Origin of the sequence: Micromonospora sp. NPDC048887 (genome assembly GCF_040649715.1) — a bacterium.
Taxonomy (GTDB): domain Bacteria; phylum Actinomycetota; class Actinomycetes; order Mycobacteriales; family Micromonosporaceae; genus Micromonospora.
This window is the reverse complement of sequence record NZ_JBEZGA010000002.1, coordinates 181147-238222: the sequence shown is the minus strand read 5'-3', so window position 1 is coordinate 238222 and position 57076 is coordinate 181147. Positions and strand designations below refer to the sequence as shown.

Below are 57076 nucleotides of genomic sequence, written 5' to 3'. Positions count from 1 at the left end.
CCGCTGCGGGTCCAGCTCGACCCACCGGCCGCGCAGCCGGACCAGCGGCGACTTCAGGTCGGCGAGCGTCGCCAGTTCCTCGGCGGTCAGTGGCTGGTCGCCGAGCGCCAGCTCCCAGCGGTAGTCGACGAGCGCGTCCAGCCCCAGCTTCCCGGCGGTGGTGGCGACCGCACCCGGCGCGGTACGGCTGCGCGCCCGCAACCGTGCTCCCAGCCGGGACGAGGAACGCCGCCACCACGACGGCAGCAGCACCCCGAACCCGGCCGCGTGCAGCACCGGGGCGCCGTCGCGCAGGAACCGGTGCGCGCCCTCGGCGTCCAGCTCCATGCCCTCCGGCGCGGCGGTACGCAGCGCGACGTCCACCTCCGGCCACAGCCGGCTGGCCCGGCCCAGCTCGGCGAGAAGCGTCTCCTGCGGCTCCACGCCCCGGGCGGCGAGCGCGGGCGCGGGCCGCTGCCAGATGTGCGCGGCGTCCACCACGAGCCCCGGCTCGTCGGCGGGGTGCAGGCCGAACTCGACCCGCCAGACCGCGTCCTCGACCAGTTCGGCGACCGGGTCGACGGCCGGTTCGACCAGGCGGAACGTGGCCCGTACCGCGCCGCCCGCGGCGTCGCGCTGCCAGGCGTCCATTTCCTCGCGCAGCGTCTTCAGCGCGTCCGGCTCGGCCGGGAAGGCGCGTTCCGGTCCGGTGAGCGCGGCCAGCCAGCGCGGCACCGCGCCGACCGGGCGCATCCCCCTGTGCAGCCGGGTGTCGGCCAGCGCCACCCGGGCGGCGGCGTCGACGAGCGCGTCCAGCGCCTCCGCCACCAGCGCACCGGCCCCGACGTCGTCGGCCCGCCCGTCCCACGCGTCCGTCGTCGTCGCGGCAGACCCGCTCAGCGGAGGCTCCGGTCGCCACTCCCGGGCGGCGCGGGCCGCCGGTGGCAACGCCAGCGCCAGGTCACGCGCCCAGGCCGCGTCGGTGCCGGTGAGCAGCGGCCGCCAGAGCGCCCATCCCGTCGCCACGTCGTCCGCGCCCACGGCCCGCAGCCGCCGCCCGGCCCCCGCGACACCCGAGACCGCACCGGCCGCACCCGCCCCCACGGACCGCCGCCCGGCCGCCGCCCCGCCCGAGCCGGCGACGCCCGGGACCGTCGGTGACCGCCGCGCCGAGGTCCGCCCGCCGGTCAAGGCCGGCCCTCCGTCGGCCACACCAATGGGGTACGCCTCCAGCGCGACCGGCAGCAGCCGGCCGCGGGTCACCAGATCGGCGGCGAAGTCGGCCAGCTCGCACAGGTGACGCAGGCTCGCCCCGGCCGGGCCCGGCATCGGGGCGCGCAGCAACGCGTACGCGGCGTCCGGGGCGTACGCCAGGGCGGGTGCCCGCCATCCGGCGCGGGTGACCGGGCCGCGGACCGGTTCGGTGACTGTGGCCCGGACCAGCTCCGGCGAGTCCAGCGGCGAGCCGGCCCGGGTCGGCAGGTCCAGCAGGACGGAGACCGGCTCGCCCGGCATGCCGTCGAGCGCGGCGGCGAGCGTGGCGTGGTCGGCGGCGAACGGGTGCGGGCGCTCACGCGGCACGCGGCCGGGGCGGCGCGGCGCGCGGGCCGGGAGCGTGCTGTCCTCGGCCCACAGGGCGAGTCCGGCGCCGGGCAGCCACAACCCGTGGATGACCAGCACTGCTCCCCCTCGCAACCCGGGGCGGAAGGACGGCGCCCCGGGGAGTCAGGATAGGCCGCCGGGCGCGGATATCGTCGGCGCCATGGTCGACCTTCTCGTGATCGGCGGACTCGGCGTGGACATCCGTGCCCGGGTGCCCGCCCTGCCGCCACCGGTGGCCGACTCGCTGCTGGTGCCCCCGATCGACCTGCGGATCGGCAACACCGGCTCCGGCGTGGCCCTGGCCGCGCACGCGCTCGGCCTGCGGGTGGCGCTCGTCGACGTGCTGGGCGCCGACCCGGCCGGTGACGTGGTGCGGGCGGCGCTGGCGCGTACCTCGATCCGGACCACACTGGCCGACGCGCCGGCCGGCACCCGCCGCTCGGTGAACCTGGTCGACCCGGACGGCCGGCGGATGTCGCTGCACGATCCGCGCCCGTGGTCGGGGCCGGCGCCGTTCGCTGAGGCGGAGCTGGCGGCGCTGGTCGCCGAGGCGGCCCACGTCCACCTGTCGATCATGGATTGGGCCCGGGACGCCCTGCCGGTGCTGCGTGCCGCCTCGTCGGTCTCCACCGACCTGCACGACTGGGACGGCGAGAACGACTACCACCGCCCGTTCGCCCGGATCGCTGACCTGGTCTTCGTCAGCGACACGCGGCTCGGCGAGCGGGCCGGGACGGAGGCGGCCGGGCTGGCGCCGCGCACGGTGCTGGTGACCGGCGGGGCGGCCGGCGCGACCCTGCACACCCCCGGCGCGCCGCCGGCGCACGTCCCAGCTGCCACCCCGCCGGGGCCGGTGGTGGACACCAACGGCGCCGGGGACGCGTTCGCGGCCGGGGTGATCGCCGCCCGGCTGCGTGGCGCGGACGTCCTCGACGCGGCCCGGTTCGCCGCACGGGTGGCCGCCGCCGCGTGCACGCACGACGGGATGGAGTACCCGGACGGGCTGCTGCCCCGCGAGTGACCCGTCAGATCGCGCCGGTCTCGCCGTCGGTCAGCTCGCGCAGGATGTCGGCGTGCCCGGCGTGCCGGGCGGTCTCCTCGACCAGGTGCACCAGCACCCAGCGCAGCGACACCTCGCCGAGCTGCGGGTGCGGCACCACGTGGTCGAGGTCGAACCGCGCGGCGACCCGGCGGGACTGTTCGCACGCCGCCTCGTACGCGGCGGCGAGCGCCTCGACTGTGTCGCCGGGGCGCAGCGCGAAGCTGGCGTCGGCGTCGGCCTGGGAGGTGACGTAGACGTCGCCCGGCTCGGGGTCGAACAGGCAGCGGAACCAGTTCCCCTCGACCACCGTCAGGTGCTGGAGCAGCCCGGCAAGGGTGGTCAGCGAAGGCACCAGACGCCGGGTGGCGTCGGCGTCGGTCAGGCCGCGCACCTTGCGCAGCACGGTGGCCCGGTGGAAGTCGAGGAACGCGTCGAGGATCGCCCGCTCGCCGCCCGTGCGGGCGAGGACCGGACCGAGTGTCGGATCGATCGTCGGGTGCGCCATTCCCGGACCCTAGTACGCGGTGTGCTCGGCCCGCTGCCCCGCGTGATCCCCTGCGCGGCCGGGCCGGCCGGGGCAGGATGGGCGCATGGCTTCCTCGGTGCAGATCCCTCTGGTGGGCGGCGCGGCCGACGGCGAGACCGTCACCGTCGAGCTGGACGGCAACGGCCGTCCGCCCCTGACCCACCACCACCTCGGGGCGCAGGGTCTGGCGGAGGCGCAGATCTACGAGCTGGAGTCGGACGACCGGCCGGGGCAGGAGTGGGTCTACGCCTGGCGCGGCCCGGCGGTCTGACGGCTCATCCCGCGTGCGTCAGCGTGCGGGCCCGGATGCTGTCCAGCACGCTGCGGGTCACCTGCGAGGTGCCGCGCGCCTGCTCGCAGACCTCCGCGACCCGGCGCGCGGTCGCCTCGGCCCGGGCCGCCCGCTCGTCCCACAACCGGTCCACCTCGGCCAGCAACGGCCCCTCCACCTCCCGTTCCACGCCGCGCAGCGCCGGCACACCGAGCCGCTGGGCCAGGTCGAAGACCTTTCCGGCGTACGGCAGCGGCAGGAACGGCGTGCCCATCATGGCCGCGAAGATCAGGAAGTGCAGGCGCATGCCGACCGCGAGGTCGAAGTGGCGCATCAGCCCGAGGATCTGCGCCGGACGGTAGTCGCCGTGCAGGATCCGGCCCCGGTCGGCGGCGGTCATGTGCGACAGCACGCCGTGGGAGTGCCGGATGTCGTCCCGCTCCATCGGCACGAACAGCACGTACGCGTCGATCCGGTGCACCAGGAAGTCACCGATCTGGGCGAGCAGGCGGTGGTAGCCGTCCACGTCGAGCCGTTCGGCGGCCCGGCCCGGCTCACGCACGCTGAGCCCGACCAGCCGGGACCCGGCCGGTACGCCCTCGTCACGCAGCCACTGCTGGGGGAACTCCTCCGGTTCGAGCAGGAACGCCGGGTCGGCGGTGACGGTGATCGGGTTGACCAGGCCGGCCTCCTCCAGCACCATCCGCGACTCCTGGTCGCGGACTGTCACCTCGACTGCCTGCGCCAGCGTCTCGCGCACCATGCCGCTGTCCAGCGTGTCGGTGAGCGGGCCGACCCCTACCGCGTACGTGAGCAGCGGCAGCCCTCGTTCCTGGGCCACCCGGACCACCCGCAGGTAGCGCCGGGCCTCCTTGTCGTAGAGGATCCCGCCGCCGCCGAGGATGAGCAGGTCGAGCTGGTTGAGCACCGGGGACGAGTCGACCCGGCTGACGCCCTCCCACGGCACCGCCTCGACCTCGGGGTGGGCAAGCGCGGTGTGCGCCGGGTTGCGGGAGAAGACGATGATCCGGGCGTTGGGCTCGTGACGGCGCAGATCGTCCAGGAGACCCGTGAGGATCGCCTCGTCGCCGAGGTTGCGACCGCCGTAGGAGCCGAGCACGCCGATGGTCAGTCCGGTGCGTTCCCTCATCCGTTGCTCCTTCCCAGGGGCGTCCGGGCCAGCGTTCCCGCTGGCCACCCCGGGTTAACGCGCGGCGAGGACGCTCAACCGGTGGTGTCGCCGACCAGACGGGAGACGAGGTCCGAGACCACCTGATCGGTGTCGAACCCGGCGTCGATCGAGGTGGTGAGCAGGTCGAGCAGGAGCCCGTCGACCGCGTAGTGCAGCAGCGCCACCTCGTACGCCCCGCCTGGTAGCCCGGCGGCGGCGTGGTGGGCGACGTCGTCCGCGTACCCCTGGCGCAGCACGCCGCCGAGCGCGGACCGCAACTCGGGGCGGCGCGCGGCCTCCAGCCGCAGCTCGAACAGCGCCCGGGTGAGGCCCGGCTCGCGGGTGGTGCGGGTGACGATGTCGCGCAGGTAGTCGGTCATCAGCGCGAGCGACGGCTCGCGGCGGCCGAGGTCGGCCAGCACGGCCGGGTCGGGCGCGATCCGGTCGAAGATCCGTTCGGCGAGGCCGGCGAGCAGCGCGGCGCGGGACGGGAAGTAGTTCGAGGTGGTGCCGGTGGGCACGCCCGCCTCGGCGTCGACCGCGCGGTGGGTCAGCCCGCGCGCGCCCGCGTCGGCGAGCACCCGCAGGCCGGCGTCGGCGAGCAGGGTACGGCGTTCCGGGTTCCTGGCCACGCGAACACACTAGCAACAACCACGACAGGTGTTGTAGATTCGCCACCGAACCACGACAGCCGTCGTGGATCACCTCGGACATCGGAGCCGGTTTGCGCAAGCTCGTCTACTTCGTCGCCAGCACCCTCGACGGCTTCATCGCCGCGCCCGACGGGTCGTTCGACTTCCTCCCGCTGATGCCCGACGTGGCGCCCTACCTGGTGGCCGAGTGGCCCCAGACGCTGCCCACGTTCGCCCACGCCCAGCTCGGCGTCGACTCCCCGCCGAGCGGGCGCTTCGACACCGTGCTGATGGGCCGCGGCACCTACGAGCCCGGCCTGAAGATCGGCGTGACAAGCCCGTACGCGCACCTGGAGCAGTACGTGTTCAGCCGCTCCCTGCCCCCTGCCGACTACCCGGACGTGCACGTCGTCGACGGCGACCCGGCCGCCTTCGTCGGCGAGCTGAAGAGCCGGCCCGGGCGTGACATCTGGCTCTGCGGCGGCGGGCAGCTCGCCGGTCAGCTCCTCGACGAGATCGACGAGCTGGTGGTCAAGCTCAACCCGGTGCTCGTCGGCAGCGGCATCAAGCTCGTCGACAGCGGCTTCGACACGCGGCGGCTCACGCTCACCTCGACGCGTCCGTTCGACTCCGGCGTGGTGGTCCTGCGCTACACGCGCAACGGTTAACCCGCTTGCCCCGGACGGCGGGCGGCACGCACCGTGTAGCGGTGACGAAGATCCGGCTGCACTGGCCCGAACTGCCCGCGCACGTCCGCGACGCCGTCGAGGCCGTCCTCGGCGACCGGGTGGTGGCGGCGGTGTCACAGCCGGGCGGTTTCTCCCCCGGCACCGCCGACCGGGTCCGTACCGCGGGTGGCGGCCGGGCCTTCGTCAAGGCGGTCAGCCCGGCGCAGAACGACCGCAGCCCCGGCCTGTACCGCGCCGAGGCCCGGATCACCGCCGCCCTGCCGCCGGGCGCGCCCGCACCCCGGCTGCTCGGCAGCTACGACGACGGCGACTGGATAGCGCTCGTCCTCACCGACGTGGAGGGCCGGCACCCGGCCACCCCGTGGCGGGCCGACGAGCTGGCCGCCGTGCTGTCCACGCTGGAGGCCATGGCCGCCGCGCTCACTCCGGCACCCGCCGGGGTGAGCGTGCCCACCGCCGCCGAACTACTCGCGCACGACTTCGGCGGGTGGCGACGCCTCGCCGCCGACCCGCCGGCCGGCCTCGACCCGTGGGCCCGGTCCCACCTGCCCGAACTGTGCGCCGCCGCCGACCGGGGACTGGCCGCGCTCACCGGCGACACGCTCTGCCACGTCGACGTACGCGCCGACAACCTGCTGCTCGGCCCGGACGGGTCGGTCACCGTCGTCGACTGGCCCTGGGCCTGTCGCGGGCCGGCCTGGTTGGACACCCTGCTCACCGTCGTCAACGTGCAGGTGTACGGCGGGCACGACCCCGACGCGCTGCTGGCCGCCCGACGGCTGACGGCTGATGTCGACGCGGCCGACCTGACCGGAGTGCTGGCCGGGTTCACCGGCTTCTTCCTCGACGGCGCCCGCCAGCCCCCACCACCCGGCATCCCGACCGTGCGCGCGTTCCAGCGCCTACAGGGCGAGTCCCTGCTCCCCTGGCTGACCCACCGCCTGCCCTCCTGACCCGCCCCGCGTGGCTATGCGCGGGCGGGGGTGCCGAGGGGGTCGGCGAACAACGGGGAGAAGCCCAGTTCGGCGGCGCCGATCAAGGTCGCGTCGTAGCCGAGTGCGGAGACGCGCAGGCGGGCCTTGTCGCGGGAGATGGGCAGCACGTTGGCGGCGATCCGGCTGCGTACGTGCGCCGCCGAGGCGGGGAAGACCTCGCTCAGCGTGCCGCCGAAGATCACCACGCCGGGGTTGAACAAATTGATCACGTTCGCCACGCCGATGCCCAGCCAGTCACCGATGTGCCGCAGCGCGTCCTGGGCTGCGGGTTCGCCCCGCGCGGCGGCGGCGACGACCGCCCGTACCGCCTCGCGCCCCTTCTCCCGCGCCGGGCGGCCCGCGACGTCGAGCAGCGCCCGCTCCCCGACCTCGGCCTCCAGGCACCCGCGCGAGCCGCAGCCGCAGGGCCGCCCCTGGTACGGGTTCACGAGCATGTGCCCCACCTCGGAGGCGTACCCGCCGTCGCCGTCGAGCAGTTCCCCGCCCACGATGATGCCGCCGCCGACACCCACGTCACCGTGCAGGTAGACCAGGTTCTGCACGCCGACGCCGGCCCCGCGCTGATGCTCGGCCAGCGCACCGAGGTGCGCCTCGTTGCCGACCAGGACGGGCAGGCCCAGATCCAGCCGCCGCGCCAGCTCGGCGCCGAACGCCTGGTCCACCCACCCCATGTCCGGTCCGAACCGGACCATCCCGTCGCCCGGCCTGATCATGCCGCAGTAGGAGGCGCCCACGCCCACGCACACCGACCCGGGTGGCGCGGCGTGGTGCAGGGCCCGCCCGAAGTCGGCGAGCACCGAGACCACGGAGTCGAGGTCGGCCCCGGCACGTGGGCGCTCCGCCTCCAGCCGTGCCGACACCACCCCGCCGAGCCCGACGCGGGCGGCCACGAGCCGGTCCACGGCGATGTCGAAGGCCAGGACGTAGACGGTGTCGGAGGCGGGACGCACCACACGCGAGGGACGCCCGGCCCGGCCACTGCCGCCGGCCGTCACCTCGCGGACCAGGCCGGCCGCCGCCAGTTCCGCGGTGAGCCCCATGACCGTGCTGCGGTTGACGCCCATCCAGTCGGCCAGCTCGACCCGCGTCACCGGGCCGGTGAGGTGGACACGCCGCAGCAGCGCGCCGAGGTTGAGCCGGCGGCTGTCCCCCTGCGCGTGCCGGTCTGCTGCCAGACCTTTCAGCATCGACAACTCCGTCGGATGGCGACTGGCTCTCCACGACCGAGGATAGTGGCCACACATCGACCGCTGCCAGCGTGCAGACCGCTCACCCGGCAGCGGGTCCCGCACGCCGGACGGCGAGTGGAACACCACGGGTGCCTCCCGGTTCCGGAGACACCCACGGCGTTCCACCCGCACGGCGAACAGCGCCGGAGAAGGGTTACTCCGCCTCGCGGACCGGGCTCTGCGGCACCACGAGCACCGGCCGGTGCGCGCGGTGCAGGGTGGCCATGGCGACGCTGCCGAGCAGGATCTTGCGGACCGCCGTCCGCCCGCGCGAGCCGACCACCACCAGGCTCGCCTTACGCTCGGTGGCGACCGTGGAGAGCGCCTCGGCCACCGCGCGCCCGGGCGCGCCGCCACCGGCGCGGACCCGCACTGTGGTCACCGGCTGCCCGTCGAGGGTCTCCGGCGTGTCCCCCTCGTCGCCGTCGACGGCGACCAGGACGATCTCCCGCTCGGGGAGGAGACGGCGGGCGGCCGCGAGCGCGGCCTCGGACCCGGTCGAGGCGTCCCAGCCGACCACCACCGGCCCGGCGGCGAGCGCGTCGTGCTCGTCGGTCAGCAGCGGGTGCGGCACCACGAGCACGGGACGCGGGCTGTAGTGCACTGCCATGTCGGAGACGCTGCCGAGCACCGCGCGGGCGCCGCCGAGGCCGCGTGAGCCGAGCAGCAGCACGTCGGCCTGCTTCTCGTCGGCCAGCTCGGCGAGCCGGAGCCCCTCACCGCCGTAGCTGCGGCACACGAGCGGCTCGGCGTCCCAGCCGGCGGCGCGGCCCAGCATCACGCCGACCGCTGTCATCCGGTCGGCCTCCCGGCCGCCCTCGCGCTCGATGGCCTCCACGAACACGTTGATGTTGCGGTTGCCGGTCCAGAGCCGCTTGCGCAGTTCCTCGCTGGCGAACGGGGGTGTCCACAGGTGCCCGATCCACGCGTGCGCGCCGGGGAACAGCAGCGCTCCCGCCTCGATAGCGGCACTGGCGGCCGGAGACCCGTCGTAACCCACCACCACTTGCCTGACCTGCACGTCGCTCACCGCACCAAACCCCTCTCGCCGACGACTTCTCACAAGATCGTATCCGGGCCCGGACCGGGTCCGAGCCGGATCGTCCGGCACGGAAGCATCGGTACGCTGGGCGGATGAGCAGCCCGGACCTGTCGTACCTCCTCGACCACACCAGCCACGTGTTGCGTACGCGGGTGGCGGCGGCGCTCGCCGAGATCGGGCTAACCGCCCGGATGCACTGTGTGCTCGCACATGCGCTGCCCGAGGAGCGTACGCAGATCCAGCTCGCCGAGATGGGCGACATGGACAAGACGACGATGGTGGTGACGGTGGACGCGCTGGAGCGGGCCGGGCTGGCCGAGCGGCGCCCGTCGCGTACCGACCGGCGGGCGCGGATCATCGCGGTGACCGAGGAGGGCGCCCGGGTGGCTGCCCGCAGCCAGGAGATCGTCGACCGGGTGCACGCCGAGACGCTGGCGAGCCTGCCGGACGACGAGCGGGAGGTCTTCCTGCGCGCGCTTCGGCGCCTGACCGCCGGGCACCTGGCCACGCCGGTGCAGAGCCCGAAACCGGCGCGCCGCGCCCGCCAATAGTTCCCCAATAGATTGTCTGCAACGGAACCATCCGTTACGGTCTCTCCTGTCGCACCTCTCGACAGGAGGACTCCATGTCCGCTCCCCGCTCCCGCCGGCTCGCCCTCGGCGTGCTCGCCACCGGCACCCTGATGACCATCCTGGACGGCAGCATCGTCACCGTGGCGATGCCGGCCATCCAGCGCGACCTGCGCTTCTCCCCGGCCGGCCTGAGCTGGGTGGTGAACGCGTACCTGATCGCGTTCGGCAGCCTCCTCCTGCTCGCCGGCCGGCTCGGCGACCTGATCGGGCGCCGGGCGATGTTCCTCGGCGGCACCGCGCTGTTCACCGCCGCCTCCGCGCTGGCCGGGCTGGCGACGAACAGCGCCACGCTCGTCGCGGCCCGCTTCCTCCAGGGCGTCGGCAGCGCGGCGGCGACGGCGGTCAGCCTCGGCATCCTCGTCACGCTCTTTCCCGACGCCGCCGGGCGGGCCCGGGCCTTCGCCGTCTTCGCCTTCACCGGCGCGGCCGGGGCAGCCATCGGACAGGTCGCCGGCGGCCTGCTCACCGACGCGCTGGGCTGGCACTGGATCTTCCTGATCAACCTGCCGATCGGGCTGGCCACCATCGTCCTCGCGGTCCGCACGCTGCCCGCGGACCGTGGTCTGGGCCTGGCCGCCGGAGCCGACGTGGCGGGCGCGCTGCTGGTCACCGCCGGGCTGGTCCTCGGCATCTACACGGTGGTCACCATCGAGCGGTACGGGGTGACGTCGGCGCACACGCTCGGCCTGGGCGCGCTCGCCGTCGCGCTGGTCGCCGGGTTCGTGGCCCGGCAGGCCACCGCGCGCCGCCCGCTCATGCCGCTGCGGCTGCTGCGCTCACGCGGCGTCGCGGTGGCGAACGTGGTGCAGGTCCTCACCGTGGCCGCGACGTTCGCGTTCCAGGTCCTCGTCACGCTCTACCTCCAGCAGGTGCTCGGCTACGACGCCACCCGCACCGGGCTGGCGCTGCTGCCGGCCGCCGTGGTGATCGGCGCGGTGTCGCTCGGCGTCTCGGCCCGGCTCAACGCCCGCTTCGGCGAGCGAGCCGTGCTGACCGCCGGGCTCGTCCTGCTGGTGGCCATGTTCGGGCTGCTGGCCCGGGTGCCGGTGGACGGCCGGTATCTGCCCGACGTGCTGCCGGTGATGCTGCTGGCCGGCGGGTTCGGGCTGGTGCTGCCGGCGCTCACCGCGCTCGGCATGTCCGCCGCCCGCACCGAGGACGCCGGTCTCGCCTCCGGGCTGTTCAACACCACCCAGCAACTCGGGATGGCGTTCGGGGTCGCGGTGCTGTCCACGCTGGCCGCCGCGCGCACCGCGGGCCGGGCCGCGCTCGGCGACGACCGGGCCACGGCACTGACCAGCGGCTTCCACGCGGCGTTCGCGGTCGGCGCGGGGCTCGTGGTGGTCGCCGTCGTGCTCGCGTACGCGCTGCTGCGCCCCCGCACGGCGAAGCGCGCCGACGCCCCGGCCCTTGTGGGGCGAGTCAGCGGGAGGCGCGAGGGCGGGCGCGCAGGTGGGCGCGTTCGCCCTGGCTGCCGAAGAGGCTGAGGAACTCCACCCCCTCGCTGTCGGCGCGGCCGAACCAGTGCGGTACGCGGGTGTCGAACTCGGCCGCCTCACCCGGCACCATCACCAGGTCGTGCTCGCCGAGCACGAGCCGCAGCCGCCCGTTCAGCACGTAGACCCACTCGTACCCCTCGTGGGTCTTCGGCTCGGGCTCGGACCGCCCGCCGGCCGGGATGATCAGCTTGTACGCCTGGATGCCGCCGGCGCGGCGGGTGAGCGGCAGCATGGTCATCCCGTGCGCGGCGACCGGCCGCAGGTGGACGCGCGGGTCGCCGGTGGGTGGGGCGCCGACCAGCTCGTCGAGCGTGACGCCGTGCGCGCGGGCCAGCGGGAGCAGCAGTTCCAGCGTGGGCTTGCGACCGCCGGACTCCAGCCGGGACAGCGTGCTCACCGAGATGCCGGTGGCGGCGGAGAGGTCGGTGAGGGTGGTCTCCCGCTCGCGGCGCAGCGCGCGCAGCCGGGGGCCGACCGCGTCGAGGGCCTGGTCGAGGTCGTCGTCCATGCCTGCCAGTTTGCCACATCAGCAACAGAGTTTGCAGTTCTGCCGGACCCGGTCGCAGGCTGGTCGCGGAGGTGGTCACGATGACCGAGAACTACGAGGTACTGGTGATCGGCGGCGGCGCGGCCGGGCTCAGCGGCGCGCTGATGCTGGCCCGGGCACGCCGGTCGGTGCTGGTGGTGGACGGCGGCGAGCCGCGCAACGCATCCGCCGACGGCGTGCACGCGCTGCTGGGGCACGACGGCGTGCCGCCGGCCGAGCTGCTGGCGCGCGGCCGGGACGAGGTCCGCGGCTACGGCGGGCACCTAACCGAGGGCCGGGTCGAGACGGTGGACCGGGACGGCGACGGGTTCGCGGTGGCGCTCGCCGACGGCCGCCGCTTCCGCGCCGGCCAGGTGCTCGTCACCACCGGCCTGGTCGACGAGCTGCCGGAGGTGCCCGGCCTGCGTGAGCGCTGGGGGCGGGACCTGGTGCACTGCCCGTACTGCCACGGCTGGGAGGTGCGCGAGCAGCCGATCGGGGTGATCGGCACCGGCCCGATGTCGGTGCACCAGACGCTGCTGTTCCGGCAGTGGAGCGACGACGTGGTCTACCTGCGGCACACCGCGCCGCCACTGACCGGCGAACAGGCCGAACAGCTCGCCGCGCGCGGCGTGCCGGTGGTCGAGGGCGAGGTCGCGGCCATCGAGACGGCCGGGGACCGGCTGACCGGGGTACGCCTGCGCGACGGCCGCACGGTCGAGCGTGAGGTGCTCACCGTCGCGCCCCGGATGGTGGCGCGGGCCGGGTTCCTGGCCGGGCTGGGCCTGCGCCCGCAACCGCACCCCAGCGGGATGGGCGAGTACCTGCCGGTCGACGAGTCGGGGCGTACCGACGTCTCCGGGGTGTGGACGGCGGGCAACGTGACCGACCTGTCGGCGCAGGTCGGGGCCGCTGCGGCGGCGGGCGCCCGGACCGCGGCGATGATCAACGCGGACCTGGTGCAGGCGGAGACCCGCCGGGCGGTCGAGGCGCGGCGGGCCGCGCGGGAGAGTGGGTGACCACGAATCCCCCCTAACCTGACAATTCTTCCCTTAGGTTGAGCCGGAGAGGGCAGCCGAACCGGGGAGACGACGTGAAGAGCTATCCGGCGATCGAGGATCACGGGCTCATCGGCGACCTGCAGACCGCCGCGCTGGTGACCTGCGACGGAACGATCGACTGGTTCTGCGCGCCGCGCTTCGACTCGCCGAGCATCTTCGCCGCGCTGCTCGACAAGGACAGGGGTGGCTTCTTCCAGATCGCCCCGCACGAGGTCCGGTACGTCACCAAGCAGCTCTACCTGCCCGGCACGCCGATCCTGATCACCCGGTTCATCAGCGCGGACGGCGTCGCCGAGGTGATCGACTTCATGCCGGTCACCGGCGAGCGGGTCACCGACTCGCACCGCCTGGTCCGCATGGTCAACATGGTGCGCGGCAGCATGCGGTTCCGGGTGGAGTGCCGGCCCCGGTTCGACTACGCCCGCGAGAGCCACGAGGTGGAGCGGCACCGCAACGGCTACCTGTTCCGCAGCCCGTCGGCGACGCTCACCTTCAACCCGATCGACCCGGTGCGGCAACTCTGGGCCCAGACCGGCGAGATCCGCATGGAGGACGGCGACCTGATCGCGTACGGCACCCTGAAGGAGGGCGACACCGGCGGGGTGGTCCTGGAGACCAGCGGCGACGAACCCCGGACCATCCCGCCGGAAGAGGTCCAGGGCATGTTCGAGTGGACCCGGGACTACTGGCGGCGCTGGGTCGAACGCTCCCGCTACACCGGGCGCTGGCGGGAGATGGTCGAGCGCTCGGCCATCACGCTCAAGCTCATGACGTACGCGCCGACCGGCGCGATGATCGCCGCGCCGACCGCCGCGCTGCCCGAACTGGTCGGCGGCACCCGCAACTGGGACTACCGCTACACCTGGGTACGCGACACCTCCTTCTCCGTGCACGCGCTGCTCGGTCTCGGGTTCACCGAGGAGGTCAGCCACTACATGAACTGGCTGGACGAGCGCATCCGCGAAGCGGGCGACCACCAGGACCCGCTGAAGATCATGTACCGGGTGGACGGCTCCTCGGACCTGCACGAGGAGGTGCTCGACCACCTGGAGGGATACCGGGGCTCCCGCCCGGTGCGCATCGGCAACGGCGCCGCCGACCAACTCCAGCTCGACATCCACGGCGAGGCCCTCTACGCCATGCACCTCGCCGACGAGCAGGGCATCCGCGTGTCCCACCAGGTGTGGAAGAGCACCGTGCGGCTGATCGACTGGCTCTGCCACAACTGGGACAAGCGCGACGCCGGGATCTGGGAGAGCCGGCACCATCCGCGCAACTACACGTTCGGCCGGGTGATGTCCTGGGTCGCGCTGGACCGGGCCATCCGGCTGGCCAGCCGCACCGGCCGGCCCGGGGACATGAGCTGCTGGATCGAGCAGCGCAACCGGATCTACAACCAGGTCATGGCCCGCGGTTTCCACCGGGAACGCGGCAGCTTCGTGCAGGCGTACGACGAGAACGTGCTCGACGCGGCCCTGCTCTACATGCCGGCGGTCGGCTTCGTCACGCCCAGCGACCCGCTGTGGATGTCCACCCTGGAGTCGATCGAACGGGACCTGGTCTCGGACAGCCTGGTCCACCGCTACGACCCGGTCCACTCCCCCGACGGGCTGCCCGGCCACGAGGGCACCTTCAACATGTGCACGTTCTGGTACGTCGAGGCGCTGGCCCGTTCCGGCCGGCTCGACGACGCCCGGCTCACGCTGGAGAAGATGCTCACCTTCAGCAACCACCTCGGCCTCTACGCCGAGGAGATCGCCTCCACCGGTGAGCAGATCGGCAACTACCCGCAGGCGTTCAGCCACCTCGCGCTGATCAACTCGGCGCTGGCGGTGAACGACCTGCTCGACGCCGAGGCCTCCGCCCGCCTCCGCCGGTAATTCCGGTGATCTCCGGCCCGGCCCCGGGTACTGTTGATCGCATGAGGTTCTTCGCCGCTGTCATGAAGCCCTGGTCCCTCCGCTGACGGCGGCAGGGTGACCGGCTTCTTCTGACGTACCAGCTCTGCTCCGCCGTCCTGGCGTTCCCGCCGGGCGGTGTCCTCGCGCTGCCCGGCTCCACGACGAGCCGAAGAGCGGACTGTGCGCAACCTCGACAACATTCCTTCCTCCCCATCCACCTCGGTCGGTTCGCTGCCCGCCGGACACCGGGCGCACGTGCGGGCCGACGGCGTCCGCGTCGTACGCGGCGGCCGGGTCGTCCTGTCCGACGTCAGCGTGACCGTCTCCCCCGCCTCCCGACTGGCCGTCGTCGGCGAGAACGGGCGCGGCAAGACCACGCTGCTGCACGTGCTGGCCGGCCTCCTCGCGCCCGACCAGGGCACCGTGGAACGGCTGGGCACGATCGGCGTCGCCCGGCAGAACCTGGAGTCACGGCACGGCGAGACGATCGGCACGCTGGTCCGGGAGGCGATCCGGGAGTCCGAACGCGCGTTGCGGGCGCTGGACGACGCCACGATCGCGCTCACCGAGGGCCGGGCGGGCGCGGACGACGCGTACGCGACCGCCCTGGACGCGGCGACCCGACTGGACGCCTGGGACGCGCAGCGGCGAGTCGACGTGGCGCTGGCCGGCCTGGACGCCTGCCCGGACCGGGACCGGGAGCTGGCCACGCTGTCCGTCGGCCAGCGCTACCGGGTACGCCTGGCGTGCCTGCTGGGAGCGCGGGTCGACCTGCTGATGCTGGACGAACCGACCAACCACCTCGACGCGGACAGCCTGGCCTTCCTCACCGCGCGGCTGCGCGACCATCCGGGCGGCGTCGTGCTGGTGACCCACGACCGCGCGCTGCTGCGGGACGTCGCCACGGAGTTCCTGGACCTCGACCCCAGCGCCGACGGGCGTCCGCGCCGCTACGCCGGGGACTACGCCGCCTGGCAGGACGGGCGCCGCCGCGACTTCGCGCACTGGGTACGCGACCACGAGGCCCAGCAGGCCGAGCACCAGCGGCTGGCCGACGGGGTACGGGAGGCGCAGGACCGGCTCAGCACCGGCTGGCGCCCGGAGAAGGGGCACGGCAAGCACCAGCGCCAGTCCCGCGCACCCCGACTGGTCCAGGCGTTGCGACGCCGGCAGGAGGCGCTCGACGCGCACCGCGTCACCGTGCCGCAGCCACCGCAGCCGCTGCGCTGGCCGCCGCTGGACACCCGCCCCGGCCTGCCGATCCTGCGATGCCACGACGTCACGGTGGCCGGGCGCCTGCGTACCCGGGTCACGCTCACGCTCGACGGCGGGGACCGCCTGCTGGTGACCGGACCCAACGGCGCCGGCAAGTCCACGCTGCTCTCCGTGCTGGCCGGCGACCTCACGCCGTCGACCGGGGAGGTCCGGCACCTGTCCGGGGCGCGCGTCGCGTACCTCGGTCAGGAGGTGCCCGACTGGCCACCGGCGCTGCTCGCGCACGACCTGTACGAGCAGCACGTGGGCCGGTTGCGCTCCACCGGGCGTCTCTGCGCCGGCACGACCCTGCCGCTGGGCGCGACGAACCTGCTCGACGCCGAGGCCCGGCGTACCCCCGTCGGCCGAATGTCGCACGGACAGCAACGGCGGTTGAACCTGGCGCTGCGCCTGGCCGAACGTCCCGACCTGCTGATCCTCGACGAACCCACGAACCACCTGTCCGCGCCGCTCGTCGACGACCTCACCGCCGCCCTGCTGACGACCAGGGCCGCGGTGGTCGTCGCCACCCACGACCGGCAGATGCTCCACGACCTCGCGGCCTGGCCCACGCTGCCGCTCACCGCCGGCAACGCCGGGCCATCCGGTCACACAGGGTCATGCCTGCCGGAAGATTGATGCCTTCGAGCCGATATGACTGAGAGGAATATTTATGCCTCTCAGTCATCTCCAGCGGTATGCGGCACGGCGGGGTGTCCGCACCCAGGCGAGGCGCACATCGTGCTCGCGACGACAACAGGAGAGCGCTGTGACAGTCCGCGCCACGGGCCGGCCGTTGACCCGACTGGGAGCCGCCCAGGCGCAGGCAGAGCACGTGCTCGGCGCCCGGAAGGCCAAGCGGGTCACGATGTTCGGCAACGGCACGCTGTATGTCAAGGCCGGCACGATGGCGCAGGTCATGTCCTGGCTCATCGACTTCGTGGTGTGCCTGTTCGCTGTCGCGGCAGGTGTCGTCGCCCTGTCCGTGGTGGACCGCGCCGTGACCCTCTCCGGCGGTGCCCTCGCCGGGGCGGTGCTCGCGTTGTTCGTACTGGTGCCGGTTCTCTACGGCCTCTGCTACGGCAACGGCCGCGCGCTCGGCGCGGTCCTCACCGGCACACAGCTCGTGCGGGTCGAGGACGGCAGCCGGATCGGCGTCAAGGCGTGCTGGGCCATGCTGGTCCGGATGCTGTTCATGCCGGTGCTGTCCGTCGTGCTGGTGGTGAGCGCGTTCAGCACCGGTTCCGCGGATGCGCCCGGTTCGCTCGCGCGGACCAGCATCGACCCGGACGCCACCCGGCGCCTCCACGCCGCGGGCATCCACTGACCCCGCGCTACACCTCATCGCGACGGTCGACGCTGTTCTCGTCCGTCGCCTAGCCTCTCGGGCGTGGAGCACCTGCGCGACCTCGCCATCCGGCTGGCGATGGACGAACCGGTCGGCGAAGCCCTGCCGATGGCGGCTGCTCACGCTCTGACCCGAGGCATCGACTCGCCGGGTCTGCGTGAGCTTGCCGGCCTGTCGAAGGGCCAGTCGCGGGAGGCCGTCGATCTGTTCCGGCAGGCGATGGACGAACTCGGCTCGCCGGTGCCGGACGAGCGCGGCGCTCGGCTGCACCTCATGCGTCAGGCAGCGGCGAGCATCGTTGCGGGAGAGGGTGACGCCCAGGACCTGGCGCACGAGATCTACTGCCAGGCGGCCACATCCCGGTTGCCGGAGCTGCGACCCGTGGCCGATCGCTTTTTCGAGCTGTACGTCGGATGGGGCGCGGCCTTCGACCAGACGGAGGAGGCGACCGCGGCCGCGAAGGCGGCGGCCCAGTCGTTCCTGCACGACCATCCAGCCTGAGCGGCTCCCGAGAGCGAGCCAAACAGCGGTGATCGCGAGGGAGCGGGCCCTTGACAGGCTGCGGACACTGGGGGCAGGCATATGACCCCGGGAGGTCGACATGCGCTGGGTGATCCTCGTACTCGTCATCGCGGCCGCCGTGTTCGTCGCCGGCCTGTTGCGTCGTCGTCGGCAGACACGCGTGGACGGCCGCCGGGTACGTGACCTCCGGGCATCCGCCGAGGCCCGCCGCCGGCTCGACGACCACCGGAATCGTTCGGACGGCAGCAACACCGGGAGCGGCGGCGTGGGCGGCTGGAGCTCCTGACCTCGACCGGAACTTCCAGCGCCAGGGCAAGAAGACATCCGTCGGAGCTACCAGGTAGTCCTTCCAGGTCGTCCACCAGATCCATCCGGCCTGCGGTGACGGGCTCGGTCATCGTCGAAGGGGCCCTGGTGACGGACGCGGCGTCCCGCGACGGGACAACCGCCGTGAATTGATTCTGTTACTGTTTCGCCAGGGAAAAGAGGAGCTTCTATAGCCCTTAGTGCGGCTGCGGTGTGCCAACACCGCAGCCGCTGTGTTCCCACGTCAAACCCTCGGAGGTCCCGTGAGTACGCAGTCCATTCTACCCGTAACGAGAAGGACAGTGCAGGCCGGGCTCATGGCCGCTGCTCTCGTCGCCGTCGTTGCCGCCCCGGCAGCACCGGCCTCGGCGACGGAGGCCGGGCCCACGGCCTGCGTCGCCGACTCCTACTACTACAACATCTCGAGCTTGGGTAACGATCACGTGCGCGTCGGTCCCGAGCTCTATGTCCGGAACCAGAATCCGACACCCACAAGCGCCTCCTTCACCTCGGAGGTAACCGGCTCGGTCTCCGTTACCGCGAGCTACTCGACTACCATTTCGGGTGGCATCAGCCTTGCGGTGATCAATGCGGACGCCGCAACCACCCTGGGTATCGCCGCTACCTACACCCTGACGGCAAAGGCCGGAATTACCGCCGGTCCGATGACCGTCCCGGCGAACAAGATCCAATGGGCCACCTACGGCGTGAACGTGCGGAAGACCAAGGGAACCTTCGGTCGCGAATACACCAACTGCACGGGTGCGACGACCTCGATCACCCTTGCCAAGCATCCCACCGGTGTCGGCTGGAAGTTGTGGCAGACCTCGATCTGAGCTCGTAGGGTCCAGGCGTCCATTGGGACGCCTGGACCCGAGCGGTTTCGATACACCGGCCGAAAGGGCGTTCACATGTCCAAGCGAACCTTGTCGACTTCGCTCGTCGTCGGCGCGCTGTGCGCCGTGGCGCTTGGCGGATGCACCTCGGCGGGCACCAGGTCGACGGAGACCGCCACGACAACGGGCAGCGCTCCGACGCCGGACACCTCCCGTCGACCCACGCCCCGGCCGGAGCCCATTGTCGGGACCCCGCCCGCCGGAGACGGTCCGACGCTTCTGGTCGTCGCGGCCACCACCGGATCACGCACGGTGGGCAAGGCCAGCGTCGCGGTGGGCGATCTGTGGCTGACCGGTCGGTGCGACCACGGCACGTTGAAGCTGCATATTGAGCCGCTGGCTGTCCTGCCAGTGCCGTGTGACGACTTGGCGGGCGCGCCTTTCGCCAATCAAATCGTCATCGACACACCCGCCACGTACCGCATCCGGGTCGAAGCCCCATCCGGCCTCACATGGAACCTGCGGGTGGAACAGTAGTGCTGAAGCTCGCTATCCAGCAGGGCATCGCTCGACCCTACCGCCTGGTCACCACGATGGCGGCTGTCGTCATCGTCATGAGCGGATTCCTCGTCCTGGCTGGAACGTCGGAAAGTCGCCGGCTGGCGATCGATCAATTCGTCAGCGCCAACTCCCGAGGAGCGTACGACCTGCTGGTCCGTCCCGCAGGTTCGCGCAGTCGTTCCGAGGTCGAGTCGGGTCTGGTCCGTCCGGGATATCTCATCGGACATGACGGCGGCATCACTCTCGCGCAGTGGAAGGCGGTCAGCTCGATCGCTGGAGTGGACGCCGCCGCTCCAGCAGGGGTGCTCGGGTACATCGGGGTGAACCTGGAGGTACCGATCGCCCTGTCGTCGATCATCGACCGCACCCGCGAGCAGCAAGTGGTCCGGGTTCGACCGTCGACGCTCGCGGATGCCGGCCTCACCAGGGTTGATGATTCCGAGCCGCGCTTCGCGTACGTCACTACCCGCCCCGTGGCGGTTCCCCGTCACATCGTGACAGACGACGGACGCGAGGGCTTCACCACGCCCGACAACCGTCTCCTCTCGCAGGAAGACCTTCTGGACCTCGGCTGCGCGCACGTTCAGGTGCCGTACGTCTATCTTGAGAAGACCGACGCGGGCGATTGGGTTCCCATCTGCGGCACGCAGTTCCTGGCGCCGCAGCCCGGGGTCGACCGAGGCAGTCCGCAGCTGAACATGTCCACGTTTTCGGTCTTCCAAGCTCTGCCGGACGGCCGATACAAGGATTTCACCGGCGTCAACGAACTGCCCGATCCAGTCACGGGCGCTCCCACTGCCCCGGCAGTCGTCACGGATCCGCAGCTCGTCATGACGACTCCGCTGTGGCTGCCGATCGGTGTGATCGATCCGGCCGCCGAAGCCGATCTGGTCGACCTCCCCGCCTCAGTGCGACGCGGACGCTACCTGGCCGGTGGCGTGGGAGAGTCCACGGCGGACTCCGAGCTGATCGTTCAAGCACTCGTCGCCGAACGGCTTCCGCTCGATGAGCAGCTCTTGGTCGAGACCGCGCTGGTGGATGCGGGTGATCCGGTCAAGCGCCCTCCTCGCGAGTTGTTGTCGGAGCTGACCTCGGCTCGCAGTATCCGGAAGGTGACTTCCTCGCACGACCTGGCGGACGTCTACCATTCCCAGGTCTCGCCGGGCAGCGAGGTTCGGCTGGATCGCGGTCTCAAGATCGGCCCGGCCAGCGTCTCGACCGCCCCGGACGGCCACCAGCAAGGCATACCCGTTTCCGCTGATCCTCCGGCCGCATGGAGCACGGCAGTGTCCGACCATGGCGAACGGGCAACCGGGCGCCGGGCGCTGCAACCGTTGTTGAGCGGGGACGTCGTTTTCCGGTCCGTGGTCGGCCCTGCCTTCCTCGACCCGCAGGACGTCAGGCGTCCCGCACGCGTTCGTACGGTGGGCACGTTCGAGCCGAACTCAATCCGACAGTTCTCCGAGTTCGCTGCTGTGCCACTCGAGCTGTACGACGCTGGGCTTCCCGCGCTGGCCGACGGTCGGCAGGTCCACCTCGGTCCGAACTCCAACCCGACGAGCTATCTGGCGCTGCCACCGTCGGCCCTGATCTCCGTCGAGAACGCGGTGCGGCTGACAGGACGCGACGATGTCGTGGGGGCACTGCGGGTACGAGTGTCGGACGTCGACGGTGTCGACGGACGCTCCCGCGAGCGGGTCACGCAGGTGGCGGAACAAATCGCGGCTATTCCAGGTCTCGAGGTCGACGTGACCCTCGGTTCCTCGCCTGAGGTGCGGTCGGTCAACCTGCCATCCGGCCAGTTCGGACGGCCACCCGTGCTCCTTGATGAGATGTGGCCCCGAAAGGGCGCCGCCCTGACCGTCGTTCGCGCTACTGACGAAAAGACGGTGACACTGTTCGGCCTGGTGACCGTGATGTGCTTCGGGCTCCTCGCCGGCAATATGGTGGCCAACCTGCGAGGTCGCCGCCGGGAGTTGGCCGTCCTCAGCGTCCTCGGCTGGCGTCGGCGTCGGGTCGTGGGCCTCCTGGTCGTCGAGGCGACGATACTCGCTTTTCTGGGGGGCCTCGTCACGCTTGCTCTTGGCGGGGTACTGGTTGCGATCACCGCACTTCACGTGCCCTTGGTCGCGTCGCTTGCCGCTCTCGCGATCGTGACTGTGATGACCGCTCTCATCGCGCTCGTTCCGGCGCTCCGCGCAGCCCGTCGTTACCCTTCGCTGGCCCCAGATGTCCGGGCAGTGTCCGTACGCCGGACCCGAGGCCGACCGACGCCAGCAGGCCTCGCCTGGACCAACGCCCTGAGCTCGCCGGGTCGCACCCTTACCGCGGCGACGGCGGTGGCCTTGACGGTGATCGCAGGATCGGCACTGTTGGCGATCAGGAACGATTACGCGGGAACAATCACCGGAAGTCTGCTCGGCAACGAGGTGCAGGCCCGGGTGTCGGGCGCTGACGCAGCCCTGATGGCGATGCTCCTGGCGACGAGCCTGATGACGGTCGCCAATGTCATCTACGTTGGTCTTCGGGAGCGAGCCATGGAGATCAACACCCTGCGAGCAGTGGGCTGGACCGAAAGTTCGATCCGACAGCTCGCGGGCGTCGAAGGGGCGATCATCGGTGGAGCCGGTGCTCTCCTGGGCGCTGTGGGCGCCGTCATCGCCGTGGGATGGCCGCTCGGCGGCGTGTCAGGGGCGACGATCGGTACGGTCGTTGTCTTGGCGGCAGTTGCCGTGGCCTTGACCAGCGCCTGTGGGGCGGTAGCAGCCGCCGCGACGCCGGCACTCTCCGCTGCCACGATGTGTGATGAGGGGTGAGCATGGGATCGGAGGTCTTGCAACCCGACCGGACCGTGTTGTTGACGAACGTCTCCAAGTACTTCGTGTCGGGCGACGTGCATACCACCGCACTGGACAATGTCTCCCTGCGCGTTGATGGTGGCACGTCCCTCGCCGTGACAGGTGCGAGCGGTTCCGGGAAATCGACGCTCCTGCACCTGATCGGAGGTATCGAGAAGGCCAGCGCCGGCACGATTCAGGTGGGTACCCGGCAACTGGCCGCGCTCCGCGCATCAGAGTTGGTGCGGCACCGGCGTTCCGTCGGTTTCGTGTTTCAGCGCTTTAATCTGCTCCCGGCACTCACTGCCGCCGAGAACGTCATGGTCCCGCTGTACGGCACCGGCCTGAAGGCCGCACGTCGCCGGAGCCTCGCATTCGAGGCGCTCGAACAGGTGGGGCTATGTGAACGCGCGGGCGCCCTCCCATCGCAACTGTCTGGGGGCCAGCAGCAACGCGTCGCCATCGCCCGTGCGATCGTCACAGACCCGAGCGTCATTCTGGCGGATGAACCCACCGGCAACCTCGACAGCGCCAGCGGGGCCATGATTCTGGAACTTCTGACACGCACGTGTCATGAACGTCAGGTAACCCTCCTCATCGTGACGCACGACCATGAGATCGCACGGTCCTGCGCGCAGGTGATCCGCATGGCGGACGGGGCGGTACTGACCGCTCCCTCTCCTGACTGATCACCGGCGCAGGCATCCTGCCGGGGTCAAACGCGGCGCAGGTCCGCCGACGCGGCGTCAAGCGGTTGCTGCGGCGAGCCGGCCAGAAGCGCCGGCTGTTGCCACCGCTGGAGGCAACCTGAGCAGGTGCATGATCCAATGTCGCGGTGGAACTCACCAAGCAGTTCAGTGAGCGGGAATTCGCTGCGGCGCTGGAGTCATGGGCATGGCTGGATCTCGACGGGAAGGCCGCGCGGTTCACCTCGCTGTTTGGTGATGTGTTCCTTGAGTCTGCCGACGGCGCGTGGTGGTTCCTCGACACCTTCGAAGGGCAGCTCATACGGGGGTGGGGCTCCCGTGCCGACCTGACTGCCGAGCTGGACACCGAGGATGGCCAGGACCGGTATCTTCTGGCCCCCCTCGCCATGGGCGCATACCAGCGGCGCGGGCTCCACCTGGACGCCAGTCAGATCTACGCCTACGCGCCACCGCCGATCGTCACGGGAAGCTTCGACGTCGATCGGATTGAGGTGTTCGGCTTCGTCGCAGTGGTCAACACCACCGGTCAGCTCCACAGACAGCTACGGAACGAGCCCACCTAGGAGCTGAGGGCCGGCCGGTAGTGCCCACCACGACCGACATCCTGTCGCCGCTGGCTTGCTGGATTCTGTTGCACATCACCTCGCGGAGCTGCGTCGACATCAACTGTCGGATCGCATCGCCGGCGGCCGTTCCGGATTGAACGTGCGTTCGATGGAACAGGGCCAGACGCCTTGTGCTGGCGAACGGCGGCTCAGCCTCTCAGCCGGTGACAAGCGAGGCGCCCTCTTCTAGGTAGGCGGTACGGGCCCGCATGCTTGCTCGTAGAGCTTCGATCCGATCTCCTGGAGGCAGAACGCCTGTTCGGCACGACCTGGCCGCTCGAAGCCACCGCGTACGCCGACGACCAGGACGCCGAACACCGGCCGGGCAACGCCCGGCAGTGACGGCTCGGCTCACAGGTGCGGTCGATGCCGGTAGCGGTTATTGAAAGGCGTCGCCGGACCTTCGGACCCTAGAGTGACGCTCATGTCGGGCCGCCGGGAACGCATGCGCCGGGAGCTGGGCGGCTTCCTCAAGGAGTACGGCCGCAGCTCTCGGTCTCGCAACGGGATGAATCCGAACGACCGTCACTACAGCCGCAAGTTGGAGACCCAGATCAAGCGGATGCGTCCCGAGGATCTGGACCGCCTGATGCGAGACGATGACGAGGACCAGTAGCACCGGGCCGTCCGCCGGGGAGGTAGCGTGCCTTCGCTGTTCTCCTCGCCGGCCCGAAGGACGCTCATGGACGACCGCATCGACCCGATCGAGATCATCGCTCGGGTGTCAGAACAGCAGGGCAAGCACCGCGCCTTCGAGGTGTGGCTCTACAGAGCCGACAAGGAGGGTTGGTCGGTGACTGTGGAGTCGACCTCGCTGGATCAACCGGGCGACGAGTGCGGTGTCGTGAACGTGGAGGGTCTGAGGTACCGGATCCGCCACACCAAGAGAGTCCGGCGAGAAGTCATCATTGTCCCTCCGGGCCGGCACTTGATCACTGCGCCCCTGAACCCGGCACGGGCCGAGGCGGACGGCCTCCGGCAGACATGGCAGTTCCACCACGCCGCGTGGGCCGAACCGATCGTCGAGGACGACTGACGCAGCCCTCAGGCACCGCCGCTGTACGGCGCTGCCGTCGCCGCCCGCTGCCCGAGGAACTCGCAAAAAGCAAGCAGAGGTTCAAGATTGCCTGCCAGTGGTCTTCATCGCTGACGAGGCTGCGCTCCGCGGCACCGTCACCGAAGGTCTCCTCCAGCACCGGAGACCAGAAGGCGAGGCTGCTGCCAGGCCGGCTCGTCCGGGCCGGCGGTCAACCTGCCCGGCGGTCAACGCCCCTGTCGTTCTGCGGCGGCCCCTTGGGCTTCCCGCTTCCGCGCCAGCCGCCGGGCGTGTTGCGTGGCCGGAGTCGGAGCGTCAGCGGAGCGACGGGCGCGCGCCCAGGCGGCGGCGCGTGCGGCCCGTTCAGGGCCGCCTGGAAGACGTACAGAAACTTTGCACATCGCCGGCAGCCGGCTTGTCCGGTCTCGGAACCTGCCTGACACATCGGTATCAGGACCTGGGTGACACTCCGCCGAGTGTTGGTGGAGATGAGCGTGATGGAACAGCGGTATCGGGCCGTCCAGGATGCTGCTGGTGGTGAAGGGTGGGCGCGGCAGGTTTCGAACCTGCGACCCCTCGCTTGTAAGGCGAGTGCTCTCCCACTGAGCTACGCGCCCGGAACGCCCGTACGGCGGGCCGGAGCGGCCAGCTTACCTGCCCGCCTCCGGCCCCGCGCAACGACGTGCCTGGGGTGTGGGACTCAGGCGGCGACGGCCTCGGCCAGCGCCTTGCGCCAGCCCTGCTGGTCGCGCGCCTCGCCGGGCATGTTCATCTCGGCGAACCGGACGACGCCGGCCTTGTCGATGACGAAGGTGCCCCGGTTGGCGATGCCCGCGACGTCGTTGAAGACGCCGTACGCCTGCGCGACCGCGCCGTGCGGCCAGAAGTCGGCCAGCAGCGGGAACTGGTAGCCCTCGCGGTCGGCCCAGATCTTGTGGGCGTAAACGGAGTCGACGCTGACGGTCAGCACCTGGACGTCGTCGTTCACGTACTCGTTGAGGTTGTCCCGCACCTCGCACAGCTCACCCTGGCAGATGCCGGTGAAGGCGAGCGGGTAGAAGACCAGCAGCACGGTCTTGCGACCGCGGAAGTCGGAGAGCCGGACCTCCTGGTTGTTCTGGTCCTTGAGCAGGAAGTCGGGCGCCTCGGCGCCAACCTCGATGGGCATGCGTGCTCCCTCGGGATCGGGTCTGGAAATGATCAGCCTGCCACACCCGGCGACCGTGGTCGCCGGGTGTGCGGCGCGTCCCTACTTCTTGCTCTTCGACCCGCGCCGCATGACGAGGCGGGCGCCGCTCCAGTCGCGGCCGGCGTTGATGGTGGAGGTCTGCTGCAACCCGGCGGTCTGCGCGCTCTCGGCGACCTCGCTCGGCTCGACGTGTCCGTCGCGGCCGGCCTTCGGGGTGAGGAGCCACACCACGCCGTTGTCCGCGAGCGGCCCGAGGGCGTCGACGAGGAGCTCGAACAGGTCACCGTCGCCGTCTCGGTGCCAGACCAGAACCGCGTCGACAACCTCGTCGGTGTCCTCGTCGACGAGTTCCCCACAGCGGTCGGTCAGGGCGTCCCGGAGATCGGTGTCTACGTCGTCGTCGTAGCCCATCTCCATGACGACCATGCCCGGCTCGATACCGAACCGGTCCGCCAGGCTGCGTACCCCGTCGGCCTGGCCAGCGGTCGCGCTCACTGTCGAGTGCCTCCTCATCTCATCCCTGCTCGTGGCGTCGGGTGACACCGTCGGGCTCAGTCCACACAGTTGCGGCTCGCCGCGCAAGTGGCGCACCGGGTGGAACGGAATTTACCGTGCCAGCAGCGTACGGGCACCCTCGGTGATGGCTTCCGCTGAGACCAGAACCTGACGGGCGGCCGGACCTAATGGTACAAACGAGTCAAGTCCGGCCACGCGCCGCGCGGCACCGACGTACCCGGTGTCGACCAGCGCGGACAGCACACCCTCGCCCACTCCGCCGGACCGCCGCGTCTCGTCCACCACCAGCACCCGGCCGGTCGCCGAGGCCTCCCGGATGATGTCGGCCACCGGCAGCGGGGCCAGCCAGCGCAGGTCCACCACCCGGCTGCCCACGCCCTCCTCGGCCAGCGTGGCGGCGGCACGCAGCGACATCCGCACACCGTTACCGAAGGTGATGATGGTGAGGTCCTCGGCGGAGCCGACCCCGTAGACGCGGGCCCGCCCGATCGGCACGTGGCGGTCCCCCCAGGCACCCGGTTCGGCGTACTCGGCGGTCCACTCCTCGTCACCGTCCGTGTGCAGGTCACGGACGTGGTAGAGCGCGACCGGCTCCACGAAGACGCAGACGCTGCCGTCCACCCGGGCCGCCGCCAGGCAGGTACGCAGCATCGGCGCGGCGTCGTCCGGCCGGGCCGGCACGGCCACCACGAGCCCCGGCACGTCGCGCAACGCCCCCAGCGAGTTGTCGGTGCGGTCGTGCCCGCCGAGCCCGTCCGGGGCCGCCAGGCCGGCCACCCGCACCACCATCGGGTTGCGGAACGCGCCCCGGGACAGGAAGCGCATGGTGGCCGCCTCGCCGCGGAGCTGGTCCTCGGCGCCGTGCAGCGACGCGAGGTGGCGGATCTCGGGCACCGGCAGCAGGCCGGCCAGGCCGGCGCCCAGCCCGAGCCCGAGGATCGAGGTCTCGTCGGGCAGCGTGTCGAACACCCGCGCCGCCCCGAACCGGTCCCGCAGTCCCCCGGTCACCCCGTGCGTCCCGCCCCGGGAGGCCACCTCGTGGCCGAACACCGCCATCCCGGGATGGTCGAGCATCCCGTCGGCGAGCGCGGCGGTGATGCTCTGCGCCAGCGTCAGCCGGCCGGTCAGCTCCGGCGGCTTGCCGCCGAACGCCTCGGCCCGCGCTCCGGCACCCGGCCCGGCCGCCCGTGCACCCGCCTCGGCGACCTCCCGGGACACCCGGACCGGCCGGCGCGGCGCGAGCTCCCGCACGATCTCGACCGGCGACGCGAGCTTCGGCTCGTCCAGCACCTCCTCGGCGACACGGCGCAGTTGCCAGCCCCGCTCGTCGTACCGGGCCAGCAGTTCCTCGCCACTGGCGTACCCGGAGGTCACCAGCAACCGCGCGGTGGCCAGCAGCGGGTCGCGGTCCGCGTCCCCGTCATCCGGCTCCATCAGCCGGACGGCGCTCAGGTGCAGCACGGCGGGACGGCGCTGCTCGCGTACCCAGTCCGCCGCCTCGGCCGCGACCCGGTAGGTCGCGGCCACGTCCGTGCCGTCGGCGGCGAAGTACCGGATGCCGGGCCGGGACCGCAACGCGGTGGCCACCCAGCCCTCGGTGGAGGCGCCGGCGTCGGCGCAGACGAACAGCACCGGGATGCGCAGGCCGGTGTGGTCGTACCAGCCGGTCGTGTTGAGCGCGGCGGTGACCGTGGCCCGGTTGATCGCGCCGTCGTCGAAGGAGCAGACCACCACCGCGTCGGCGGGCCAGGACGCCGCCTCCGCCGCGCCCTCGGCAGGTCGCGCGCCGCGGCGCAGCCGCTCCAGCGCCAGTCCCAGGCCGACGGCACGCGGCAGGTGCGAACCGGCGGCCGAGGTGGTCGGCACGACCGCCAGGTCCGCGCGGCCGAACACCTTCGCCCGCCCGCCGGCGGCCGGCTCCTCGGCGGAGGCGACGATGCCGCGCAGCACGTCGCGCGCCGCCGCCGCGAACGCGTCGTCGGGCGCGGGCTGCGGCAGATCGGGTACGCCGACAGTCGCGTCCCCGTCCGCGTCCACGACCACCCCGGCCCCCACCGGAAGGCTCTCCGCCTCCCGCTCATCCGGGTCGACGTCGAGATCCTGGTACGAGACGGCCCCCAGGGGGGCACCTTCGCTCCGAGATCTTCCTGGTTCCCGGGGAGCGGAACGGTCGTCTCGGACAGCAGGAGCGGGGTGGGGATCGGCGTCGGAGTCGGTCGCGGGCGGCAGGTCCGGCGGGGTGGACGCGGCAGGGATCGGCTCGCCGGGTGAGGTGCCCGGGGCGGCGCCCGACGCGGGCGGCGGGGTGGCGGGGAAGGCGCCGGCGGCCTGGGCGGCGCGCAGGCAGTAGAACGCGCCGGAGCGGGCGTGCAGCAGCGCGGGGTCGGTCGGCCGCAGCGCGGCGGCCACCGCGGCGTCGCCCTCGTGCCCGGCCGACTCGATCGTGAAGTACCCCTCACCGAAGCCGGACAGCCACCGCCCGGCCAGGTCGAGCAGCCGGCTGGTCGACTGCGCGTCGAACAGCGCCAGCGCCTGCGAGCCGGTCAGCGGCCCGCCGTCGGGCAGCGGTTCGCCCAGGTCGCGCCGCTGGTCGGGCGCACCGAGCGCGGCCAGTGCGGCTCGGAGCCGGTCGTCGAGATCTTGCGGGGTGCTCACGCGGACAGCATTACCGACTCCGGCCCGCCGCGCCCAGTCGGACACGTTCCGCCCGGCGTGGCTCAGACCTCGCCGCAGTCCTCCGGGCAGCCGCCGTCGGAGACCTTGAAGACCAGGTCACGCAGCGCGGCCAGCTCGGCGGTGCTCAGGCCGTCGAGCAGCCGGGGGTCGGACATGACCTGACCGACCCGCTCACGGACCTCCCGGCCGCGCCGGGTGACCACCAGCGCCTTCTGCCGCCGGTCGGCCGGGTCGGTACGGCGTTCCACGAGCCCGGCCCGCTCCAGCTTGTCGGCCAGGCCGGTGACGTTGGACCTGTCGCAGCCGAGCTGCTCGGCGAGGTCGCGGGCGGGCAGCGGGTGGTCCGGGTCGAGTTCGTGCAGCGCGCGGGCGGCGGCCGGGGTCAGTCCCAGCGCGGCGATCCCCTCGTCCTGGTGGTGCCGCATCGCGGCGGCGACGTGCAGGATCCGGCGCACCGTCTCCCCGGCCAGTTCGGCCCGGTCGCGGACGGTGGGAACGGTGGAATGCGCCATCCGTTCATGTTATGGGCGAGTCGATCTTCAATCAGCCGAACGGTGAGGCACCTCATGCAACCGATTGCCGATCATGAGGCGCTGTTCGGCGGAAATTCCCGCCCGGTCGTCCGCCCTTCACCTGGCGGCCATCGACGTCCGTGAGGCTTCCCGGAGTCGACGAACCGGACTCCGGGGAGGAAACGTGGCTCTGTCCCGACGTACCATCCTGCTCAGCGGCGCGGCGCTCGGCGCCGCCGGCGCGGCAGCCGGCCTGCCGCTCGCGGCCGCCGCGTCGCCGGGCCCGCTGCGACGCGACCCGTTCACGCTCGGCGTGGCCTCCGGCGACCCGGACCACGACGGCTTCGTCCTCTGGACCCGGCTGGCGCCGGAGCCGCTGGCCGAGGACGGCCTGGGCGGGATGCCGTCGCGGGTCGTGCCGGTGGCCTGGGAGGTGGCCGCCGACGAGCGCTTCCGGCACGTGGTGCGCCGCGGCGTGGCCCTGGCGCGGCCGGAGTCGGCGCACAGCGTGCACGTCGAACTGGGCGGCCTGCTGCCCGGACGGGAGTACTTCTACCGGTTCCGCGCCGAGCGCTGGCTGTCCCCGGCCGGGCGGACCCGCACCGCCCCGGCGCCGTGGCTGATGCCGTCCGCCCTGGCGATGGGCTTCGCCTCCTGCTCGCAGTACGAGCACGGCTACTTCACCGCGTACCGGCGCCTCGCCGAGACCGAGCCGGAACTGATCCTGCACCTCGGCGACTACCAGTACGAGTACGCGCCGGACACGTACAACGTGCCCGGCGGCAACCCGCGCGACCACGAGGGGCCGGAGACCCGCACGCTGGCCAACTACCGGCAGCGGCACGCCCAGTACAAGACCGACACCGACCTGCAGGCGGCGCACGCTGTCGCGCCCTGGGTGGTGGTCTTCGACGACCACGAGGTGGAGAACAACTGGGCCGACGAGGTGCCCGAGGCGCCCGACCCGGACTTCCTCGCCCGGCGGGCGGCGGCCTTCCAGGCGTACTACGAGAACATGCCGCTGCGCCGCACCTCGATCCCGCGCGGCATCGACATGCGGCTCTACCGGCGGGTGCGCTGGGGCCGGCTGGCCACCTTCCACATGCTCGACACCCGGCAGTACCGGGACGACCAGGCGTGCGGCGACGGCTACAAGAGCTGCGACGCGGCGTCCGACCCGGCCCGCTCGATCACCGGCGCCGCCCAGGAGGCGTGGCTGCTGGACGGCTTCCGCCGCTCCGAGGCGCGCTGGGACCTGCTCGGCCAGCAGGTCTTCTTCGCCCAGCGGGACAACAACTCGGGCCCGCTGACGGTGACGAGCATGGACGCCTGGGACGGGTACGTCGCCTCCCGGGACCGGATCACCAGGGGCTGGCTGGCGGCCGGGGTGCGCAACCCGGTGGTGCTCACCGGCGACGTGCACGCGCACTGGGCCAGCGACCTGAAGCTGGACTACGCCGACCCGACCTCGCGGACGGTCGGCAGCGAGCTGGTCTGCTCGTCGATCACCTCGACCGGTGACGGCGCGGACTCGCCCACCGGCTCGCACCCGTGGCTGGCGTTCAACCCGCACCTGCGCTTCCAGAACAACCTGCGGGGATACGTCCGGACCACGATCACCCCGACCGAGCTGACAGCGGACTTCGACGTGTTGCCGTACGTGAGCCGGCCGGACGCGCCCGCGTACACCCGGGCCCGGTTCGTGATCGAGGACCGGGTGCCCGGGTTGAACCTGACGTACGACCGCCCGCCGGCCGCGGCACGCACCGCCGCCCCCGGCGTCGACCAGGGCCGGCAGACGGTGGAGACGGAGACGGTCCGCCCGTGACGGCGCGGCCGGGCCGGGCGCGTCGCGCCCGGCCCGGCCGTCAGCCGGCCAGGAACGAGAAGCGCACCTGACGGTCGGGGTTGTCGCCGTTGGTGTCGACCAGGCAGATCGACTGCCAGGTGCCGAGCTGGAGGCGCCCGCCGAGCACCGGCAGCGTCGCGTACGGCGGCACGAACGCCGGCAGCACGTGATCGCGGCCGTGCCCGGGCGAGCCGTGCCGGTGCCGCCACCTGTCGTCGGTGGGGAGCAGGTCGTCGAGCGCCCGCAGCAGGTCGTCGTCGGACCCGGCGCCGGTCTCGATGATCGCCAGCCCGGCGGTGGCGTGCGGGACGAAGACGTGCAGCAGGCCGTCGCCGGCCCCGGACACGAACCGCTCGGCCTCGCTCGTGATGTCCCGGACGGCCGGCCGGGAGCCGGTCCGGACGGTGATCACCTCACTGCGCATAGGGCGCATTCTGCCGCAGCGTCCGACTCCGCGCCGCGCCCGCCGATAGCGCATCCCGTGATCGCGCAAAGTTACCGACGGGTACCTGTGTTCAGCGTCGCGTCTGGGGGTGGGAGAGGTGACGGCACGCGCCACCAGGGGGCAGGATGGCGCTAGAGACCTATCCCACACGAAACCGAGGGAACGCCTGTGGCTACGGAACGCAAGCGCCCGGTGATCACCGCTGGTCTGCCGAGCCAGCTTCCGGACATCGACCCTGAAGAGACCAGCGAATGGGTCGAGTCACTCGACGGTGTCATCGACGAGCGCGGGACAAAGCGAGCCCGGTACGTCATGCTGCGCCTGCTGGAGCGGGCCCGCGAGCGGCAGGTCGGGGTGCCGTCACTGACCACCACCGACTACATCAACACGATCCCGCCGGAGCGCGAACCGTGGTTCCCGGGTGACGAGCACGTCGAGCGGCGGCTGCGGGCGTACATCAGGTGGAACGCCGCGATGCTGGTGCACCGGGCGCAGCGCCCGGAGATCGGCGTCGGCGGCCACATCTCCACGTTCGCCAGCTCGGCGTCCCTCTACGAGGTGGGCTTCAACCACTTCTTCCGGGGCAAGAACCACCCCGGCGGCGGTGACCAGATCTTCTACCAGGGTCACGCCTCCCCCGGCATGTACGCGCGGGCGTTCCTGGAGGGCCGGCTCAGCGAGAACCAGCTCGACGGGTTCCGGCAGGAGCTGTCGCACCCCGGCGGCGGGCTGCCGTCGTACCCGCACCCGCGCCTGATGCCGGACTTCTGGGAGTTCCCCACCGTCTCCATGGGCCTCGGGCCGCTGAACGCGATCTACCAGGCGCGGTTCAACCGCTACCTGCAGCACCGCGGCATCAAGGACACCTCCCAGCAGCACGTCTGGGCGTTCCTCGGCGACGGCGAGATGGACGAGGTCGAGTCGCTCGGCGCGATCGGCGTGGCCGCCCGCGAGGAGCTGGACAACCTCACCTTCGTGATCAACTGCAACCTCCAGCGCCTGGACGGACCGGTCCGCGGCAACGGCAAGGTCATGCAGGAGTTGGAGGCGTTCTTCCGGGGCGCCGGCTGGAACGTCATCAAGGTCGTCTGGGGCCGGGAGTGGGACCCGCTGCTCGCCGCGGACACCGACGGCGCGCTGGTCAACCTGATGAACACCACGCCCGACGGTGACTACCAGACCTACAAGGCGGAGTCCGGGGCGTACGTGCGGGAGCACTTCTTCGGCCGCGACCCGCGGACCCGCAAGATGGTCGAGCACCTCTCCGACGACGAGATCTGGAACCTCAAGCGGGGTGGCCACGACTACCGCAAGCTCTACGCGGCCTACAAGGCGGCGATGGAGCACACCGGCCAGCCGACGGTGATCCTCGCCAAGACGATCAAGGGCTGGACGCTCGGCTCGCACTTCGAGGGCCGCAACGCCACGCACCAGATGAAGAAGCTGACGCTGGAGGACCTGAAGCTCTTCCGCGACCGCCTCTACCTGGACATCCCGGACAAGTCTCTGGAGGAGAACCCGTACCTCCCGCCGTACTACACGCCGGGCGAGAAGTCGGACGAGATCACCTACCTGAAGGACCGGCGTCAGCAGCTCGGCGGCTACCTGCCCACGCGCAGCACCGCGCGCAAGACGCTGGCCATCCCGGGCAGCGAGCGGTTCGCCGACGTCAAGCGCGGGTCGGGCAAGCAGAAGGTGGCCACCACGATGGCCTTCGTCCGCCTGCTCAAGGACATCATGAAGGACAAGGAGTTCGGCAAGCGCTGGGTGCCGATCATCCCGGACGAGGCCCGTACCTTCGGCATGGACTCGCTCTTCCCGACCCAGAAGATCTACTCGCCGCACGGCCAGCGCTACACCGCCGTCGACCGGGACCTGTTCCTGTCCTACAAGGAGTCGACCACCGGCCAGATCCTGCACGAGGGGATCAACGAGGCCGGGTCGGTGGCCTCGTTCACCGCCGCCGGCACGGCGTACGCCACGCACGGCGAGCCGATGATCCCGCTGTACATCTTCTATTCGATGTTCGGCTTCCAGCGCACCGGCGACGGGTTCTGGGCGGCGGCGGACCAGATGGCGCGGGGCTTCGTGCTCGGCGCGACCGCCGGCCGGACCACGCTCAACGGTGAGGGCCTCCAGCACGAGGACGGCCACTCGCTGCTGCTCGCCGCCACCAACCCGGCGGTGGTCTCCTACGACGCGGCGTTCGCCTTCGAGCTGGCGCACATCGTGGAGAACGGCCTGCACCGGATGTACGGCGAGGCGCAGGAGAACATCTTCTACTACCTCACCATCTACAACGAGCCGATCTTCCAGCCGGCCGAGCCGGAGGGCGTGGACGTCGAGGGCATCGTCAAGGGCATCCACCGCTACTCCCCCGCGCCGCAGGTCGGCGACGACGCGCCGAAGGCGAACATCCTCGCCTCCGGCACCGGCATGCAGTGGGCGCTCAAGGCCCAGCAGCTGCTCGCCGAGGACTGGGGCGTGTCCGCCGACGTGTGGTCGGTGACGTCCTGGACCGAGCTGCGCCGCGACGCGGTCCAGTGCGAGGAGCACAACCTGCTCAACCCGGGCGAGGAGCCGCGCGTGCCGTACATCGCGCGGAAGCTGGCCGACGCCGACGGGCCGAAGGTCGCGGTCAGCGACTGGATGCGCGCGGTACCGGACCTGATCGCCCGCTGGGTACCCGGGGACTACACCTCGCTCGGCACCGACGGCTTCGGCATGTCGGACACCCGGCACGCGCTGCGCCGCCACTTCCACGTGGACGCCGAGTCGGTGGCGGTGGCAACGCTGCGCCAGCTCGCGCTGCGCGGCGTGGTGCCGGCGCACGTGCCGGCCGACGCCGCTCGCAAGTACGCGCTGGACGACGTCAACGCCGCACCGGTCGGCGAGACCGGCGGCGACAGCTAGTACCCGTCATACGAGAAGGGCCCGGCGCCAGGTGCGCCGGGCCCTTCTCGTCCCCCGATGCGACGACGGCCCGGCGTCCCTGGCGGGAACGCCGGGCCGTCACAACGCGGGCGACGCCGGGACGGGCTCGGTCAGCCGACGGCGGCCAGGTCGGTCAGCCGGGCCAGCGAGTCCTCCAGGTCGGCGCCGACCCGGCGCAGGCCGAGCCGGAGCAGGGCCGCCTTGACGGGTCCGGCCGGCCACCGCACCACGATCAGGCGTACGACGCTGCCGCCGTCCTCCTCGTCCGGGGTCAGCTGGACGTAGATCTCGGTGCGTGCCTCGGCCCGGGCGCCGGCGCCCTTCGCGCGTTCACGCCAGCCGATCAGCGTCGGCTCCTGGAAGGCGATCACCTCGGCCTCGTGCGCGGCACCGCGTCCGGCCTGGACCAGCTGCCGCCGCCCGAATCCCTCCCCGGACAGGACCTCGGCCGCGCGGACCCCGGCCAGCCAGGCCGGCAACTGCTCGGCGCGCTGCACGACGTCCCAGACCACTTCCACCGGCGCCGCCACGTGTGCGCTGCGTTCCACGAGGATCATGAGTACTTTCCCCCACTTAAATCACATCCGCGATATTCGGCACTCTATGTGTAAATCGGACTTAAGCGGACGGGTTCGGAAAAGACACGCCGAACTCCCTTGCGCCACCCAGTCATCTCGGCCTATGGCGCAGCGGTCCGCGGAGCCCTAGAGTCGCGAGCACGCCTCACGTCCTGGAGGGTGACTTGACGACCGCGATGCCCGAGTTCCCTGCCGGCTTCCGCTGGGGGGTCTCCACGTCCGCGTACCAGATCGAGGGTGCGACCACTGCCGACGGTCGCGGTCCGTCCATCTGGGACACCTTCGCCCACGAGCCGGGCCGGGTCGCCGACGCCAGCACCGGCGACCGGGCGTGCGACCACTTCCACAGGTACGCCGAGGACACCGCGCTGCTGGCCGGGCTGGGGGTGTCCGCGTACCGGTTCTCGCTCGCCTGGCCCCGGATCCAGCCGGCCGGCTCGGGCGCGGCAAACGCCGCCGGGCTGGACTTCTACGACCGGCTGGTGGACGGCCTGCTCGCCGCCGGGGTGGACCCGGTCGCCACGCTGTTCCACTGGGACCTGCCGCAGCCGCTGGAGGACGCCGGTGGCTGGCTGAACCGGGACACCGCCTCCCGCTTCGCCGAGTACGCCGACCTGGCCGCGGCCCGCCTCGGTGACCGGGTGAAGCTCTGGATCACGCTCAACGAGCCGTTCATCCACATGAGCATGGGCTACGGCATGGGCGTGCACGCTCCCGGCCGGATGCTGCTGTTCGACGCCTTCCCGGTGGCCCACCACCAGCTCCTCGGGCACGGTCTCGCGGTCGCCGCGCTGCGCGCCCGCACCACGTCACCGGTGGCGATCGCCAACAACTACTCCCCGGTGCGGGTCGCCGGCGACACCGACGCGGACCGGGCCGCCGCGGCGGCGTACGACGCGCTGCACAACCTCCTGTTCACCGATCCGCTGCTCGGGCGCGGCTACCCGGACGCGCCGGGCATGGACCCGACGATGATCCGCGACGGCGACCTGGACGTCATCGCCGCCCCGATCGACGTGCTCGGGGTCAACTACTACAACCCGACGGGCATCCGGGCGCCCGAGGCGGACTCGCCGCTGCCGTTCGACATCGTGCCGCTGGAGGGCTACCCGCGCACCGCGTTCGACTGGCCGGTGGCCCCGGACGGCCTGCGGGACCTGCTCCTCCAGCTGCACGAGCGGTACGGCGACGCGCTGCCGCCGGTCCAGGTCACCGAGAGCGGCTGCGCGTACGACGACGCGCCGGACGCCGACGGCCTGGTGCACGACCCGGAGCGGATCGCGTACCTGGACGGGCACATCCGCGCGGTACGCGAGGCGATGGCCGAGGGCGTGCCGGTGACCGGGTACTTCGTCTGGTCGCTGCTGGACAACTGGGAGTGGGCAGAGGGCTTCACCAAGCGGTTCGGCCTGGTGCACGTCGACTTCGACACGCAGCGGCGGACGCCGAAGTCGTCGTACACCTGGTTGCGGGACCTGGTCCGGCGATGACCACAGTGAACCCGACGCCGGCCTCGCTGCCGGCGGCGCTCGCGGAGCCGACAGTGCCGGTGCGGCGCGGCTGGATCGCGCTGATCTTCGCGGCCAACCTGGGCGTCTGGATGGCGTTCTTCACCCCGATCCAGGTGCTGCTGCCGCAGCAGGTGGAACGGATCGCCCCGGCCGACAAGGAGGCCATGCTGGCGGTGGTCACCGGCATCGGCGCGCTCGCCGCGGTGCTGGCGAACCCGCTGGCCGGGGCGCTGTCCGACCGCACCTCGCTGCGGCTGGCCAACCGGCACTTCGGCCGCCGGCACGTCTGGACCGCGCTCGGCGCTGTCATCGGCGCGCTCGCCCTGGTGCTGCTGGCCCGGCAGAACACCATCGCCGGGGTGGCGGTGGCCTGGGTCGCCGCGCAGGTCTGCTTCAACGCGATGCTGGCGAGCCTGACCGCCGCGATCCCGGACCGGGTGCCGGTGGCGCAGCGCGGCGGCGTGTCCGGCTGGGTCGGCATCCCGCAGGCGCTGGGCCTGGTGCTCGGCGCGGTGCTGGTCACCGCGGTGGTCACCGGAAACGCGGCCGGGTACGCGGCGATCGCGCTCGCCGTGCTGCTGCTCTCGCTGCCGTTCGCGCTGCTGACCCAGGACGACCACCTGCCCCGGGAGCACCGCTCGCCGCTGCGGCTGCGGTCGCTGTTCGCCTCGATGTGGATCAGCCCGCGCCGCCACCCCGACTTCGCCTGGGCCTGGTTCACCCGGTTCCTGGTGCAGACCGGCAACGCGCTGGGCACGCTCTACCTGCTCTACTTCCTCACCGACGGGGTGCGGGTGGCCGACCCCGAGGGCTCACTGCTGGTGCTGATCCTGCTCTACACGGTCGGGATGATGCTGACCGCCGTGGTCGCCGGGCGCATGTCCGACCGCTCCGGCCGGCGCAAGGTCTTCGTGATCACCTCCGGGCTGATCATGGCGGTGGCGGCGGTGCTGCTGGCGGTGGCGCCGACCTGGTCGATGACGGTCGTGGCGGCGCTGCTGCTCGGCGCGGGCTATGGCGTCTACCTGTCGGTGGACGCCGCGTTGATCACCCAGGTGCTGCCCACCGCCACCGACCGGGCCAAGGACCTCGGCGTGATCAACATCGCCAACTCGGCGCCGCAGGTGCTCGGGCCGGCGCTGTCCGCGCCGATCGTGGTGCACCTCGGCGGCTACCCGACGCTGTACGCGGTCACCGCGGCGGTCACCCTGCTCGGCAGCGCCCTGGTCGTGAAGATCAAGTCGGTGCCCTGACCCGGCCCCCTGCCGGAAACCCGTAGCGGCCCGCCGTAGGCTGGGGGGCGTGACGGTACGTGTACGCTTCGCCCCTTCCCCGACCGGTATGTTCCACGTCGGCGGCGCCCGTTCGGCGCTGCAGAACTGGATCTTCGCCAAGCAGCAGGGCGGGGTGTTCGTGCTGCGCATCGAGGACACCGACGCGGCACGCAACCGGCCCGAGTGGACCGAGGGCATCCTGTCCGCGCTCGACTGGATCGGCATCGCGCGGGGCAGCTACGAAGGGCCGTACTTCCAGTCCTCGTACGCGGGTGAGCACCGGGCCGCCGCGCAGCGGCTGTACGAGGGCGGCCGGGCCTACTACTGCGACTGCACCCGCGAGGACGTGCAGGCGCGTACCGGGCCTCAGCAGCGCGGCTACGACGGCTTCTGCCGCGACCGCGACCTGGGACCGGGCGAGGGGCGGGCACTGCGCTTCCGTACGCCGGACGAGGGCGAGACGGTGGTGGTCGACCTGGTCCGCGGCGAGCCGACGTTCGAGAACAAGCTGATCGAGGACTTCGTCATCGCCCGCGGCGACGGCTCCCCGGTGTTCCTGCTGGCGAACGTGGTCGACGACATGTCGATGGGGATCACCCACGTGATCCGGGCCGAGGAGCACCTGCCGAACACCCCGAAGCAGCAGCTGCTGTGGGACGCGCTCGGTGTGAAGCCGCCGATCTGGGCACACGTGCCGGTGGTCGTCAACGAGAAGCGGCAGAAGCTGTCCAAGCGGCGGGACAAGGTCGCGCTGGAGGCGTACCGGGACGAGGGCTACCTCGCCGACGCGATGCGCAACTACCTGATGCTGCTGGGCTGGGCGCCCTCGGGCGACCGGGAGATCGTGCCCTGGTCGGTGATCGAGGAGGAGTTCCGGCTGGACGAGGTCAACCCGTCCCCGGCGTTCTTCGACGAGAAGAAGCTGCGCGCGTTCAACGGCGACTACATCCGGGCACTACCGGTGGCCGACTTCGTCGAGGCGTGCCGGCCGTGGCTCACCGGCACCGACATCATCGCCCCGCCGCCGTGGCAGCCCGACGAGTTCGACCCGGCCGCGTTCGCGGCGGTGGCCCCGCTGGCCCAGACCCGGATCGCGGTGCTCAGCGAGATCGTGCCGAACGTCGACTTCCTGTTCCTGGCCGACCCGCTGATCGACGAGGCGGCCTGGGCCAAGGCGATGAAGGAGGGCGCCGCCGAGCTGCTGGACGCCGCGATCGTCGCGTTCGAGGCGCTGGAGTCCTGGGACGCCGAGTCGCTGAAGGCCACGCTGGAGGCGGTCGGCGCGGAGCGCGGGCTGAAGCTCGGCAAGGCGCAGGCGCCGGTACGCGTCGCGGTCACCGGGCGCACCGTCGGCCTGCCGCTGTTCGAGTCGCTGGAGGTGCTCGGCCGCGACCGTACGCTGACCCGGCTGCGCGCCGCCCGCGTACGCCTGGTCTGAGCCACCGGCCCGCGTCCGGGCGCGTCGCGGCCGGGCAGCGGTATCCCTCGTGAGCGATATGCCTCTGAATCATCTTTATGACTCAGAGGCATATCCGTTCGCAGCGGTCGTTGCTCCGCGCTGGCTCACCGAGAGTGTTCGCCGCCGTTCAGCGGCGGGTCGCGCGGCGGCGCACCAGCAGCCCTCCCCCGAGCGCGAGGAGCACCACCACGGCCCCGGCCGCCCAGAGCCAGCCCGTACTCCCGCCGTCGTCCGCCCCGGCGGCTGCCGGGGTGGGGCTCGCCGGGGACGGCGCGGCGCTGGTCGGGACCGCACTGACGGTGGGGGCGGCGCTGGTCGGCGGCGCGCTCGCCGAGGGCGGGGTGCCGGTGGTCAGGGTGAAGCGGACCTCTCCCTTGATCGGATGCCCGTCGTCCGAGGCGAGACGGTAGGTCACGACGTAGAGCCCGGCCGGACCCGGCCGGAACGGCACGCTCACCCGCTTGCCGGAGAAGGCCGGTGCCCCGCCGGTAGCGGCCACGTTGTCCGGGCCGGTCACGGTGACCTCGGTGGTGGCCTCCTTCGGCGTGGCCAGGAACCGCAGCTCGATCCGCTCGGGTGCGGCGGCCAGCCGGGCCCCGTCGCGCGGGTCGCTGCCGGTGAGTGAGTTGTGCGCCGCGGCCGGCGCGGCCGGCAGCAGCGCCGACGCCGCCACCACCCCCAACACCACCGCCCAGGTACGCGCCACACGGGCGACCCTGCCCCCCATGGTTCCCTCCGTCCGGGTAGGATCCGGCCGATGATCATCGACCGTTCGTTGGTCGGTCTCAGCTCGCAGATAGTTCCAAATACTCTTCCACCTGCTGCGACCGAGCGCCGTTATGCGGAGTCTTGTGGTGGACACCGGTCCAGTGTGACCCGCAGCGGAAGCCAGCCATCGAACGGGGCGAGGAGGCGGCGATGATCCGAAGGGTGAAACGGCTGCTGGTCGCCGTGACCGGGAGCGTGGCGGCTCTGGCGTGCTCGCTGGCCCTGGCCGGCACGGCGGCGGCCCAGGCCGCGCCCAAGCCCAAGCCGGCCGCCCCGACCGGCGTGGACATCACCGGCGAACGGCTCGACGCGCCGCTGAAACTGCGCACCGACGTCAGCCCCAACGAGGTCAACCTGGTGATCGACCAGGTCAAGTGGCTGGGCACGACCGGTCAGCTGCGCGGCCCGGCCGCCAAGGACCTCGGTCCGAAATACACGGTGCTGGTGCTCGCCGCCGCCGGCCCGCAGCGCACCTACGACCTGTTCCCGCTGGCAAAGGGCGGTCCGCGGATCTACCGGCCGGGCAAGCAGCCGGATTCGAGCAGCACCCGGGCCGGCTGGTTCTTCGGGCGGCTCAACATGCCCGAGACGCTGCGCTCGGTCGGTGTGCCGATGCCGGCGCAGTTCGACACGCTCGCCGGCGGCGTCGGCGGCGGCGGGGAGCGGGTACTGCCGGAGGAGGCGCTCGACCCGGTGCAGGACCTCGACACCGCGCTCGGCGAACTCCAGCGGCTGCTGCTGCTCAACGTGGGCGTCGTGCTGGTGATCACCGCCGGGCTGGCCGGCATCGCGCTGCTGGTCCGCCGCCGCACCCGCTGAGGCCGGACCGGGCCTCGCCCGACCCGGCCGGAGCCGGATCAGCCCAGTCGGTGCCGCGTCAGCACCAGCGGCGCGGCGGACGCTCGCGGCGGATCGTGCGGTTACGCGGGCGTACCGCGCCGTGCCGGTGGGCGCCCGCCCAGCCCGCCAACTCGCTGCGGCAACTCGGGTCGGCAGGTCCGTCGTCGGCCAGGTGCACCGGCTCCGCCGCCCGCTGCCGGGGCACGCCCGGCTCGTCGTCGCCGCGTTCCGGCGACCGGCCGGCCGGCTGCTCGCCCTGGTGGTGCAGGCACGGCCGGCGCTGGTGCATGGCAGTCGCCGGCTGGTCGTGGCCCCGCCGGCAGGCCTCCCCCTGGGCGCAACCGTGCTCGGCCTCCCCCTGCGCCATCCCGGCCTCCCTCACGCGTCGCCCTCGCCTGCCCGGCCGGAGTCTGGCCCGCCGTGCCCTGACACCGTACTGGCCCGGCCGAACAAGATCGTCAGCGCGTACCGGTGCGGCTCGTCACGCCGCCCCGGGCCCGTCACCTCGACGTGCAACAGCTGGTCACGCCGTGTCAGGCTGGGGCGGTGAGCGAACCGGGCGGAACGGAGACGTCGGCGACGCTGCGCCGCATCGAACGGGCGGCGGGCGGGCTGGCCACCGCCAGCGTGGCCCGGATGGACGAGACGCTGCCGTGGTTCCGGGAGTTGCCGGCCGACCAGCGCTCGTGGGTCATGCTCGTCGCCCAGGCCGGTGTGCGCTCGCTGGTGCAGTGGCTGCGCCAGGGCGGCGGCGCGACCGACCGCACCCAGGAGGTGTCGGACGAGGTCTTCGCCGCCGCGCCGCAGGCGCTGGCCCGCACGATCAGCCTCCAGCAGACCGTGGCGCTGATCAAGGTGACCATCGACGTGGTCGAGGAGCAGGTGTCGGACCTGGCCGTGCCGGGCGAGGAGCAGTCACTGCGGGAGGCGGTGCTGCGCTTCTCCCGGGAGATCGCGTTCGCCGCCGCGCGGGTGTACGCCCGGGCCGCCGAGAGCCGCGGCTCCTGGGACGCCCGGTTGCAGGCGCTGCTGGTCGACGCGCTGCTGCGCGGTGACTCCCCCGACGTGCTGGCCAGCCGGGCCGCCGCGCTGGGCTGGACGGACGCGCCGCCGGTGGCGGTGGCGGTGGGCCGCTCCCCCGGCGGCGAGGTGGCCGCCGTGCTGCACACCGTCTACCGGCAGGCCCGGCGGATCGGCGTCGAGGTGATCGGCGGCGTGCACGGCGACCGCCTGGTGATCGTGCTGGGCGGGGCGGCCGATCCGGTGGCGGCCACGGAGAAGCTGCGTACCGCCTTCGGGGACGGGCCGGTGGTGGTCGGCCCGGCGGTGCCCAGCCTGGACGAGGCCACCGAGTCGGCGCGGGCCGCGCTGGCCGGGTTCCGGGCCGCGCCGGCCTGGCCGACCGCGCCCTGCCCGGTCGCCGCCGACGAGCTGCTCCCGGAGCGCGCGCTGGCCGGGGACACCGAGGCCCGCCGCCGGTTGCGCCACGACGTGTACGCGGCACTGGCCCGCTCCGGCGGTGAGCTGCTGGAGACGCTGGACGCGTTCTTCGCCGCCGGCGGCACGCTGGAGAGCGCGGCGCGGGCTCTATTCGTGCACCCGAACACCGTGCGCTACCGGCTGAAGCGGATCGCCGAGGTGACCGGCTTCTCGCCGCTGGCCCCGCGCGACGCGTTCGCGTTGCAGGTCGCGGTGACGGTGGGCCGGCTCGACCCGGTGGCGCCGACGGCCTCCGATCGGCGATGACATCCGACGATCTTTGTAGGTTTCCTCCAAAGGTTCTAGTGCGGTTTCGTGCCGTACGTTACAGCGCGGCACGCCGCGATCCGTCAAAGTCGTACACGTGCTCGCCGTACTCTCCCCTGGACAGGGCTCGCAGAAGCCCGGTTTCCTCGCGCCGTGGCTCGACCTTCCCGGCGCCGAGGCGCGTCTGCGCTGGTGGTCGGCGCTGGCCGGGGTGGATCTGATCCACCTGGGCACCCAGGCGGACGCGGACGAGATCAAGGACACCGCCCGTACCCAGCCGCTGCTGGTCGCCGCCGCGCTGCTCGCCGCCGAGCACCTGCCGATGCACGACGTCGGGCTGGTCGCCGGGCACAGCGTCGGTGAGCTGGGCGCCGCCGCGCTGGCCGGGGTGCTGCCGGCCGAGGCCGCCGTGACGCTCGCCGGCGTACGCGGCCGGGAGATGGCCGCCGCCTGCGCGCTGGAGCCGACCGGGATGGCCGCCGTGCTCGGCGGCGACCCGGAGGAGGTGCTCGCCGCGCTCACGGCACACGGGCTGCACCCGGCCAACCGCAACGGCGCCGGTCAGATCGTGGCCGCCGGTCCGCTCGACGGCCTGGACAAGCTCGCCGCCGAGCCGCCCGCCCGGACCCGCGTCATCCGGCTCCAGGTGGCGGGCGCGTTCCACACGCCGTACATGGCACCGGCCGAGACCGCCCTCGCCGCGGTGGCCGCCGGTGTCCCGGCCACCGCCCCGGCCCGGATCCTGCTGTCCAACCTCGACGGCGCGGCGGTCGGGCACGGCCCGGAAACGATGCGGCGGCTGGTCCGGCAGGTCACCGCCCCGGTCCGCTGGGACCTGTGCATGCGTACGCTGGCCGACCTCGGCGTCACCGGCGTGATCGAACTGCCGCCGGCCGGCACGCTGGCCGGGCTGGTCAAGCGGGAACTCAAGGGCGAGGGCGCGCCCGAGATCGTCACCCTGAACACCCCGGCCGACCTGCCCGCCGCACGGCGGCTGATCGCCCGGCACGCCGGCCCCGCCGCCCGCCCGCCCGCGCCGTGGTTCCGGGTGGTGGTCTCCCCCGCCGCGGGCCGCCTCGACCGGTCGGCCGGGCCGGCCGAGGGCGCCGAGGTGAGCGCCGGCCAGGTCCTCGGCCACGTCGCCGGACCGCACGGGCCGGCCGAGGTGACCGCGCACGACAACGGGCTGCTCACCGAGTGGCTCGCGCACCACGACGACCCGGTCGCCCCGGGCCAGCCCCTCGTCCGCATCGGAGGAACGCAGTAAATGGCCGGCAGCCGGATCGTCGCGATGGGGCACTACCAGCCCTCCCGCGTCGTCACGAACGACGAGATCGCACAGATGGTCGACACCAGCGACGAGTGGATCCGGGACCGGGTCGGCATCGCCACCCGGCGGATCGCGGGCGACGAGACGGTGGCCGACATGGCCGCCTCCGCCGCCGGCAAGGCGCTCGCCAACGCCGGCCTGACCGCCGCCGACATCGACCTGGTCGTGGTGGCGACCTGCTCGTCGGCGGACCGCAGCCCCAACGTGGCCTGCCGGGTCGCGGCCAAGCTGGGCATCAGCGCACCGGCGGCGTACGACCTCAACACCGCCTGCTCCGGCTTCGCGTACGCGCTGGGCACGGTGGACCACGCGATCCGGGCCGGCGCGGCGCGTAACGCGATCGTGGTCGGCGCGGAGAAGCTCTCCGACCTCACCGACTGGACCGACCGCTCGACCTGCATCATCTTCGCCGACGGCGCCGGGGCGGCGGTGGTCACCGCGACCGCCGACGACGAGCCGTCCGGTATCGGGCCGGTGGTCTGGGGTTCCGCGCCGGAGAAGAGCGACGCGGTACGGATCGAGGGCTGGCAGCCGTACATCGCCCAGGAGGGGCAGTCGGTGTTCCGCTGGGCCACCACCGCGCTGGCCCCGCTCGCGCTGCAGGCGTGCGAGCGCGCCGGGGTGGACCCGTCGGAGCTGGCCGCGTTCGTACCGCACCAGGCCAACGCCCGGATCATCGACGGCATCACCAAGCGGCTGAACATCCCGAACGCGATCGTCGCCAAGGACATCGTCGAGTCCGGCAACACGTCGGCGGCGAGCATCCCGCTCGCCCTGTCGAAGCTGGTCGAGCGGCGCGAGGTGCCCTCGGGCGCCCCGGTGCTGCTGTTCGGCTTCGGTGGCGGTCTGACCTACGCCGGTCAGGTCGTGCGCTGCCCCTGAGACCCCCTCGGGCGCGAACGCGCCGAGGCGTGTGGCCGGCGACGCCGGCCACCGGTAACCCCCGATGAGAGGAACCAACCGTAATGACCCGTGACGAGATCACCGCCGGCCTCGCCGAGATCCTCGAAGAGGTTGCCGGGGTGAACCCGGACGACGTGGCCGAGGGGAAGTCCTTCACCGACGACCTCGACGTCGACTCGCTCTCCATGGTCGAGGTCGTGGTGGCGGCCGAGGAGAAGTTCGGCGTCAAGATCCCGGACAACGAGGTGCAGAACCTCAAGACCGTCGGGGACGCGGTCAGCTACATCGAGGCGCAGTCCTGACCATGAGTCGCCCCGACGTCGTCGTCACCGGGCTCGGCGCGACGACCCCGCTCGGCGGGGACGTCGCGTCGACCTGGGACGCCATGCTGGCCGGCCGCTCCGGGGTGAGTGCGCTCACCCAGGAGTGGGCGGCGCAACTGCCCGTCCGGATCGCCGCCGAGCTGGCGGTCGACCCGTCCGAGGTGCTCGACCGGGTGAAGCTGCGCCGGCTGGACCGCTCGGAGGCGATCGCCATCATCGCCGCCCGGCAGGCGTGGGCCGACGCCGGCCTGACCGACGCCGCGCCGGACCCGGAGCGGCTGGCGGTGAGCGTGGGCTCCGGCATCGGTGGCGCCACCACCCTGCTCGCCCAGGACGACATCCTGGAGGCGTCCGGACCGCGGCGGGTCTCCCCGCACACCATCCCGATGCTGATGCCCAACGGTCCGGCCGCCTGGGTCGGTCTGGAACTGGGCGCCAAGGCCGGCGTGCACACGGTGGCCAGCGCCTGCGCCACCGGCGCGGAGGCGATCGCGCTGGGGCTGGACATCATCCGCGCCGGCCGGGCCGACGTGGTGGTGGCCGGCGGCACCGAGGCGGTCATCCACCCGCTGCCGATCGCCGGCTTCAGCTCGATGCGGGCCATGTCGACCCGCAACGACGAGCCGGAGCGGGCGTCCCGGCCGTGGGACTCGGGCCGCGACGGCTTCGTGCTCGGTGAGGGCGCGGGCGTGGTGATCCTGGAGCGGGCCGAGCACGCCGCCGCCCGGGGTGCCCGGGTGTACGCGCGCCTGGCCGGCGCGGGGATCACCTCGGACGCGTACGACATCGTGCAGCCGCACGCCGAGGGTGAGGGCGCCATCCGGGCCATCGCCCGGGCGGTCGCCGACGCGGACGTGGCCCGTACCGACATCGTGCACGTCAACGCGCACGCCACCTCCACCCCGGTCGGCGACATGCTGGAGATCGGCGCGCTGCGCCAGGCGATCGGCGACCACCCGGTGCTCACCGCCACCAAGTCGATGACCGGGCATCTGCTCGGCGCGGCCGGCGCGCTGGAGTCGATCGCCACCATCCTGGCCATCCGGGACGGCGTGATCCCGCCGACGATCAACCTGGACGACCCGGACCAGGGCCTGACCCTGGACGTGGCCGCGCACAAGCCGCGTCACATGGAGATCCCGGCGGCGCTGAACAACGCGTTCGGCTTCGGCGGGCACAACGTGGCGCTGGTCTTCACCCGCCCCTGATCGGATGTAAGGAAGGGCCCCTTCTTAACAGTCGCCTGTTAAGAAGGGGCCCTTCCTCTACCGCAGGCGTTAAGAGGGGGCCCTTCCTTACACCTCAGCGGCGGTTGCGGGGGTGTTGCCGGGCGGTGCGCTCGTTGCCGTGCCGGTAGTTGCCGGTCCACCGGGCCATGGTCAGCTGCGGATCGTCGCCGACCTCGGCCAGGAACTGCGCGGCCCGGCCACCGCGAAGCGTGCCGGCGACCCGGCCGTGATGCGTGATGACCACAGTGCCGTCGGCGCGCTCGACGTAGCGGAAACCGTGTGCTGCCTCTCCCATTCGCGCCACCCTGCCAGCCTGCCGCCCGGGCCGCACCCGAGTAACGGCGGCGGTCAGGTACGGCAGGTGGTGGCGGGCAGGCCGGAGACGGGCACCGGGGAGCGGCCGGCCGGGCGGGCCTTGCCGGCGAGCACCGCGGCGAGCCCGGTCATCGAGGCGCGGGTGGACGAGTAGGTGGCCATCAGCGTCGGCGACTTCGCCCCGGACAGCACGTACGGCGTGTCCATCGCCACCGTCACGGCGGCGTCCGCGCGCAGGTCCTTCGCGCCGTCGCCGTACCCGACCAGGTGCACCACGGTGCCGCCGGAGGGCACCACCTTGACCCCGGCCGCGGTGAGCGCGTCGGTCAGCAGCTTAAGGGTGCGCTCCCGGCCGCCGGAGGACGTGACGCTCACCGGCCCGTTCACCGCGCCGCCGCACTTTCCGCGCAGCACCGTCACCGCGGCGGTGGCCAGGGCGTCGGCGGCCTTGTGGTGGGCGGCGCCGCCCAGCGTGGACAGCGCGGGCGTGTCCCGCCCGGCCAGCCGGAACTTCATGGTCAGCACCCGGGTGACCGCCTCGACCAGGCGGGCCCGGGGCAGCGAGCCGTCCTTGAGCGCGGCGCGCAGCCCGTCGTACGCCTGCTTGACGTTCGGGGTCATCAGGATGAGGTCGTTACCGGCGTTGAGCGCGCGTACGGCCGCCTCGCCCGGGGACCACTTCTTCGCCGGGGCCATGTTCATCCCGTCGGTGATCACCACGCCCTGGAAGCCGAGCTGGTCGCGCAGCACGTCGGTGAGCAGCTTGCGGGAGAACGTGGCGGCGGTGCCCGGGTCGACGGCCCTGACGTCCAGGTGGGCCGACATGACCGCCATCGTGCCGGCGCCGATCCCGGCCCGGAAGGGCGGGAACGCGAGGCGGTCCAGCTCGGCGCGGGACTGCTTGATCACTGGTAGTTCGGTGTGCGAGTCGTCGGCGCTCAGGCCGTGCCCGGGGAAGTGCTTGACGACCGCGCCGACGCCCTCGGCCTGCAGGCCGCGTACCGCGCCCGCCACCTGCGGCGAGGCGGTCGCCGGGTCGGCGCCGAAGGAGCGGGAGCCGATCACCGTGCTGCGGGTCGCCAGCACGTCGGCGACCGGGGCGAAGTCGAGGTTGATGCCCAACGCGGCCAGCTCGGCCCCGGCGGCCCGCCACGCGGCCTCGGTCAGCGCCGGGTTCCCGGCGGCGCCGGCGGCGAGCGGGCTGGGCAGCAGCGTCACCCCGTCGGTGATGCGGGTGACCACGCCGTACTCCTGGTCGGTGCCGATCAGGAAGGGCGCGGAGCCGGCGGGGAGCTTGCCGGCGGCGGCGCGGAGCCCGTCGGTGAGCGCCCGGACCTGCTTGGGGTTGTCCACGTTCGTGGTGGCCTGGTTGCCCGAGGTCGGGTCGTCGGCGCTGAAGCCGACCAGGATCACCCCGCCGAGCCGGTACTTGGCCACCATCTCGGCGGGGGTGTCGACGCCGGCCAGCGCCCGGTTCCCGGCCGCCGAACCGGCTGAGACCTCGGTGGCCGAGCTGCCGTACGCGTACGGCATCAGCACCTGCCCGACCAGGTCCTCGTCGCTCAGCGTGCGGACGAGCGCGGCGGCCCGGGCGGCCGGGTCGGCGGTCGGCGGGTCACTCGGCGCCGGCGCGGCCGACGACGGCGCCGGGCTCGACGGCGCGGGCCGGGGCCGGTCCGGCCCGTCCGAGCACCCGGAGACGAGCAGCGCGGTCAGTGCGGCGAGCGCGACGGCGGAGCGCCGCGAGGAAATCGACACGCGGCCCACCGTATCGGGGCAACTCGACCTTCGTCACCCGACCCGGGTGAGCAGCGTGACCGGCGCACCGTCACCGGCGTACCGGTAGGGCTCCAGCTCGGCGTCCCAGGCGGTGCCGAGCGCCTTGTCCAGGGCGTGGGCCAGCGCCTCCGGGCCGCGCGCGGCGGCCATCAGGCTGCGCAGCCGGTCCTCGCCGAGCTGGATGTCGCCGGCCGCGCCGACAGCGGCCCGGAACAGGCCCCGGCCCGGCACGTACATGAAGCGCTCGCCGTCGACGCCGGGACTGGGTTCCTCGGTGACCTCGAAACGGATCATGGGCCACTGCCGGAGGGCAGCGGCCAGCTCCGCGCCGGTCCCCGGGCTGCCGGTCCAGCCGCACTCGGCGCGACGGGCGCCCGGATCGACGGGCTGCGCCGTCCAGTGCAGGTTGACCGGCGCGGCGAGGACGCGCGCGATCGCCCACTCGACGTGCGAGCACACGGCGAGCGGGGTCGAGTGGACGTATACGACGCCACGCGTTGGCACGGTGACCTCCCGGTGAGCCGAGGTGCGTCTTCCCCTACGACCTCGTCCTGCCGAGTGGTCCCTGGCACACATGATGACTGTTGTGACTGGTGGTGCGCCAGCGAATCGGAAAATTCGCCGGACCCCGGGGGCGGGAAATACCCGGGCGGCGGACCTGGTTGTGCCCTCTGAGCCGCGACGACCAGCCAGGTGTCGTGGTCGTGTACAGTTCTCTGGGCGGTTCTGTGCCGCCGTACATCTTCGCGGGCCGGCGCTCATCCGGGCGTCGTCCGCACAGCCCCCGGACGGCTTCCGTCCCCACCGTACGTCTGCAAGGAGTACCTCCGTGGCGAGCAACACCTCTAAGACCGCGCGCGCGTCAGTCCGGGCCGGCCAGGCTGGCCAGGGTGGCGCCCTCAGCGTGCTGGGCGAGTTCAAATACCTGATCCCGCTCAACGGCGGCAAGCACGCCTACGTGCGCAACCTGACCAACGGCAAGACCGCGCACCTGCGCACCGACTCCGACGCCTTCGTCGAGGAGATCCGCGTGCTGGCCGCCGCCGGCCACGCCGCCAAGATCCGCGCCGAGATCAACGGCCTGGCCGCGTCCTACCCGGACCACGGCTGGGACGCCACCGAGAAGCGCCTGGTCGAGGCCGGTGTCTTCGAGGGCTGAGCACCCGCACCACCGCTACCGCCCGCCGGGATCACCCGGCGGGCGGTTTCGCGTCTGCTCCTGCGGCAGCAGCGCCACCTCGCCCGTGGCCAGGTCGTAGAGGGCGCCCTCCACCGCCAGCTCACCGGCCTCCACCGGACCGGCGAGCCGGTCGTCGCGGCGCAACGCGGCCACGGTGCGCCGGACGTGGCGGCGGATGGCCAGCGGGTGCGCGTCCGGGTCGTCCACACCGACGTCGGTCACCGCCGGGGCGATCCGGTCCACCACGTACGCCAGGTCCCCGCCGGGTCGCCGCCCGGCGCGCAGCGCCTCGACGGTCGAGCCGACCGCGCCGCAGCGCTCGTGGCCCAGCACCATCACCAGGCGTACGCCCAGTTGCTCCACCACGTACTCGATCGAGCCGCGGACGGCCCGGTCCAGCACGTGCCCGCCGGTACGGATCACGCAGATCGAACCGAACGTCTGGTCGAAGATCGCCTCCAACGGAACCCGGGAGTCGATACAGCCCAGCACCACCGCGTACGGCTGCTGGTCGCCGGAGGCCACCGCCGCGGCGGCGGTGACGTCGTGCCCGTGCACCGGCTGCCCGCTGACGAAGCGGCGGTTGCCGGCGAGCAGCTCGGCCAGCGCGGCACGCGGACTGGTGGTCGGCATGTCTCCAGCCTGGTCACCGATCCGACGACGTGGGGCCGGACGGGAATCTTCTCTCCGGACCGGTTGCCGTGGTCTCATGGCGGGTAACGCCGGTGTCACCGCCGGGTCATCCGGTGGACACACATCGGCGGGCCCGGGAGGTGGACGATGCCGGACCTGGAACTGCGGCTCCCCGACGACGTACGGCTGCACGTGTCCGTCACCGGGCCGGTCGACGCCGAGGTCACCGCCGTGCTGCTGCACGGCTGGACGCTCGACGGGCGCAGCTGGCACCGCCAGGTCGCCGAGCTGCGGGAACGCTTCGGCGGCCGGGTCCGCGTGGTCACCTACGACGCGCGCGGCCACGGCCGGTCGAGCTGTCTGGCGCTGCGCGACGCCACCCTCGCCCAGCTCGGCGACGACCTCGCCGCGGTGATCGACGAGATCGTCCCGGCCGGTCCGATCGTCCTGGTCGGGCACTCGATGGGCGGGATGACGGTGATGGAGTACGCCCACCGGCACCCCGACCGGTTCGCCGCGCGTACCGCCGGGCTGGTCTTCGTCTCCACCACCGCCGAGGGGCACACGCACACCGCGTACGGCCTCTCCCCCCGGATCACCCGGCTGATCCGCCTGGCCGAGACGACAGGCGCCGGGGTGCTGGCCCGCTGCGGCGGCTGGCGGCCCCCGCACGCGCTGCTGCGCGCGCTGCGCCCGAGCATCCGCTGGATGCTGTTCGGCGACCGCTGCGACCCGGCGGACATCCGGCTGGTCACCTCGGCGGTGGCCCGGGCCACGCTGCGCTCGATCGGCGGTTTCCGCGCCTCGATCGGCGCCCAGCACCGGCTGGAGACGCTCGCCGCGCTCGGCGGGCTGCCGGCCGCCGCGCTGGTCGGCGACCGGGACCGGCTCACCCCGCCGCCCTGCGCCGAGTCGATCGCGGCGGCGCTGCCCACCACGGAGCTGACCGTCTGCCCGGGTGCCGGGCACATGTTGATGATGGAGCGCCCCGAGAAGGTCAACGCCGCTCTGGCCGGCGTGCTGGACCGGGTACTGGCCGACCGCCCGGCGGTCCGCCGCTGAGCGTCCCCGCACGCGGGCGGCACCGACGTACGCCACGTGCGCGGCATGCCCCGGTGTGCCGGTTGCCGGCGGCCCGTACCCTCATTCAGCCCGTCGTGCCCTCCGAACACAGGAGCATCCGCGTTGACCGACCAGACCACGCTGGACCGGGAGATCGCCGCCGAGCAGCGTCACCTCGACCGGGTGTACGCCCGGCTGGCCGAACTGCGCCGGTCTGCGGCCGACGCCGAGCGGGAGGGCTACCTGCTGGCCCGGGTCGGCAACTTCGGCGCGCTGGTCGAGCGGGACGCGATGGTCTTCCACGCCGCCCAGCGCCGGCACGTGCTGGACGCCGAGCACGAGGGTCTGGTGTTCGGCCGGCTGGACCTGCGGACCGGGCAGGTGCTGCACGTCGGCCGCCTGGGCGTGCGGGGCGTGGACGCGGAGACGCTGGTGGTGGACTGGCGGGCACCCGCCGCCGCCGCGTTCTACCAGGCCACGCCCGCCGAGCCGCGCGGCGTGGTGCGCCGGCGCACGATCCAGTCCGCCTCCGAGAAGGTCACCCGGATCGAGGACGACCTGCTGGATCCGGAGGCCGCGCCGCCGGACATGGCGGTGGTCGGTGACGGGGCCCTGCTGGCCACGCTGTCCCGGGCCACCGGCCGGGGCATGCGGGACATCGTCGCCACCATCCAGCGGGAGCAGGACGAGGCGATCCGCTCCCCCGGCAACGGCGTCACGATCGTCTCCGGCGGCCCGGGCACCGGCAAGACGGCGGTGGCGCTGCACCGGGCCGCGTACCTGCTCTACTCCGACCGGGCCCGCTACGCCGGCGGCGGCATCCTCGTGGTCGGACCGTCCGGTGTGTTCGTCGAGTACATCGCCTCGGTGCTGCCCTCGCTGGGCGAGGAGACGGCCACGCTGCACTCGCTCGGCTCGCTGTTCCCCGGCCTGTCCGCGTCCCGCACCGACCCGCCGGACGTGGCGGCGGTGAAGGGGTCGCTGCGGATGCGCCGGGTGCTGGAACGCGCGGTCCGCGACGCGGTGCCGGACTCCCCGGCCGAGCTGCGCCTGCTCTACCGGGGCGAGCTGCTGCGCCTGGAACGCGCCGCGCTGGACGCGGTCCGGGACCGGACGCTGGCCCGGGGCGCCCGCCGCAACGAGGTGCGCCGGGCGGCGTTCGACGCGGTGCTCGCCGCGCTCTACGCGCAGGCCCGCACGCTGCGGGTGGGCCGGCTGCCGGAACAGCCGGCGTTCGAGGACGAGATCATCGAGCGGCCGGAGTTCCGCGAGTTCCTCAAGGCGTGGTGGCCGCGGCTGCACCCGCGGCACGTGCTGGACTGGCTGGCCCGCCCGGACCGGCTGCGCCGCTACGCCGGGGGGATCCTCTCCTCGGCCGAGATCCGGCTGCTCGGGCAGGCGTACCGCACACTCGGGACCGACGGGCTGACCGTGGCGGACATCGCGCTGCTCGACGAGCTGGACGCGCTGCTCGGCAAGCCGGTGCAGCGGGCCCGGCCCAAGCGCGACCCGTACCAGCTCGCCGGTGGCGTGCGCGAGCTGAGCACGTACGCCGACCGGCAGCGCGCCGCCCGCGCGGCGGCGCGGGAGCGTCCGGACGACTACCGCGACTACGCGCACGTGGTGGTGGACGAGTCGCAGGACGTCTCGCCGATGCAGTGGCGGATGGTCGGGCGGCGCGGGCGGCTGGCGTCCTGGACGGTGGTCGGCGATCCGGCGCAGACCGCCTGGACCGGCGACCCGCAGGAGCTGGACCGCGCCCGGGACCAGGCGCTGGGCCGGCGCAAGCGGCACCGCTACGAGCTGACCACCAACTACCGCAACTCGGCGGAGATCTTCGCGGTGGCGGCGGCGGAGATCCGCCGGCTCTACCCGGACCTGCCGCTGCCCGACGCGGTGCGGTCCACCGGCGTGCCGCCGGTCGAGCGCACGGTGCCCGCCGCCGACCTGCCGGCGGCCACCGTCGAGGCGGCCGAGGCGCTGCTCGCGCAGGTGGAGGGCACCGTTGGTGTGATCACGCCGGTGCCGCGCCGGGACGAGGTGGCCGGCTGGCTGGGCGCGCTCGGCGCGAGCCGGCTCCAGGTGGTCACCAGCCTCCAGGCGAAGGGCATGGAGTACGACGGCGTGGTGCTGGTGGCGCCGAGTGAGATCCGGGCCGACCCCGGTTCGGGGGTACGCACGCTCTACGTGGCGCTGTCCCGGGCGACCCAGCGCCTCACCACGCTCGACCCGCTCTGAGGGACACCCGTCCGCGCCCCTGACGTCACCCACAGTTCAGTTGCATACATAGCGATGTGAACATACATTGGGCCTGGCCGGTACGGGGCAGGAAGGGTGTTGGCGTGGGCGCAGGTCATGACCACAGCGGCGCGGTGGCCAACGCGGCACACCGCCACCGGGGCCGCCTCTGGGCCGCCTTCGCGCTGCTCGCCGTCCTGATGGTGGTCGAGGCGGTGGCCGCCTTCACCACCGGCTCGCTCGCGCTGCTCTCCGACGCCGGGCACATGTTCACCGACGTCCTCGGCATCGGCATGGCACTGGCCGCGATCACCGCCGCCCGCCGCGCCGGCACCGACCCGCAGCGCACGTTCGGGCTCTACCGGCTGGAGGTGCTCGCCGCCCTGGCCAACGCCGTGCTGCTCGGCGCCGTCGCGCTCTACGTCCTGGTCGAGGCGGTACGCCGGTTCGGCGAGCCGCCGGAGGTGCTGGCCGGCCCGATGCTCGTGGTGGCGGTGCTCGGCCTGCTCGCCAACATCGTCGCGTTCGCGCTGCTGCGCGCCGGGGCGAAGGAGAGCATCAACCTGCGCGGGGCGTACCTGGAGGTGCTCGGCGATCTGCTCGGCTCGCTCGGCGTGATCGCCGCCGCGCTGGTCATCGCCGCGACCGACTGGTGGTGGGCCGATCCGCTGGTAGCCGTCGGGATCGGCCTGTTCATCCTGCCGCGCACCTGGCGGCTCGGCCGGGCCGCGCTGCGCATCCTGGTGCAGGCCGCGCCGGAGCACCTCCAGGTGACCGCCGTGCACGACCGGCTGGCCGCCGTACCCGGCGTGGCCGAGGTGCACGACCTGCACGTGTGGACGCTCACCTCGGGCATGGAGGTGGCCTCGGCGCACCTGACCACCGACCCGGGCGTGGACCCGGGGCAGGTGCTGGCCGCCGCGCGGGCCGCCCTGCACGAGGACTTCTCCATCGATCACGCCACGTTGCAGGTCGAACCCGGAGCGTCGGCCGGCGTGTGCGGGAAGACCGAGTGGTGATTAGGGCAGACTTAAATCACTGTGGCTGTTGTAGTCTTATGCCGGTTTTGCCCCACCTGGTGGCGTTGCTCCACCGAGCCACGCCCGGGCAGCGCCGGTAGTGTCGGTCGCGGCCGCACCCGCGGACGCCACCGGCCCCGGTGGGGCGGCCGTCGCCTAATCGTCCGCAGGGACGAGCCGGGGAACCACGTACGTGGGGTGCATCCGCGTCAGCGGTAGGGATCTTCCGTCCCGAACCCGTCAGCTAACCCGGTCGGCGTTGACGGAAGGACGTGTGAATGCCCCACGTGGCACCTGTACGACGGACAGCCGCCCGGTTGGCGGCCCTGCTCGTCGCGACGCTGGCCCTCGGCGTCGCGACTGTTCCGGTCTCCCCCGCCTCGGCGGGGCCGGCGACCGGCCTGCTCGCCGCCGCGCCCGGCGGCGACGACGAGGGCGGCACGCCCGAACTGCGTGCCCAGCTCGACGCCGCCAGCAAGGGCTGGCTGGAGGCCAAGGCCGCGCTGAACCGGTCGGTGAGCCGCCAGAAGCAACTGAACGAACAGCTCAAGACGGTCGGCGCCGAGCTGGCCGTACGCGACGCCAAGGTCGGCGAGATCGCCGCCGTGGCGTACCGCAACGGCCGCCTGGGCACCGCCGGGGCGCTGCTGGGCAGCAGCAGCCCGGAGGGCTTCATGGACCGGGCCGCCGCGCTGGAGCAGGTCGCCGCGCACGAGGACCGTACGCTGCGCGACCTGATCGCCACCCGGGACCAGGCCACCCGCACCCGCGCCCAGCTCGACGGCGAGATCCGCGAGCAGCGCAAGCAGGTGACGGTGATGGCCAAGCGCAAGGAGCAGGCCGAGCGCGCCCTGGAGGTGGCGAACGACCGCGCCACGCGCAGCAGCAGCGGCGGCAGCGTCCAGGGCACCTCCACCAAGAACGCGAAGCCGGCGCCGCGCAACTCGGACGGCTCCTGGCCCCCGGAGTCGTGCAGCGTCAACGACCCGACCCCGGCCAACGGCTGCATCACCCCGCGCACGCTGCACGCGCTGCAACAGGCGAAGGCGGCCGGCTTCACCAGGTACGTCTCGTGCCACCGGCCCAGCGGCTCGGGCGAGCACCCGAAGGGGCGGGCCTGCGACTTCGCCGCGCAGAAGAACGGCTTCGGCGGCGTGGCCTCCGGCGGCGACCGGACGTACGGCAACAACCTGGCCGCGTACTTCGTGCGCAACGCCGACCCGCTCGCCGTGCTCTACGTGATCTGGTTCAAGCAGATCTGGCTGCCCAGCAGCGGGTGGAAGTCGTACAGCGGGGGCAACGGCGACCCGTCCAGCGACCACACCAACCACGTGCACCTGTCGGTGTACTGAGCGCCCGGAAGGGGCCGGCCGGATCAGGCCGGCCGGCCCTCCAGGGTCGCTCCGAGACGCGCCGCCAGGCCCAGGTGAGCCGCCCGGGCCTGGCGGAACGCGTACCCGAACAGCGGTGCCGGCGCGGTGAGCGTGATCTCCACCTCGACGCGTACCGTGCCGTCGTCCTCGTCGCGCAGCCGGGTGTGGTTGCGTACGGTCGTCGCGGGCTGCTGCCGGGCGACGGTGACCACCTCGTCCTCGCTCGCGATCAGCACGTCCGCCTGGTAGGTCACCGGGAAGTGCAGCGGGCCGAGTTGCAGCCGGTCGGTGATCGCGTAGCTGGCCAGCGCGCCGGGCCGGGCCGGCAGCTTCCGGACCCGGACGATCAGCGGATGCAGCTCACCCTGGCGACTCAGGTCGCCTAGCAGGGCCACCGCTTCGGCCCGGCTGCACCGGGCCTGCACGGTGTAGCTGAAGCTGTCGCTGCTCTGCAAGCGGGCCCCCTCGCCGTCGTGCGTCGCGCACGATCGTCCCGTACCGACGCCGGACTGGCAACGGGTAGAAGGTCCCCTGGCCGCAGGGGGTGCGAACGGCGCTCAGGCGCCGGGCAGCACCTCGGGGGTGT

The 57076-nt window shown here is 72.6% G+C and carries 56 protein-coding genes, 1 tRNA gene and 1 riboswitch (2 of these 58 running past the window's edge); of the genes, 35 read left to right on the top strand and 22 right to left on the bottom strand.

The genetic code is table 11. The annotated features are described in order from the left end of the window. On the bottom strand, nt 1–1659 hold the 5' portion of the coding sequence (locus tag AB0C17_RS04300; protein WP_357476558.1) for a DEAD/DEAH box helicase. 1623 nt of this gene lie to the left of the window's left edge; 1659 of the gene's 3282 nt are visible here — the first part of the coding sequence; the start codon lies at nt 1657–1659; its stop codon lies beyond the left edge, outside the window. Between the two features lie 82 nt (nt 1660–1741). On the opposite strand from AB0C17_RS04300, the gene AB0C17_RS04295 reads away from it, so the two are divergent. Then, nucleotides 1742–2602, top strand: a complete 861-nt coding sequence (locus AB0C17_RS04295) for a carbohydrate kinase family protein (RefSeq protein WP_357476555.1) — start codon at nt 1742–1744, stop codon at nt 2600–2602. A 4-nt stretch (nt 2603–2606) separates the two neighbouring features. On the opposite strand, the gene AB0C17_RS04290 is transcribed toward AB0C17_RS04295, so the two are convergent. Next, a complete protein-coding gene (locus tag AB0C17_RS04290) occupies nt 2607–3128 on the bottom strand; it encodes a DinB family protein (protein WP_357470409.1) in 522 nt (173 codons plus the stop codon). 85 nt (nt 3129–3213) lie between these two features. Here AB0C17_RS04290 and AB0C17_RS04285 point away from each other — a divergent pair, with 85 nt between their 5' ends. Further along, entirely contained in the window at nt 3214–3420 is a 207-nt protein-coding gene (locus tag AB0C17_RS04285; RefSeq protein WP_357389129.1) for a hypothetical protein, read from the top strand. A gap of 4 nt (nt 3421–3424) precedes the next feature. On the opposite strand, the gene AB0C17_RS04280 is transcribed toward AB0C17_RS04285, so the two are convergent. Together AB0C17_RS04280 and AB0C17_RS04275 are read right to left on the bottom strand one after the other, a co-directional pair. Then, nucleotides 3425–4570: a polysaccharide pyruvyl transferase family protein gene (locus AB0C17_RS04280; protein ID WP_357389131.1), complete on the bottom strand. Its 1146-nt coding sequence runs from the start codon at nt 4568–4570 to the stop codon at nt 3425–3427. Between the two features lie 74 nt (nt 4571–4644). Next, the gene (locus AB0C17_RS04275) at nt 4645–5223 is read right to left on the bottom strand and encodes a TetR family transcriptional regulator (protein WP_357389133.1); all 579 of its coding nucleotides are present in this window, start codon (nt 5221–5223) and stop codon (nt 4645–4647) included. Nucleotides 5224–5315: 92 nt separating this feature from the next. On the opposite strand from AB0C17_RS04275, the gene AB0C17_RS04270 reads away from it, so the two are divergent. Beyond that, nucleotides 5316–5891: a dihydrofolate reductase family protein gene (locus AB0C17_RS04270; protein WP_357476552.1), complete on the top strand. Its 576-nt coding sequence runs from the start codon at nt 5316–5318 to the stop codon at nt 5889–5891. Nucleotides 5892–5932: 41 nt separating this feature from the next. Continuing rightward, nucleotides 5933–6865: a phosphotransferase gene (locus AB0C17_RS04265; protein ID WP_357476549.1), complete on the top strand. Its 933-nt coding sequence runs from the start codon at nt 5933–5935 to the stop codon at nt 6863–6865. A 14-nt stretch (nt 6866–6879) separates the two neighbouring features. On the opposite strand, the gene AB0C17_RS04260 is transcribed toward AB0C17_RS04265, so the two are convergent. Beyond that, on the bottom strand, nt 6880–8094 hold the full coding sequence (locus AB0C17_RS04260) for an ROK family transcriptional regulator (RefSeq protein WP_357389139.1): 1215 nt from the start codon (nt 8092–8094) through the stop codon (nt 6880–6882). Between the two features lie 196 nt (nt 8095–8290). Next, nucleotides 8291–9166: a universal stress protein gene (locus tag AB0C17_RS04255; protein ID WP_357389141.1), complete on the bottom strand. Its 876-nt coding sequence runs from the start codon at nt 9164–9166 to the stop codon at nt 8291–8293. Nucleotides 9167–9270: 104 nt separating this feature from the next. On the opposite strand from AB0C17_RS04255, the gene AB0C17_RS04250 reads away from it, so the two are divergent. Beyond that, nucleotides 9271–9729, top strand: a complete 459-nt coding sequence (locus AB0C17_RS04250) for a MarR family winged helix-turn-helix transcriptional regulator (RefSeq protein WP_357389143.1) — start codon at nt 9271–9273, stop codon at nt 9727–9729. Nucleotides 9730–9803: 74 nt separating this feature from the next. Further along, the gene (locus tag AB0C17_RS04245) at nt 9804–11297 is read left to right on the top strand and encodes an MFS transporter (RefSeq protein WP_357470427.1); all 1494 of its coding nucleotides are present in this window, start codon (nt 9804–9806) and stop codon (nt 11295–11297) included. On the opposite strand, the gene AB0C17_RS04240 is transcribed toward AB0C17_RS04245, so the two are convergent. Beyond that, entirely contained in the window at nt 11233–11817 is a 585-nt protein-coding gene (locus AB0C17_RS04240) for an XRE family transcriptional regulator (protein ID WP_357389147.1), read from the bottom strand. The genes AB0C17_RS04245 and AB0C17_RS04240 overlap by 65 nt on opposite strands. Before the next feature lie 80 nt (nt 11818–11897). On the opposite strand from AB0C17_RS04240, the gene AB0C17_RS04235 reads away from it, so the two are divergent. The 13 genes from AB0C17_RS04235 (at nt 11898) to AB0C17_RS04175 (ending at nt 24809) form a co-directional block, all read left to right on the top strand. Next, nucleotides 11898–12854 (top strand): NAD(P)/FAD-dependent oxidoreductase, encoded by a 957-nt coding sequence (locus AB0C17_RS04235; RefSeq protein ID WP_357476546.1) that lies wholly within the window; start codon nt 11898–11900, stop codon nt 12852–12854. Nucleotides 12855–12928: 74 nt separating this feature from the next. After that, nucleotides 12929–14776: a glycoside hydrolase family 15 protein gene (locus AB0C17_RS04230; protein ID WP_357476543.1), complete on the top strand. Its 1848-nt coding sequence runs from the start codon at nt 12929–12931 to the stop codon at nt 14774–14776. Nucleotides 14777–14977: 201 nt separating this feature from the next. Then, entirely contained in the window at nt 14978–16690 is a 1713-nt protein-coding gene (locus AB0C17_RS04225) for an ABC-F family ATP-binding cassette domain-containing protein (protein WP_357476540.1), read from the top strand. 157 nt (nt 16691–16847) lie between these two features. Next, a complete protein-coding gene (locus tag AB0C17_RS04220; protein ID WP_357476537.1) occupies nt 16848–17378 on the top strand; it encodes a hypothetical protein in 531 nt (176 codons plus the stop codon). A 63-nt stretch (nt 17379–17441) separates the two neighbouring features. Beyond that, nucleotides 17442–17900 carry a hypothetical protein gene (locus AB0C17_RS04215; protein ID WP_357470436.1) on the top strand — a complete coding sequence of 153 codons (459 nt, stop codon included), beginning with the start codon at nt 17442–17444 and terminating at the stop codon, nt 17898–17900. Between the two features lie 100 nt (nt 17901–18000). Next, nucleotides 18001–18207: a hypothetical protein gene (locus AB0C17_RS04210; RefSeq protein WP_357389159.1), complete on the top strand. Its 207-nt coding sequence runs from the start codon at nt 18001–18003 to the stop codon at nt 18205–18207. Between the two features lie 322 nt (nt 18208–18529). After that, nucleotides 18530–19063: a hypothetical protein gene (locus AB0C17_RS04205; protein ID WP_357389161.1), complete on the top strand. Its 534-nt coding sequence runs from the start codon at nt 18530–18532 to the stop codon at nt 19061–19063. A gap of 75 nt (nt 19064–19138) precedes the next feature. Beyond that, complete coding sequence (locus AB0C17_RS04200) at nt 19139–19600, top strand: hypothetical protein (RefSeq protein WP_357389163.1); 462 nt, start codon at nt 19139–19141, stop codon at nt 19598–19600. Further along, a complete protein-coding gene (locus AB0C17_RS04195; RefSeq protein ID WP_357476534.1) occupies nt 19600–22440 on the top strand; it encodes an FtsX-like permease family protein in 2841 nt (946 codons plus the stop codon). Before AB0C17_RS04200 ends, AB0C17_RS04195 begins: the two co-directional genes overlap by 1 nt. 2 nt (nt 22441–22442) lie before the next feature. Continuing rightward, nucleotides 22443–23150, top strand: a complete 708-nt coding sequence (locus AB0C17_RS04190) for an ABC transporter ATP-binding protein (protein WP_357389167.1) — start codon at nt 22443–22445, stop codon at nt 23148–23150. Between the two features lie 146 nt (nt 23151–23296). Continuing rightward, complete coding sequence (locus AB0C17_RS04185) at nt 23297–23731, top strand: hypothetical protein (protein WP_357389169.1); 435 nt, start codon at nt 23297–23299, stop codon at nt 23729–23731. 466 nt (nt 23732–24197) lie between these two features. Further along, entirely contained in the window at nt 24198–24389 is a 192-nt protein-coding gene (locus tag AB0C17_RS04180) for a hypothetical protein (protein ID WP_357389173.1), read from the top strand. Between the two features lie 66 nt (nt 24390–24455). Further along, nucleotides 24456–24809 (top strand): hypothetical protein, encoded by a 354-nt coding sequence (locus AB0C17_RS04175; protein ID WP_357389175.1) that lies wholly within the window; start codon nt 24456–24458, stop codon nt 24807–24809. A 545-nt stretch (nt 24810–25354) separates the two neighbouring features. On the opposite strand, the gene AB0C17_RS04170 is transcribed toward AB0C17_RS04175, so the two are convergent. The 5 genes from AB0C17_RS04170 to AB0C17_RS04150 form a co-directional block, all read right to left on the bottom strand. Then, nucleotides 25355–25426: transfer RNA gene (locus tag AB0C17_RS04170), tRNA-Val, on the bottom strand. A gap of 83 nt (nt 25427–25509) precedes the next feature. Then, nucleotides 25510–25977: a peroxiredoxin gene (locus AB0C17_RS04165; protein ID WP_128138072.1), complete on the bottom strand. Its 468-nt coding sequence runs from the start codon at nt 25975–25977 to the stop codon at nt 25510–25512. An 81-nt stretch (nt 25978–26058) separates the two neighbouring features. Further along, on the bottom strand, nt 26059–26493 hold the full coding sequence (locus AB0C17_RS04160; RefSeq protein WP_013287823.1) for a DUF3052 domain-containing protein: 435 nt from the start codon (nt 26491–26493) through the stop codon (nt 26059–26061). Between the two features lie 111 nt (nt 26494–26604). Next, nucleotides 26605–29169, bottom strand: a complete 2565-nt coding sequence (locus AB0C17_RS04155; protein ID WP_357476531.1) for a transketolase C-terminal domain-containing protein — start codon at nt 29167–29169, stop codon at nt 26605–26607. Between the two features lie 62 nt (nt 29170–29231). Continuing rightward, nucleotides 29232–29702, bottom strand: coding sequence for a MarR family transcriptional regulator (locus AB0C17_RS04150; protein ID WP_357390301.1), 471 nt, complete (start codon nt 29700–29702; stop codon nt 29232–29234). A gap of 184 nt (nt 29703–29886) precedes the next feature. On the opposite strand from AB0C17_RS04150, the gene AB0C17_RS04145 reads away from it, so the two are divergent. Continuing rightward, the gene (locus AB0C17_RS04145) at nt 29887–31530 is read left to right on the top strand and encodes an alkaline phosphatase D family protein (protein WP_357470495.1); all 1644 of its coding nucleotides are present in this window, start codon (nt 29887–29889) and stop codon (nt 31528–31530) included. Nucleotides 31531–31570: 40 nt separating this feature from the next. On the opposite strand, the gene AB0C17_RS04140 is transcribed toward AB0C17_RS04145, so the two are convergent. Then, nucleotides 31571–31975, bottom strand: a complete 405-nt coding sequence (locus AB0C17_RS04140; RefSeq protein ID WP_357390305.1) for a secondary thiamine-phosphate synthase enzyme YjbQ — start codon at nt 31973–31975, stop codon at nt 31571–31573. 189 nt (nt 31976–32164) lie between these two features. Between AB0C17_RS04140 and aceE the strand changes: the two genes are divergently transcribed. Then, nucleotides 32165–34909, top strand: coding sequence for a pyruvate dehydrogenase (acetyl-transferring), homodimeric type (gene aceE / locus AB0C17_RS04135; RefSeq protein ID WP_357390307.1), 2745 nt, complete (start codon nt 32165–32167; stop codon nt 34907–34909). Nucleotides 34910–35040: 131 nt separating this feature from the next. Here aceE and AB0C17_RS04130 read toward each other — a convergent pair whose 3' ends face one another. Next, nucleotides 35041–35487: an SRPBCC family protein gene (locus AB0C17_RS04130; protein WP_357390309.1), complete on the bottom strand. Its 447-nt coding sequence runs from the start codon at nt 35485–35487 to the stop codon at nt 35041–35043. A gap of 197 nt (nt 35488–35684) precedes the next feature. Here AB0C17_RS04130 and AB0C17_RS04125 point away from each other — a divergent pair, with 197 nt between their 5' ends. Genes AB0C17_RS04125 through gltX form a run of 3 tightly spaced genes read left to right on the top strand, consistent with a single transcriptional unit; the run spans nt 35685 to nt 39731 of the window. Then, nucleotides 35685–36998: a GH1 family beta-glucosidase gene (locus AB0C17_RS04125; RefSeq protein ID WP_357390311.1), complete on the top strand. Its 1314-nt coding sequence runs from the start codon at nt 35685–35687 to the stop codon at nt 36996–36998. Beyond that, nucleotides 36995–38272 carry an MFS transporter gene (locus tag AB0C17_RS04120; RefSeq protein ID WP_357390313.1) on the top strand — a complete coding sequence of 426 codons (1278 nt, stop codon included), beginning with the start codon at nt 36995–36997 and terminating at the stop codon, nt 38270–38272. Before AB0C17_RS04125 ends, AB0C17_RS04120 begins: the two co-directional genes overlap by 4 nt. Before the next feature lie 49 nt (nt 38273–38321). Continuing rightward, the gene (gene gltX / locus AB0C17_RS04115) at nt 38322–39731 is read left to right on the top strand and encodes a glutamate--tRNA ligase (protein ID WP_357476528.1); all 1410 of its coding nucleotides are present in this window, start codon (nt 38322–38324) and stop codon (nt 39729–39731) included. 148 nt (nt 39732–39879) lie between these two features. On the opposite strand, the gene AB0C17_RS04110 is transcribed toward gltX, so the two are convergent. Further along, a complete protein-coding gene (locus AB0C17_RS04110) occupies nt 39880–40479 on the bottom strand; it encodes a copper resistance protein CopC (RefSeq protein WP_357390317.1) in 600 nt (199 codons plus the stop codon). 191 nt (nt 40480–40670) lie between these two features. Between AB0C17_RS04110 and AB0C17_RS04105 the strand changes: the two genes are divergently transcribed. Continuing rightward, the gene (locus tag AB0C17_RS04105; protein WP_357390319.1) at nt 40671–41339 is read left to right on the top strand and encodes a hypothetical protein; all 669 of its coding nucleotides are present in this window, start codon (nt 40671–40673) and stop codon (nt 41337–41339) included. 58 nt (nt 41340–41397) lie between these two features. On the opposite strand, the gene AB0C17_RS04100 is transcribed toward AB0C17_RS04105, so the two are convergent. After that, nucleotides 41398–41727: a hypothetical protein gene (locus AB0C17_RS04100; protein WP_357390321.1), complete on the bottom strand. Its 330-nt coding sequence runs from the start codon at nt 41725–41727 to the stop codon at nt 41398–41400. Between the two features lie 104 nt (nt 41728–41831). Between AB0C17_RS04100 and AB0C17_RS04095 the strand changes: the two genes are divergently transcribed. The 5 genes from AB0C17_RS04095 to fabF all read left to right on the top strand — a co-directional run bounded on the left by AB0C17_RS04095 (nt 41832) and on the right by fabF (nt 46870). Then, nucleotides 41832–43106, top strand: coding sequence for a helix-turn-helix domain-containing protein (locus AB0C17_RS04095; RefSeq protein WP_357390323.1), 1275 nt, complete (start codon nt 41832–41834; stop codon nt 43104–43106). Nucleotides 43107–43203: 97 nt separating this feature from the next. Next, nucleotides 43204–44373: an acyltransferase domain-containing protein gene (locus AB0C17_RS04090; RefSeq protein ID WP_357390325.1), complete on the top strand. Its 1170-nt coding sequence runs from the start codon at nt 43204–43206 to the stop codon at nt 44371–44373. Continuing rightward, the gene (locus AB0C17_RS04085; RefSeq protein ID WP_357390327.1) at nt 44374–45318 is read left to right on the top strand and encodes a beta-ketoacyl-ACP synthase III; all 945 of its coding nucleotides are present in this window, start codon (nt 44374–44376) and stop codon (nt 45316–45318) included. Between the two features lie 83 nt (nt 45319–45401). Further along, complete coding sequence (locus AB0C17_RS04080) at nt 45402–45641, top strand: acyl carrier protein (RefSeq protein WP_007072348.1); 240 nt, start codon at nt 45402–45404, stop codon at nt 45639–45641. A gap of 2 nt (nt 45642–45643) precedes the next feature. After that, nucleotides 45644–46870 carry a beta-ketoacyl-ACP synthase II gene (gene fabF, locus AB0C17_RS04075; RefSeq protein WP_357390329.1) on the top strand — a complete coding sequence of 409 codons (1227 nt, stop codon included), beginning with the start codon at nt 45644–45646 and terminating at the stop codon, nt 46868–46870. Between the two features lie 94 nt (nt 46871–46964). Here fabF and AB0C17_RS04070 read toward each other — a convergent pair whose 3' ends face one another. The 3 genes from AB0C17_RS04070 to AB0C17_RS04060 are packed head-to-tail and all read right to left on the bottom strand — an operon-like array spanning nt 46965 to nt 49489. Beyond that, complete coding sequence (locus AB0C17_RS04070) at nt 46965–47186, bottom strand: hypothetical protein (RefSeq protein ID WP_357390331.1); 222 nt, start codon at nt 47184–47186, stop codon at nt 46965–46967. A 53-nt stretch (nt 47187–47239) separates the two neighbouring features. Next, nucleotides 47240–48964, bottom strand: coding sequence for a glycoside hydrolase family 3 N-terminal domain-containing protein (locus tag AB0C17_RS04065; RefSeq protein WP_357476525.1), 1725 nt, complete (start codon nt 48962–48964; stop codon nt 47240–47242). A gap of 33 nt (nt 48965–48997) precedes the next feature. Further along, nucleotides 48998–49489, bottom strand: coding sequence for a DUF3145 domain-containing protein (locus AB0C17_RS04060; protein WP_135241468.1), 492 nt, complete (start codon nt 49487–49489; stop codon nt 48998–49000). Between the two features lie 325 nt (nt 49490–49814). On the opposite strand from AB0C17_RS04060, the gene AB0C17_RS04055 reads away from it, so the two are divergent. After that, nucleotides 49815–50144: a hypothetical protein gene (locus AB0C17_RS04055; RefSeq protein ID WP_013287842.1), complete on the top strand. Its 330-nt coding sequence runs from the start codon at nt 49815–49817 to the stop codon at nt 50142–50144. A gap of 15 nt (nt 50145–50159) precedes the next feature. Here AB0C17_RS04055 and AB0C17_RS04050 read toward each other — a convergent pair whose 3' ends face one another. Beyond that, the gene (locus AB0C17_RS04050) at nt 50160–50798 is read right to left on the bottom strand and encodes a carbonic anhydrase (protein WP_357390335.1); all 639 of its coding nucleotides are present in this window, start codon (nt 50796–50798) and stop codon (nt 50160–50162) included. 147 nt (nt 50799–50945) lie between these two features. Between AB0C17_RS04050 and AB0C17_RS04045 the strand changes: the two genes are divergently transcribed. The 4 genes from AB0C17_RS04045 to AB0C17_RS04030 all read left to right on the top strand — a co-directional run bounded on the left by AB0C17_RS04045 (nt 50946) and on the right by AB0C17_RS04030 (nt 56469). Then, on the top strand, nt 50946–51860 hold the full coding sequence (locus AB0C17_RS04045) for an alpha/beta hydrolase (protein ID WP_357476522.1): 915 nt from the start codon (nt 50946–50948) through the stop codon (nt 51858–51860). Between the two features lie 123 nt (nt 51861–51983). Next, nucleotides 51984–54098 (top strand): AAA family ATPase, encoded by a 2115-nt coding sequence (locus tag AB0C17_RS04040; protein ID WP_357476519.1) that lies wholly within the window; start codon nt 51984–51986, stop codon nt 54096–54098. 104 nt (nt 54099–54202) lie between these two features. After that, entirely contained in the window at nt 54203–55117 is a 915-nt protein-coding gene (locus AB0C17_RS04035; protein WP_357390341.1) for a cation diffusion facilitator family transporter, read from the top strand. Nucleotides 55118–55260: 143 nt separating this feature from the next. After that, nucleotides 55261–55391: riboswitch (cyclic di-AMP (ydaO/yuaA leader) on the top strand. Nucleotides 55392–55395: 4 nt separating this feature from the next. Continuing rightward, on the top strand, nt 55396–56469 hold the full coding sequence (locus tag AB0C17_RS04030; RefSeq protein ID WP_357476515.1) for a hypothetical protein: 1074 nt from the start codon (nt 55396–55398) through the stop codon (nt 56467–56469). Between the two features lie 23 nt (nt 56470–56492). Here AB0C17_RS04030 and AB0C17_RS04025 read toward each other — a convergent pair whose 3' ends face one another. Beyond that, nucleotides 56493–56945, bottom strand: coding sequence for an SRPBCC family protein (locus AB0C17_RS04025; protein ID WP_357390345.1), 453 nt, complete (start codon nt 56943–56945; stop codon nt 56493–56495). Nucleotides 56946–57047: 102 nt separating this feature from the next. After that, nucleotides 57048–57076 carry the final stretch of an STAS domain-containing protein gene (locus tag AB0C17_RS04020; RefSeq protein WP_354872311.1) on the bottom strand. The gene runs 331 nt beyond the window's last position, so only the last 29 of its 360 coding nucleotides appear in the window; its start codon lies beyond the right edge, outside the window; the stop codon is at nt 57048–57050.

Coding starts and splice junctions, on each gene's coding strand:
- AB0C17_RS04295 (WP_357476555.1), top strand. CDS start 1,742: ATGGTCGACCTTCTCGTGATCGGCGGACTCGGCGTGGACATCCGTGCC.
- AB0C17_RS04290 (WP_357470409.1), bottom strand. CDS start 3,128: ATGGCGCACCCGACGATCGATCCGACACTCGGTCCGGTCCTCGCCCGC.
- AB0C17_RS04285 (WP_357389129.1), top strand. CDS start 3,214: ATGGCTTCCTCGGTGCAGATCCCTCTGGTGGGCGGCGCGGCCGACGGC.
- AB0C17_RS04280 (WP_357389131.1), bottom strand. CDS start 4,570: ATGAGGGAACGCACCGGACTGACCATCGGCGTGCTCGGCTCCTACGGC.
- AB0C17_RS04260 (WP_357389139.1), bottom strand. CDS start 8,094: ATGCTGAAAGGTCTGGCAGCAGACCGGCACGCGCAGGGGGACAGCCGC.
- AB0C17_RS04250 (WP_357389143.1), top strand. CDS start 9,271: ATGAGCAGCCCGGACCTGTCGTACCTCCTCGACCACACCAGCCACGTG.
- AB0C17_RS04245 (WP_357470427.1), top strand. CDS start 9,804: ATGTCCGCTCCCCGCTCCCGCCGGCTCGCCCTCGGCGTGCTCGCCACC.
- AB0C17_RS04240 (WP_357389147.1), bottom strand. CDS start 11,817: ATGGACGACGACCTCGACCAGGCCCTCGACGCGGTCGGCCCCCGGCTG.
- AB0C17_RS04235 (WP_357476546.1), top strand. CDS start 11,898: ATGACCGAGAACTACGAGGTACTGGTGATCGGCGGCGGCGCGGCCGGG.
- AB0C17_RS04210 (WP_357389159.1), top strand. CDS start 18,001: ATGCGCTGGGTGATCCTCGTACTCGTCATCGCGGCCGCCGTGTTCGTC.
- AB0C17_RS04200 (WP_357389163.1), top strand. CDS start 19,139: ATGTCCAAGCGAACCTTGTCGACTTCGCTCGTCGTCGGCGCGCTGTGC.
- AB0C17_RS04190 (WP_357389167.1), top strand. CDS start 22,443: ATGGGATCGGAGGTCTTGCAACCCGACCGGACCGTGTTGTTGACGAAC.
- AB0C17_RS04180 (WP_357389173.1), top strand. CDS start 24,198: ATGTCGGGCCGCCGGGAACGCATGCGCCGGGAGCTGGGCGGCTTCCTC.
- AB0C17_RS04175 (WP_357389175.1), top strand. CDS start 24,456: ATGGACGACCGCATCGACCCGATCGAGATCATCGCTCGGGTGTCAGAA.
- AB0C17_RS04165 (WP_128138072.1), bottom strand. CDS start 25,977: ATGCCCATCGAGGTTGGCGCCGAGGCGCCCGACTTCCTGCTCAAGGAC.
- AB0C17_RS04150 (WP_357390301.1), bottom strand. CDS start 29,702: ATGGCGCATTCCACCGTTCCCACCGTCCGCGACCGGGCCGAACTGGCC.
- AB0C17_RS04140 (WP_357390305.1), bottom strand. CDS start 31,975: ATGCGCAGTGAGGTGATCACCGTCCGGACCGGCTCCCGGCCGGCCGTC.
- AB0C17_RS04130 (WP_357390309.1), bottom strand. CDS start 35,487: ATGATCCTCGTGGAACGCAGCGCACACGTGGCGGCGCCGGTGGAAGTG.
- AB0C17_RS04125 (WP_357390311.1), top strand. CDS start 35,685: ATGCCCGAGTTCCCTGCCGGCTTCCGCTGGGGGGTCTCCACGTCCGCG.
- AB0C17_RS04120 (WP_357390313.1), top strand. CDS start 36,995: ATGACCACAGTGAACCCGACGCCGGCCTCGCTGCCGGCGGCGCTCGCG.
- AB0C17_RS04110 (WP_357390317.1), bottom strand. CDS start 40,479: ATGGGGGGCAGGGTCGCCCGTGTGGCGCGTACCTGGGCGGTGGTGTTG.
- AB0C17_RS04105 (WP_357390319.1), top strand. CDS start 40,671: ATGATCCGAAGGGTGAAACGGCTGCTGGTCGCCGTGACCGGGAGCGTG.
- AB0C17_RS04100 (WP_357390321.1), bottom strand. CDS start 41,727: ATGGCGCAGGGGGAGGCCGAGCACGGTTGCGCCCAGGGGGAGGCCTGC.
- AB0C17_RS04085 (WP_357390327.1), top strand. CDS start 44,374: ATGGCCGGCAGCCGGATCGTCGCGATGGGGCACTACCAGCCCTCCCGC.
- AB0C17_RS04080 (WP_007072348.1), top strand. CDS start 45,402: ATGACCCGTGACGAGATCACCGCCGGCCTCGCCGAGATCCTCGAAGAG.
- fabF (WP_357390329.1), top strand. CDS start 45,644: ATGAGTCGCCCCGACGTCGTCGTCACCGGGCTCGGCGCGACGACCCCG.
- AB0C17_RS04070 (WP_357390331.1), bottom strand. CDS start 47,186: ATGGGAGAGGCAGCACACGGTTTCCGCTACGTCGAGCGCGCCGACGGC.
- AB0C17_RS04050 (WP_357390335.1), bottom strand. CDS start 50,798: ATGCCGACCACCAGTCCGCGTGCCGCGCTGGCCGAGCTGCTCGCCGGC.
- AB0C17_RS04045 (WP_357476522.1), top strand. CDS start 50,946: ATGCCGGACCTGGAACTGCGGCTCCCCGACGACGTACGGCTGCACGTG.
- AB0C17_RS04030 (WP_357476515.1), top strand. CDS start 55,396: ATGCCCCACGTGGCACCTGTACGACGGACAGCCGCCCGGTTGGCGGCC.